Annotated in this window: 73 protein-coding genes, 1 tRNA gene and 1 pseudogene; 7 read left to right on the top strand and 68 right to left on the bottom strand. The window is 39.6% G+C overall.

The annotated features are described in order from the left end of the window. Positions 1 to 44: 44 nt before the first annotated feature. The 45 genes from PG418_RS14335 to PG418_RS14555 all read right to left on the bottom strand — a co-directional run bounded on the left by PG418_RS14335 (position 45) and on the right by PG418_RS14555 (position 24,391). Positions 45 to 884, bottom strand: coding sequence for a hypothetical protein (locus PG418_RS14335; RefSeq protein WP_498837563.1), 840 nt, complete (start codon positions 882 to 884; stop codon positions 45 to 47). Continuing rightward, positions 884 to 1,888, bottom strand: coding sequence for a hypothetical protein (locus PG418_RS14340; protein ID WP_498837564.1), 1,005 nt, complete (start codon positions 1,886 to 1,888; stop codon positions 884 to 886). Before PG418_RS14340 ends, PG418_RS14335 begins: the two co-directional genes overlap by 1 nt. Next, positions 1,879 to 2,718 (bottom strand): hypothetical protein, encoded by an 840-nt coding sequence (locus PG418_RS14345; RefSeq protein WP_498837565.1) that lies wholly within the window; start codon positions 2,716 to 2,718, stop codon positions 1,879 to 1,881. Before PG418_RS14345 ends, PG418_RS14340 begins: the two co-directional genes overlap by 10 nt. Next, positions 2,715 to 4,586: a phage tail protein gene (locus PG418_RS14350; protein WP_498837566.1), complete on the bottom strand. Its 1,872-nt coding sequence runs from the start codon at positions 4,584 to 4,586 to the stop codon at positions 2,715 to 2,717. The genes PG418_RS14345 and PG418_RS14350 overlap by 4 nt, the downstream gene beginning before the upstream one ends. Before the next feature lies 1 nt (position 4,587). After that, entirely contained in the window at positions 4,588 to 4,827 is a 240-nt protein-coding gene (locus PG418_RS14355) for a DUF5361 domain-containing protein (protein ID WP_498837567.1), read from the bottom strand. 143 nt (positions 4,828 to 4,970) lie between these two features. Next, positions 4,971 to 5,234, bottom strand: coding sequence for a hypothetical protein (locus PG418_RS14360; RefSeq protein ID WP_270613780.1), 264 nt, complete (start codon positions 5,232 to 5,234; stop codon positions 4,971 to 4,973). Continuing rightward, positions 5,234 to 5,788, bottom strand: a complete 555-nt coding sequence (locus tag PG418_RS14365; protein WP_498837568.1) for a phage tail tube protein — start codon at positions 5,786 to 5,788, stop codon at positions 5,234 to 5,236. The genes PG418_RS14360 and PG418_RS14365 overlap by 1 nt, the downstream gene beginning before the upstream one ends. A gap of 15 nt (positions 5,789 to 5,803) precedes the next feature. After that, positions 5,804 to 6,139, bottom strand: coding sequence for a hypothetical protein (locus PG418_RS14370; protein ID WP_270246672.1), 336 nt, complete (start codon positions 6,137 to 6,139; stop codon positions 5,804 to 5,806). Then, on the bottom strand, positions 6,120 to 6,344 hold the full coding sequence (locus PG418_RS14375) for a hypothetical protein (RefSeq protein WP_117558855.1): 225 nt from the start codon (positions 6,342 to 6,344) through the stop codon (positions 6,120 to 6,122). Before PG418_RS14375 ends, PG418_RS14370 begins: the two co-directional genes overlap by 20 nt. Next, positions 6,337 to 6,669 (bottom strand): hypothetical protein, encoded by a 333-nt coding sequence (locus tag PG418_RS14380; RefSeq protein ID WP_498837569.1) that lies wholly within the window; start codon positions 6,667 to 6,669, stop codon positions 6,337 to 6,339. The genes PG418_RS14375 and PG418_RS14380 overlap by 8 nt, the downstream gene beginning before the upstream one ends. Further along, positions 6,662 to 7,039 carry a Gp19/Gp15/Gp42 family protein gene (locus tag PG418_RS14385; protein WP_270591281.1) on the bottom strand — a complete coding sequence of 126 codons (378 nt, stop codon included), beginning with the start codon at positions 7,037 to 7,039 and terminating at the stop codon, positions 6,662 to 6,664. The genes PG418_RS14380 and PG418_RS14385 overlap by 8 nt, the downstream gene beginning before the upstream one ends. Positions 7,040 to 7,047: 8 nt before the next feature. Beyond that, entirely contained in the window at positions 7,048 to 7,329 is a 282-nt protein-coding gene (locus PG418_RS14390; protein WP_498837570.1) for a hypothetical protein, read from the bottom strand. Between the two features lies 1 nt (position 7,330). Continuing rightward, positions 7,331 to 8,227, bottom strand: coding sequence for a phage major capsid protein (locus PG418_RS14395; protein WP_498837571.1), 897 nt, complete (start codon positions 8,225 to 8,227; stop codon positions 7,331 to 7,333). Positions 8,228 to 8,232: 5 nt separating this feature from the next. Next, a complete protein-coding gene (locus tag PG418_RS14400) occupies positions 8,233 to 8,679 on the bottom strand; it encodes a capsid assembly scaffolding protein Gp46 family protein (RefSeq protein ID WP_498837572.1) in 447 nt (148 codons plus the stop codon). Positions 8,680 to 8,795: 116 nt separating this feature from the next. Then, positions 8,796 to 9,290, bottom strand: a complete 495-nt coding sequence (locus PG418_RS14405) for a DUF2829 domain-containing protein (protein WP_270591277.1) — start codon at positions 9,288 to 9,290, stop codon at positions 8,796 to 8,798. A gap of 64 nt (positions 9,291 to 9,354) precedes the next feature. After that, positions 9,355 to 9,579: a hypothetical protein gene (locus PG418_RS14410; protein ID WP_498837573.1), complete on the bottom strand. Its 225-nt coding sequence runs from the start codon at positions 9,577 to 9,579 to the stop codon at positions 9,355 to 9,357. Next, entirely contained in the window at positions 9,545 to 10,717 is a 1,173-nt protein-coding gene (locus tag PG418_RS14415; RefSeq protein ID WP_498837574.1) for a VG15 protein, read from the bottom strand. Before PG418_RS14415 ends, PG418_RS14410 begins: the two co-directional genes overlap by 35 nt. Next, positions 10,662 to 12,095 carry a phage portal protein gene (locus tag PG418_RS14420; protein ID WP_498837575.1) on the bottom strand — a complete coding sequence of 478 codons (1,434 nt, stop codon included), beginning with the start codon at positions 12,093 to 12,095 and terminating at the stop codon, positions 10,662 to 10,664. Before PG418_RS14420 ends, PG418_RS14415 begins: the two co-directional genes overlap by 56 nt. Then, entirely contained in the window at positions 12,095 to 13,528 is a 1,434-nt protein-coding gene (locus tag PG418_RS14425) for a terminase large subunit domain-containing protein (protein ID WP_498837576.1), read from the bottom strand. The genes PG418_RS14420 and PG418_RS14425 overlap by 1 nt, the downstream gene beginning before the upstream one ends. Then, positions 13,464 to 13,733: a hypothetical protein gene (locus PG418_RS14430; RefSeq protein ID WP_498837577.1), complete on the bottom strand. Its 270-nt coding sequence runs from the start codon at positions 13,731 to 13,733 to the stop codon at positions 13,464 to 13,466. Before PG418_RS14430 ends, PG418_RS14425 begins: the two co-directional genes overlap by 65 nt. Before the next feature lie 106 nt (positions 13,734 to 13,839). Beyond that, entirely contained in the window at positions 13,840 to 14,190 is a 351-nt protein-coding gene (locus PG418_RS14435; RefSeq protein ID WP_498837578.1) for a hypothetical protein, read from the bottom strand. Between the two features lie 24 nt (positions 14,191 to 14,214). Beyond that, positions 14,215 to 14,286: transfer RNA gene (locus tag PG418_RS14440), tRNA-Met, on the bottom strand. Between the two features lie 217 nt (positions 14,287 to 14,503). Further along, positions 14,504 to 14,929: a DUF1492 domain-containing protein gene (locus PG418_RS14445; RefSeq protein ID WP_498837579.1), complete on the bottom strand. Its 426-nt coding sequence runs from the start codon at positions 14,927 to 14,929 to the stop codon at positions 14,504 to 14,506. 91 nt (positions 14,930 to 15,020) lie between these two features. Then, a complete protein-coding gene (locus PG418_RS14450; protein ID WP_498837580.1) occupies positions 15,021 to 15,185 on the bottom strand; it encodes a hypothetical protein in 165 nt (54 codons plus the stop codon). 147 nt (positions 15,186 to 15,332) lie between these two features. Continuing rightward, positions 15,333 to 15,557, bottom strand: coding sequence for a hypothetical protein (locus PG418_RS14455; protein WP_498837581.1), 225 nt, complete (start codon positions 15,555 to 15,557; stop codon positions 15,333 to 15,335). Next, the gene (locus tag PG418_RS14460) at positions 15,557 to 16,069 is read right to left on the bottom strand and encodes a YopX family protein (RefSeq protein WP_498837582.1); all 513 of its coding nucleotides are present in this window, start codon (positions 16,067 to 16,069) and stop codon (positions 15,557 to 15,559) included. The genes PG418_RS14455 and PG418_RS14460 overlap by 1 nt, the downstream gene beginning before the upstream one ends. After that, positions 16,062 to 16,289, bottom strand: a complete 228-nt coding sequence (locus tag PG418_RS14465) for a hypothetical protein (RefSeq protein ID WP_498837583.1) — start codon at positions 16,287 to 16,289, stop codon at positions 16,062 to 16,064. The genes PG418_RS14460 and PG418_RS14465 overlap by 8 nt, the downstream gene beginning before the upstream one ends. Continuing rightward, a complete protein-coding gene (locus PG418_RS14470; protein ID WP_215633841.1) occupies positions 16,279 to 16,611 on the bottom strand; it encodes a hypothetical protein in 333 nt (110 codons plus the stop codon). Before PG418_RS14470 ends, PG418_RS14465 begins: the two co-directional genes overlap by 11 nt. Positions 16,612 to 16,663: 52 nt before the next feature. After that, positions 16,664 to 16,879 (bottom strand): hypothetical protein, encoded by a 216-nt coding sequence (locus PG418_RS14475; protein WP_215633840.1) that lies wholly within the window; start codon positions 16,877 to 16,879, stop codon positions 16,664 to 16,666. Next, positions 16,876 to 17,172, bottom strand: coding sequence for a DUF551 domain-containing protein (locus PG418_RS14480; RefSeq protein WP_498837584.1), 297 nt, complete (start codon positions 17,170 to 17,172; stop codon positions 16,876 to 16,878). The genes PG418_RS14475 and PG418_RS14480 overlap by 4 nt, the downstream gene beginning before the upstream one ends. Before the next feature lie 57 nt (positions 17,173 to 17,229). Then, entirely contained in the window at positions 17,230 to 17,460 is a 231-nt protein-coding gene (locus PG418_RS14485; protein ID WP_498837585.1) for a hypothetical protein, read from the bottom strand. A 5-nt stretch (positions 17,461 to 17,465) separates the two neighbouring features. Next, positions 17,466 to 17,684, bottom strand: coding sequence for a hypothetical protein (locus PG418_RS14490; RefSeq protein WP_498837586.1), 219 nt, complete (start codon positions 17,682 to 17,684; stop codon positions 17,466 to 17,468). Between the two features lie 3 nt (positions 17,685 to 17,687). Then, on the bottom strand, positions 17,688 to 17,909 hold the full coding sequence (locus tag PG418_RS14495) for a hypothetical protein (protein WP_498837587.1): 222 nt from the start codon (positions 17,907 to 17,909) through the stop codon (positions 17,688 to 17,690). Positions 17,910 to 17,983: 74 nt separating this feature from the next. Then, positions 17,984 to 19,102, bottom strand: coding sequence for a DUF4317 family protein (locus PG418_RS14500; protein WP_498837588.1), 1,119 nt, complete (start codon positions 19,100 to 19,102; stop codon positions 17,984 to 17,986). Positions 19,103 to 19,177: 75 nt separating this feature from the next. Then, a complete protein-coding gene (locus PG418_RS14505; protein ID WP_117558818.1) occupies positions 19,178 to 19,522 on the bottom strand; it encodes a hypothetical protein in 345 nt (114 codons plus the stop codon). Next, a complete protein-coding gene (locus PG418_RS14510; RefSeq protein WP_498837589.1) occupies positions 19,488 to 19,766 on the bottom strand; it encodes a hypothetical protein in 279 nt (92 codons plus the stop codon). The genes PG418_RS14505 and PG418_RS14510 overlap by 35 nt, the downstream gene beginning before the upstream one ends. Before the next feature lies 1 nt (position 19,767). Further along, positions 19,768 to 21,120 (bottom strand): ParB/RepB/Spo0J family partition protein, encoded by a 1,353-nt coding sequence (locus PG418_RS14515; protein ID WP_498837590.1) that lies wholly within the window; start codon positions 21,118 to 21,120, stop codon positions 19,768 to 19,770. Between the two features lie 46 nt (positions 21,121 to 21,166). Continuing rightward, positions 21,167 to 21,583, bottom strand: coding sequence for an RNase H family protein (locus PG418_RS14520; RefSeq protein WP_498837591.1), 417 nt, complete (start codon positions 21,581 to 21,583; stop codon positions 21,167 to 21,169). Next, positions 21,495 to 22,331, bottom strand: a complete 837-nt coding sequence (locus PG418_RS14525) for a rolling circle replication-associated protein (RefSeq protein ID WP_498837592.1) — start codon at positions 22,329 to 22,331, stop codon at positions 21,495 to 21,497. The genes PG418_RS14520 and PG418_RS14525 overlap by 89 nt, the downstream gene beginning before the upstream one ends. A gap of 164 nt (positions 22,332 to 22,495) precedes the next feature. Then, positions 22,496 to 22,852: a DUF3846 domain-containing protein gene (locus PG418_RS14530; protein WP_498837593.1), complete on the bottom strand. Its 357-nt coding sequence runs from the start codon at positions 22,850 to 22,852 to the stop codon at positions 22,496 to 22,498. After that, complete coding sequence (locus tag PG418_RS14535) at positions 22,849 to 23,046, bottom strand: hypothetical protein (protein WP_173698931.1); 198 nt, start codon at positions 23,044 to 23,046, stop codon at positions 22,849 to 22,851. Before PG418_RS14535 ends, PG418_RS14530 begins: the two co-directional genes overlap by 4 nt. After that, positions 23,024 to 23,260: a hypothetical protein gene (locus PG418_RS14540; RefSeq protein WP_498837594.1), complete on the bottom strand. Its 237-nt coding sequence runs from the start codon at positions 23,258 to 23,260 to the stop codon at positions 23,024 to 23,026. Before PG418_RS14540 ends, PG418_RS14535 begins: the two co-directional genes overlap by 23 nt. A 36-nt stretch (positions 23,261 to 23,296) precedes the next feature. After that, entirely contained in the window at positions 23,297 to 23,449 is a 153-nt protein-coding gene (locus tag PG418_RS14545) for a hypothetical protein (RefSeq protein WP_173698935.1), read from the bottom strand. A gap of 59 nt (positions 23,450 to 23,508) precedes the next feature. Continuing rightward, positions 23,509 to 24,228 (bottom strand): phage antirepressor KilAC domain-containing protein, encoded by a 720-nt coding sequence (locus tag PG418_RS14550; protein ID WP_173684965.1) that lies wholly within the window; start codon positions 24,226 to 24,228, stop codon positions 23,509 to 23,511. A gap of 4 nt (positions 24,229 to 24,232) precedes the next feature. After that, on the bottom strand, positions 24,233 to 24,391 hold the full coding sequence (locus PG418_RS14555) for a hypothetical protein (protein ID WP_446821532.1): 159 nt from the start codon (positions 24,389 to 24,391) through the stop codon (positions 24,233 to 24,235). A 142-nt stretch (positions 24,392 to 24,533) separates the two neighbouring features. On the opposite strand from PG418_RS14555, the gene PG418_RS14560 reads away from it, so the two are divergent. After that, positions 24,534 to 24,920, top strand: a complete 387-nt coding sequence (locus PG418_RS14560; protein ID WP_459777667.1) for a helix-turn-helix domain-containing protein — start codon at positions 24,534 to 24,536, stop codon at positions 24,918 to 24,920. A 16-nt stretch (positions 24,921 to 24,936) separates the two neighbouring features. On the opposite strand, the gene PG418_RS14565 is transcribed toward PG418_RS14560, so the two are convergent. Further along, positions 24,937 to 25,059 (bottom strand): hypothetical protein, encoded by a 123-nt coding sequence (locus PG418_RS14565; RefSeq protein ID WP_446821530.1) that lies wholly within the window; start codon positions 25,057 to 25,059, stop codon positions 24,937 to 24,939. 179 nt (positions 25,060 to 25,238) lie between these two features. Next, a complete protein-coding gene (locus PG418_RS14570) occupies positions 25,239 to 25,436 on the bottom strand; it encodes a helix-turn-helix domain-containing protein (RefSeq protein WP_173684968.1) in 198 nt (65 codons plus the stop codon). An 80-nt stretch (positions 25,437 to 25,516) separates the two neighbouring features. On the opposite strand from PG418_RS14570, the gene PG418_RS14575 reads away from it, so the two are divergent. Together PG418_RS14575 and PG418_RS14580 are read left to right on the top strand one after the other, a co-directional pair. After that, positions 25,517 to 26,470, top strand: coding sequence for a DUF4236 domain-containing protein (locus PG418_RS14575; protein ID WP_498837595.1), 954 nt, complete (start codon positions 25,517 to 25,519; stop codon positions 26,468 to 26,470). Positions 26,471 to 26,678: 208 nt separating this feature from the next. Beyond that, on the top strand, positions 26,679 to 28,208 hold the full coding sequence (locus tag PG418_RS14580) for a recombinase family protein (protein WP_498837596.1): 1,530 nt from the start codon (positions 26,679 to 26,681) through the stop codon (positions 28,206 to 28,208). 21 nt (positions 28,209 to 28,229) lie between these two features. Here PG418_RS14580 and PG418_RS14585 read toward each other — a convergent pair. From PG418_RS14585 to PG418_RS14650, 14 genes and pseudogenes are all read right to left on the bottom strand, one after another. Continuing rightward, positions 28,230 to 28,433 (bottom strand): annotated as a pseudogene (locus PG418_RS14585) (manganese catalase family protein); the annotation flags it as partial. A gap of 3 nt (positions 28,434 to 28,436) precedes the next feature. Then, positions 28,437 to 28,709: a spore coat protein CotJB gene (locus PG418_RS14590; RefSeq protein ID WP_498837615.1), complete on the bottom strand. Its 273-nt coding sequence runs from the start codon at positions 28,707 to 28,709 to the stop codon at positions 28,437 to 28,439. Positions 28,710 to 28,714: 5 nt separating this feature from the next. Continuing rightward, a complete protein-coding gene (locus tag PG418_RS14595) occupies positions 28,715 to 29,032 on the bottom strand; it encodes a spore coat associated protein CotJA (RefSeq protein ID WP_177999340.1) in 318 nt (105 codons plus the stop codon). A gap of 261 nt (positions 29,033 to 29,293) precedes the next feature. Next, a complete protein-coding gene (locus tag PG418_RS14600; RefSeq protein ID WP_044999222.1) occupies positions 29,294 to 30,577 on the bottom strand; it encodes a S1C family serine protease in 1,284 nt (427 codons plus the stop codon). A gap of 169 nt (positions 30,578 to 30,746) precedes the next feature. Continuing rightward, positions 30,747 to 32,585 (bottom strand): glutamine--fructose-6-phosphate transaminase (isomerizing), encoded by a 1,839-nt coding sequence (glmS, locus tag PG418_RS14605; RefSeq protein ID WP_446821527.1) that lies wholly within the window; start codon positions 32,583 to 32,585, stop codon positions 30,747 to 30,749. Between the two features lie 123 nt (positions 32,586 to 32,708). Beyond that, complete coding sequence (locus PG418_RS14610) at positions 32,709 to 34,154, bottom strand: hypothetical protein (protein WP_498837597.1); 1,446 nt, start codon at positions 34,152 to 34,154, stop codon at positions 32,709 to 32,711. Positions 34,155 to 34,333: 179 nt separating this feature from the next. Continuing rightward, positions 34,334 to 36,316: an LTA synthase family protein gene (locus PG418_RS14615; RefSeq protein WP_498837598.1), complete on the bottom strand. Its 1,983-nt coding sequence runs from the start codon at positions 36,314 to 36,316 to the stop codon at positions 34,334 to 34,336. A gap of 142 nt (positions 36,317 to 36,458) precedes the next feature. Continuing rightward, entirely contained in the window at positions 36,459 to 36,836 is a 378-nt protein-coding gene (locus tag PG418_RS14620; RefSeq protein WP_498837599.1) for a hypothetical protein, read from the bottom strand. Then, a complete protein-coding gene (locus tag PG418_RS14625) occupies positions 36,803 to 37,504 on the bottom strand; it encodes a hypothetical protein (protein WP_498837600.1) in 702 nt (233 codons plus the stop codon). The genes PG418_RS14620 and PG418_RS14625 overlap by 34 nt, the downstream gene beginning before the upstream one ends. Positions 37,505 to 37,778: 274 nt before the next feature. After that, on the bottom strand, positions 37,779 to 38,876 hold the full coding sequence (gene glf, locus PG418_RS14630) for a UDP-galactopyranose mutase (protein ID WP_498837601.1): 1,098 nt from the start codon (positions 38,874 to 38,876) through the stop codon (positions 37,779 to 37,781). A gap of 18 nt (positions 38,877 to 38,894) precedes the next feature. Beyond that, the gene (locus PG418_RS14635; RefSeq protein ID WP_498837602.1) at positions 38,895 to 39,893 is read right to left on the bottom strand and encodes a glycosyltransferase family 2 protein; all 999 of its coding nucleotides are present in this window, start codon (positions 39,891 to 39,893) and stop codon (positions 38,895 to 38,897) included. 23 nt (positions 39,894 to 39,916) lie between these two features. Next, positions 39,917 to 40,597, bottom strand: coding sequence for a sugar transferase (locus PG418_RS14640; protein ID WP_498837603.1), 681 nt, complete (start codon positions 40,595 to 40,597; stop codon positions 39,917 to 39,919). Between the two features lie 9 nt (positions 40,598 to 40,606). After that, positions 40,607 to 41,800, bottom strand: a complete 1,194-nt coding sequence (locus tag PG418_RS14645; RefSeq protein WP_498837616.1) for a DegT/DnrJ/EryC1/StrS family aminotransferase — start codon at positions 41,798 to 41,800, stop codon at positions 40,607 to 40,609. A 133-nt stretch (positions 41,801 to 41,933) separates the two neighbouring features. Next, a complete protein-coding gene (locus tag PG418_RS14650) occupies positions 41,934 to 42,392 on the bottom strand; it encodes a GtrA family protein (protein ID WP_498837604.1) in 459 nt (152 codons plus the stop codon). Between the two features lie 173 nt (positions 42,393 to 42,565). Between PG418_RS14650 and PG418_RS14655 the strand changes: the two genes are divergently transcribed. The 4 genes from PG418_RS14655 to PG418_RS14670 are packed head-to-tail and all read left to right on the top strand — an operon-like array spanning position 42,566 to position 47,374. Next, entirely contained in the window at positions 42,566 to 43,705 is a 1,140-nt protein-coding gene (locus PG418_RS14655) for a polysaccharide pyruvyl transferase family protein (RefSeq protein WP_498837605.1), read from the top strand. A 2-nt stretch (positions 43,706 to 43,707) separates the two neighbouring features. After that, entirely contained in the window at positions 43,708 to 44,931 is a 1,224-nt protein-coding gene (locus PG418_RS14660; protein ID WP_498837606.1) for a Coenzyme F420 hydrogenase/dehydrogenase, beta subunit C-terminal domain, read from the top strand. 12 nt (positions 44,932 to 44,943) lie between these two features. Beyond that, complete coding sequence (locus tag PG418_RS14665; protein WP_195502308.1) at positions 44,944 to 46,008, top strand: pyridoxal phosphate-dependent aminotransferase; 1,065 nt, start codon at positions 44,944 to 44,946, stop codon at positions 46,006 to 46,008. A gap of 16 nt (positions 46,009 to 46,024) precedes the next feature. After that, positions 46,025 to 47,374 carry a Gfo/Idh/MocA family oxidoreductase gene (locus tag PG418_RS14670; RefSeq protein WP_195602248.1) on the top strand — a complete coding sequence of 450 codons (1,350 nt, stop codon included), beginning with the start codon at positions 46,025 to 46,027 and terminating at the stop codon, positions 47,372 to 47,374. 52 nt (positions 47,375 to 47,426) lie between these two features. Here PG418_RS14670 and PG418_RS14675 read toward each other — a convergent pair whose 3' ends face one another. From PG418_RS14675 to PG418_RS14705, 7 genes are read right to left on the bottom strand one after another with little or no spacing between them, the layout of a single operon-like run. Then, positions 47,427 to 48,581: a LicD family protein gene (locus tag PG418_RS14675; RefSeq protein WP_498837607.1), complete on the bottom strand. Its 1,155-nt coding sequence runs from the start codon at positions 48,579 to 48,581 to the stop codon at positions 47,427 to 47,429. 27 nt (positions 48,582 to 48,608) lie between these two features. Continuing rightward, positions 48,609 to 49,568 carry a glycosyltransferase family 2 protein gene (locus tag PG418_RS14680; protein WP_498837608.1) on the bottom strand — a complete coding sequence of 320 codons (960 nt, stop codon included), beginning with the start codon at positions 49,566 to 49,568 and terminating at the stop codon, positions 48,609 to 48,611. Beyond that, positions 49,541 to 50,740 carry a glycosyltransferase gene (locus PG418_RS14685; RefSeq protein ID WP_498837609.1) on the bottom strand — a complete coding sequence of 400 codons (1,200 nt, stop codon included), beginning with the start codon at positions 50,738 to 50,740 and terminating at the stop codon, positions 49,541 to 49,543. Before PG418_RS14685 ends, PG418_RS14680 begins: the two co-directional genes overlap by 28 nt. A gap of 10 nt (positions 50,741 to 50,750) precedes the next feature. Then, the gene (locus PG418_RS14690) at positions 50,751 to 52,556 is read right to left on the bottom strand and encodes a glycosyltransferase (protein WP_498837610.1); all 1,806 of its coding nucleotides are present in this window, start codon (positions 52,554 to 52,556) and stop codon (positions 50,751 to 50,753) included. Between the two features lie 15 nt (positions 52,557 to 52,571). Further along, a complete protein-coding gene (locus PG418_RS14695; protein ID WP_195602191.1) occupies positions 52,572 to 53,306 on the bottom strand; it encodes an ABC transporter ATP-binding protein in 735 nt (244 codons plus the stop codon). Between the two features lie 11 nt (positions 53,307 to 53,317). Beyond that, complete coding sequence (locus tag PG418_RS14700) at positions 53,318 to 54,106, bottom strand: ABC transporter permease (protein ID WP_195602192.1); 789 nt, start codon at positions 54,104 to 54,106, stop codon at positions 53,318 to 53,320. A gap of 14 nt (positions 54,107 to 54,120) precedes the next feature. After that, positions 54,121 to 55,125 carry a glycosyltransferase family 2 protein gene (locus tag PG418_RS14705; RefSeq protein ID WP_118198478.1) on the bottom strand — a complete coding sequence of 335 codons (1,005 nt, stop codon included), beginning with the start codon at positions 55,123 to 55,125 and terminating at the stop codon, positions 54,121 to 54,123. Positions 55,126 to 55,127 lie beyond the last annotated feature (2 nt).

Consider the following 55,127-nt stretch of genomic DNA (forward strand, 5'->3'; position numbering starts at 1 on the left):
AATGTCTGTGCGGATATGCTTATAATCGGAAAATGGAAATAATTCTAATATGTTCCGATTGCAATATAGTCCATCCAAAAATTCTTATTTGAATATGCGTTAAAATAACCTAGCCTAAGCTGGACAAACCCTGATTCTTTCATTTGCTTTCCAAGAACAATAATCCAATCTCCATCATTTGGTGTGACCGTACATGATCTAAGTAATTTGAATGGTTTTGCAAATTCGGCTTGCGTGATTTTGGCGCTTACACCCGTATATCCTGCTCCATTTTTCGTTAACGTTGCATATACATTTATTGATCCAACACATATTTGAATCCTATTTTTAGGGAATCGTATACAAATGTTTTTTGTGGATGAATCTATATAAGTTTCATATAAATTGCTACTTAATTCAGCAATAGATCCCTGCACACTAAACAACTTCTTAACTTCCGTGATATTAAGTCCATTGAGAATGACCTGGTAAAGTGGCATGTCTGCTACAAGATCTCCTGACTGTATATCTCCTGTTGTATAACCTGGTACAGTCGGACTGTTTTCGTTTGGTGTTCCCTGGATTACTTTCAAGGCAAGTGATTCTACATTTGTACTTGGATCTCTACTGTATCTGGCAACGATAAGGTCTACTCTTTTCATTCCTTGTGATCCGTTTGTAATTGCGAGAGAATCGTATGTGTTCTTTTTAATCGATGCAGCACACCCTTGATGCATGATCACACCATCTCTTACTTTAATCTCATTGTTTGACGATACTTCCGCAGTCAACTGTGATCCTGTTTGCAGCACATAAGATTCATTTCCAAAAATTCCAATATTGATATCTCTGTCCTGTTCTGCAGTAACATGTGGACTTCCGGTATATCCTGTAATTATATCCATTAAGACTCTCCTTCCAATTTATACTCTACTTTTTCTTTGCCAGCCGAAATCGTCCATATCTTCCTTCCGATCGGCTTCTTCATGCTGGCACCGGTTAGATAATCTCGGCCACCAACGATGTCTCCAATATCCATACTTCCTTCTATTTTCTCCATCGTCATGTCATATTCCGTCTTATTCTTGGAATTTGTAAGTTTCGCAATTCCATTTTTGAGTAGGTCATCGTATTCTGATCCGGAGCTATCGTAAGTTTCTTCGATTTCATCAATTCCTCGATAGTACTGCGTTTGTCCTACGTTTCCCTTTTCGTCGACATACAAATGGATAACCAGGCGGTCTTTTAACTCTCCTTTTCCAAGGCATACTAAGTGATTCACGCCTCTTTTGTTATCATCCATCGTAAAATTCATGTTCTGATCGTTTGAAAATTCGTATTCCGATGAATAATCTACGATAGGAACAGCCCTTACTTGAACATAGCCCATTTCGTATTTATCGCCTTGAATATACTTGATTTCCAAGCGGTAACCTACGGATTGCAGCATCTTCCTTAAACCTTCATGTAGCGTACAATATCGGTCAAACTGATAGTTCGTCAACTGAATGCCTGTATCTTCAACAACTCCGTAGAAAAAGCCCGGAAATGCTTCTTCTACTTTTCCTTTGATGATTTCATTTATTTCTCCGGATGCTATCGCATAATCCTGTCCTTCTTCCGGCTTGATTATTTTTTTCGTCATCATTCCACGCCAGGTATATCCCTTTACGGTGATACTATTCGCTTTTGTGCTTGTAGTTACCTCCCGAACTATTCCGCCATACTCTGTGTCCGGAACATACACCTGACTTCCGAACTCAACCGTACCGTTCCAACCGGATCTCTTAAATTCGATCTCAAAATCATTGATTGAGCTTTTCTCATCTTCTCCGATTTCCATGTCTACATTTGCATTTAAGATATATCCGAGCTCTTTGCCTATCGGATCCGTATAGATCAGTTCCATTCCGGCACGCTCCTTTCTTTGTATACCTTAATATCAAAGCCGAATTCACCACTCCAGTTAAGAGTCAGTACGCCAGACGGAATCAGTGCAAATACGCTTTTGTCTTTCGCTCTTTTTGCGAAAATATTTTGCACAGTTCCATTTCTCAGATGCTTTGTGATCGTCTTCTCTCTGCTGGTGATTAATATATATTCACCTGCTTCTAACGTCTCATAAATCTGATAAGGATAACCGTTTATCAGTATTCTTGGATCAGCGCATGGACCATATATTACCATTTCAAAGTTATTATCTCGGAAATGGTCGATAATCCAGTTCTGCGTTCCGGCACTCTTTCTTGAATAATCATAGTTATACGTTATCGGATAGTCTAAGAATGTATATGGCTTTCCTTTATTTGCAGAATCAGGATAAAAGCTTTCCTGTTGCTCCATCGACCAGAATGGATACGGGCAGTATATTTCTATCTTGCAATCTGTACGACTATTATTTTCACTCGATACTTCATTGCTTGATTTTTTTACATATCCATCAATGTAGTATTCGCCATAGTAAATTCTTCCGGGAGTCAGATTGACCACATCGTATTCAAAAGCATTCGTAAGCTTATTAAGGATCTGCTTTCTTTCTTTTTCTTTGCCTCTCACAGTAAGAGTAATATCATACGTCACCGGTTCTTTTGCAAACGCATTCACCGTTACACCCATTTCTTTATCTGTTGTATTTGGTGTCCACTCATAAGCATGGAAATATCCGGAGGTTGCTCTCATTTTATCTCCGATCAGATTGTATTCTTCTTCGTTGGAGCATACATATTTAATCTCGATCATTCAAACACAACCCCCATTTCTCTCAAAGCTCTTGCTACTTCTCTGTCATTTAAATTTATAACTATACTGCCGTCTCCACGTCTGGATGTTGTTTTTAAATATTCCAGTAATGCTTCCAGCTTCTCTGCAATCGTGCTGTTCTGACTTTCAGTGCTGCTTTTGCCAGAAATTGCAAGGTCCATACTTGTTCCAATTGGTTTTTTTACAGACTTCTGAAGCTCTGCTGCCGCATTGGATACTAATGTTGTCTTGCCAATCAATCCATTCGCAATTCCGGTATCGATCATCTCTCCAACATAAGCTCCCCAACGTGACGGTGAGTGAATTCCGAAGAATGCCAGAACATTTTCTTTAAATCCACCAAGAACACCTTTTACAGCATCCCATAGCATATGTGCCGCCGAACGAAGCCCGGATGCGATACCGCTTATGATATTGATTCCAATACTTCCCCAGTTCTGGCTCGTAAAAGCATTCACAATTGCACTGATGATCGCCGGTATCTGTCCGACCAAATTCGGAATAGCGCGTATCAAGCCTGCTGCCAGCTTAGCGATAATCGTAATACCACTCTGAAGAATCTGTGGAAGATTCTGTCCAATTGACGCTACAAAACGCACAATTGCAGTCGCTGCAGCCTGAGCAATTTGTGGCAGATTATTTATAATTCCATTTACCAATCTTAAAAGTAATCTTGCACCAGCACTCAATATTGTTGGAAGCATCGAGATAATTGTGTTGGCAAAATATGTAATAACATTGCCCGCCATCGTTATTACTTGCGGTAAATTTTGCAAGATTCCATTCACAATGTTTGTTATGAAATCCACACCCTTCTGCAACAAGATCGGGAGTTGCTCCTGGATTCCGATATTAAACTGATCCATAAGCTGCATTGCGCTCTGATAAAGAGTCGGTATTCCTGTTGTGATTCCGCTTGCAATTTGTGGAATCAATCCGGACACAGCAGCGAATAGCTGAGGACCAAGCGCCGTTACAAACGTAATGATCGCTGATGGCAACGCGGAAATAACATTCCATACTGCTGGAAGCAAATTCCCAACTGCAAATGTTATAATCGTATTAGCCAGTTCATTAAGTGCCGGTCCCACATCCATTCCCAGAGCAATTTCTCCCATTACGTTTTTGGCCGCTGCTTTCATCTGATTAAATGATCCTGATATAGTCGTTGCCGCTTCTTTGGCTGTCGTCCCGGTAATATCCAATTGTCCCTGGATCACATGGATTGCACTGTAAACATCTGCCAGATTATCAATGTTGTATTCCACGCCACTGATCTTCTGTGCATCTGCCAGAAGACGTTCCATCTCCGACTTCGTACCACCATATCCAAGCTTCAGATTGTCCAGCATCGTATAGTTCTGTTTTGCGAATCCCTGATAAGCATTTTTGATATCTTCCATATTGGTTCCCATCTTATTTGCATTATCAGACATATCTACCATTGCCATATCCGCAATATCTGCAGCTTTAGACGTATCGTTTGAAAGAGAACTAAGAAGACTCGCAGAAAAGCTTGTAGTGAGTTCCATGTAATCATTTGCACTCATTCCCGCTGTCTGGTAAGCTTTTGCCGCATTAGCTTTTACTTTATCGGCGGAATCTTTAAATAATGTTTCGATTCCACCAAGACTCTGTTCGAGTGCTGCGCCTTCACTGATGCTTGCTGACAGAGCTTTCCCGATTGCTGCTGCGGCAATAACCTTTTTGATCATGCCAACCATTTCCCCGCCGAAAGAACTTCCAGCTGAGTCTGCTTCCGGCTCTATTTCTTTTTGAATTCTTCCCTGTATTCCTTCGGCGGACGGTATGATCTGCACATATGCCTTTGCAAGTTCTGTAGCCATCTTATTCCTCCTTTCCCGTCAATTTCGCCCATTCTCTGTCAAAATCTTCTCCAGAATCAAATGTCTGAATTTCTTTAGATTTTTCCTTTCCATCGCCCAGGATCATTCCAAGCAATGACTTCGGACGGTTTTTCCCGGTCGCTCCATCCTCAGATTGCAACCAGGCAGTCGTGCGCGTTCCATCCGCAATAGCCGCCATAAGCATTTGTTCCGGTATCGGCTCAATCCCTGCTATTTTCATTTTAATTCTCGAATTTTCCCTCAACCCACAAGAAAAAGTCGCTACCATTCTGCACGGCAACGACTTATAATCATAGATATGATATGTTTCTGCAAGATCGCACAAAAGTGCGTCCTTATCTAAATTAAGCATGTAGGCGAGGGCTAAGAGTTTTTTCCTTCTTTTACATTTCCGAAAATTTCTCCGATTTCATTCATCATTTTCGACGCCGGTACCCTTCCGTTCTCCATTCGTAAATGTTCTTTCAAACGTTCTTTCTGTTCTGTTCCAAGAAGACGGTTTAATACGCTGATTGTTTTTGTCATGTCTCCTTCATCCATTTCACATAGATCTTCCAGAAGTTCATAATCATCCAACGCCGCTTCATCTAACTCATACTCAAAACCACTGCTTGTTTTTCCCTTCATTATTTCTTATCCCCCTTAATATATTCGTAATGTGTCTGTCCGTCCGCATCCGGTACTGCCGATAACGTTGTCTCGTATCCAATCGCATCATCGTCCTTATATACAATGTCTCCGACTTCCGTAATGCTTGCACACGGAATAACGATACGCTTCACTGCGTCTTTCAGAATCATATCTACAGCCCACGCATTCTGTTCCGCTTCATCTGCATTTACTTTTACCGCAATCCCTTCCTCAAGTGTTCCGGTAACATTATCATCTCCGTAAACACTCTTCAGGACCTCTACATTCAATGCTTCGATCATCGTAAACTTAAAATTATCTTTCTTACTGGTCTGCATATTCAATACAGTATCGCCGCCCCAAGCATTTTTGTTGTCAGTTTCCGGACTATTAGAATTAGCGAATCCATCCTCCGAGCAATATCCAAGTGACTTAAATGCTGCATTTAATGCTGTGGTTGCATCTGTTGGCAATGTTGTTCCGAGCGGTGCTCTAAAAATCGCGCCGCCTACTTTCGGCTTACCTGTACTTACATTTTTAGCATCTGACATTTTTATCCTCCTTCATCAGAAATGAACCATATCATATACAGCCTGATACCGATATTTCTTCCTTGTTGTATCCGTATAGTTGTAGTCGCTGTTAAGCTGGCACTTACTGATATCATCCATTTCAACAATTTTTTCCATTGCTTCTTTCACTCTTTCATTGAGTGATGCCGCCCCATAAAGGGATCCTGAATAAGACTGGATAGCAAGAGTTGCTGATGCAATATGATTTTCTTCACCGGATCCAGTCTTTTCAATTAGGATATATTCCTCCGGAAGTCCCGGCTCTTCTTCCATCCTTACCGGAATATCAAGCATGGCTTCCAGATATTTTCTAACCTTTTCTTCGATCATTTTTTCTACCCATCGCTTTCAACAAGCTGTTGTTTCCATCATCTCCATTTATTTTTACAACCGCTCTTGTTTGCGCAACATACGACTCTTTTTCTGCATCGGATGATATTTGATTTGCCTGTTCCAGTAAAATCGCCTGCATCTCTGCAGATTTCATTAACTCTCTTACACCGGATCGATTTAACTCAACTTTCGTTTTAGCCATAACACTCTACCATCCATCTCTGATTCCATCTTCCAGGAATATTTTCTTCAATTCCTTGCTGAGGGAATCCAATCACCCGCCATGATGCACCAAAAAAATCCACTCTGCAGTCTTGCCAGGTATGCGTATCTCCTTTTGGAATCGCGATATTGTAGACTGCTTTTTTTCCAGTAATATTAAGCATATCCAGCACTTCTGTTGTCGATGCCGGAGCAACCAACACGTCTTCCACGGTCACAGGTGCCTCTGTATATATCGGATGTCCGAATGTATCTGTCCCACTTGCGGTCCGTTCGTAAAGCTTCACCGGTATTCCTTTAATCATTAGCCTCTTCCTCCTGCATCAAATCCGAATATGGATTAAAATAGCCAATTCGATTCCCGACACCAAGGATTTTCTTATCCAATTTAGTCAGATACAATTCGCCGCTTCCATTTGCATTTGTCCAGGTCTGCGAATATACCATTGCTGTCGTAGTTGTCTGTGTCGTTCCAATAGGTACACCTTCCTCTCTGCTTCCGAGTGTCCGGATAACCATATTACATGACACTAATTTCTTTGCCTCGTCTGTAGCATTGCGGTTATATGCATCAATGATGATCGCTGCATCCTCTAAGAGTGCCGTTACATAATCTGTATCCGAAATATCTGTTCCTTTTCGTCTCCAAATATCCTCGATTGATGCGTATATCATTGTATCACCTACTTTTTCGCTGTTTGCGTTCTCTTTCTGGTGTTCTTAGCTGATGCCTCTTTCTTTGCTTCGACTGGTTCTTCTATATCTGGAATCACTGAGTCTTCTGTCGGTTCTTTGAGCTCTTCCACAGGTTCTTCTGTATTTTCAGCTTCTGCAACTCCTGTTTCTGTTTCGCTATCCTCGATCAAATCCTCGATTTTTTCTTCAATAATCGGCTTAAACATTGTGGAGTCTAACACATTGTCAGACTCCACTACTATTCCAGTTTGTTTGTATAAATATTTCATATTACTCTTCCGCCTTCACGATCTTTGTAAATGCTGCCTGATCCATGATTCCAATTCCGTATACAATTTCTGCACGGATTGCAATCTGGTTCTGTCTCTGCAGGTCTCCAAGTCCATCCGGATCACCGTATTCGATCAAGTGAGCGCCAATTGATCTCTGCACTCCCCATCTGAACGCATCAAACTGTCCTACGATTCCAAGTAACTTCGTATCCGGTGTGATTTCATTTTTTGCAGAAACTGTATCAGATACCGCCGCAGTCATTCCGGCAAAATTTGTCAGATTCTGTCCGAATCCAATTTCCGGATAAATCTTTTTTCCATTCGCATCCCTCATAGTGGAAAGGCCAAAGGAAAGTGTTGGATCCATTGCAATACCACTCGGTACATAACCAGATGAGATGATCATTCCTGCTGCCGCCTCGATTGCTTCATCATACTTTGTGCCTGCAAGCTGCACACTCTGTTTCGTGTCAACCAGCCCTTCTTTTACAAGGCTTGATGCCGTTCCTGTAAGCGGATTGATTTTGTGAATTCCAACAAGATCCAATGCTCTTCCCAGTGCGATTGACGCATTTGACGCCAGATCCTGCAGTACGCCGATCTGTACATCTTCGTCTGCCCACTGTACTTCCTGCGAAAATCTCATGGTAACCTGCAGTTTGAACGGATTTACTGTTTTAGAAGCATATGCAGTTGGGGTTGGCGATTTCTGCCCTGCCTCTCCTACGAGTTCTGCTTTCGGTGGCGATGTAAGTACCCACACCTGCTGCTTTCCAAATTTCTGCGGTCTTGCTCCGGATAACTGCGCCAGAGTAGATCCTTTCTGTGCTTTTTCAAAAATCCCCTGCGAAATCTCTGCCGGAATTTCAAAATCTGAACTAATAAGTGCTGCCATATTTTTTATTCTCCTTTACCAAAAATCTGATGTGCAAATTCTCTCATTGCATCATCCGTTGTGTTATACTCTGTTGTCTTTTTCCTGTTTCCCTTAGTTCCCGGATAACTCTTTGGCTTCGCAAATTTCATAATCGCTTCTGCCTGTTTTTTACAGGTTTCCTCATCTTCCCCTGTCAGTAATTCTACCGGTACACCAGTGTCTTTTGCTGCTTTTTCTCTTACCTGTCTTACAGTGTCTTTCTTTTCAAGTGCGCTTAATTTTGCCTGAAGCGCATCGGACTTTTCTTTTTCCTTCTGAAGTTCCGTTTTATTCTGCGCCTGGTACTCATCGTACTTACTTGCCTTTTCTTTCAGGTCATCATAATCTGCATATTTCTGTCTTTCTCTCGCAAGGCGTCCCTCTATGATTGAATCCATTTCTGCCTGAGTGAATGTTTTATCATCTGCCATCTTGTTTCCCTCCTGATTTGAGTGTTTTTAGTTGCCACGTTTAAGGCACGTGTTGCCATAAAAATAAGACGCGTAACCCTGCGCCTTAAATGGAGATATCTGGATCACCACCTTTCCTATTCTGCAAATTTCCAATCCTCTGACAGCATATCAGCCTGAGACGCTAACCATCCCATCTGAACACCAGATGTTCCGCAGAATGCAATAGCCATGTTTCCGATGGCATCATGCTCACAATTTACAATATCCCCATCTACTGTTTTATATGAAATTCCGGTTGCAAGCTGGATGTACTGTCCCTTTCCATTCCAGCCTTTACGTGCCACTTTCATTCCACGTTTCAGATATTTAATTGCTTCTCCAAACGAAAACAGAGCTTCTCCGCCCAGTTCCGGACAATTTTCTCCGTCTGCCAGTACCCATTCATCGGAACAGATATTTCCAAATGTATAATCTGGAATTTTTGTCTCTCTGATATCCAACTCTTCGCCATCTTTTGTGTGCATGATAATAGTCTGTTTCTCTTTTGACCAAAACCAATAACCGCCCCAAGATGGAATTTTCACTTTGCTACCCTGCTTCATTATTTTAAATGCCTCATCAAATCTCATGTTCTTTCTTCCTTTCTTAAAAATGAGTATAAAAATACCACCAACCGTTTCCGATCAGTGGCTTTTAATACCATATTACCGTTTTTTCTTTTGGTGGATTATCCATCTTCGCAATCCGTTTAAGTTCTCGCCTCACGTGTGGTGCTGCAAACATGCTTGTATTTTCATGTTCTACAATCTCTCCATCCGGAATTCGTATTTTCATAAAACCTGCCGGCTCTTTTCCTTCTGGATAGTAATTTGCCGAAATACTATCACTGACTTTTTTTATGTTTTTTAAGATTACCATAATATTCCAGCGCCTCCTTCGGATAATTATATTTTTCCGATGCCAATTCATGTGCTTTTACATGATCTATGCCCGGATTTTCTTGCTTAATTTTCATTTCCAACAACTCATGCTCTATCAAAGTTTTGTCATGAAGTTTAATGTCTTTTCCATTCATCAAGCGTTGCCAGCTCTGTGCAATCGCGCAATCTGGATCAAACTGCCTGCTTTCTCCCGTATCCGGATCTATCAAAGAATCATCTTCAAATAAATATGCCTTAATTTTTTTTATGTCAGATTCTTCCTTACCGAGATTATCTGCTATTTTCTTTGAATCAGTTGAAAAATGTCTAATCTCTTCATAGTACATCTCCGCAAATTCATCAGCTTCTGCACTATTCAGATCTGTGATTCTCGCTCCTGATATCAGTATATCAGACCACCTCAATTTTTCAAGTTTTTCCGCTTTTTTACTTGCGTATAATTCTCGTTTTCTCGCATTGATCACATCTTTATTCTGTGCATATCGCTTTCTCCGCATTTCATTGATATCCCCGTTGGCATCGTAATATTCTTCCAGATATTTATCCGGATCATAGCCTGCCACTGTACTTTTTCCATCAAACCGGACCGCATACTCACAATCACAATGTGCATGAATGTGTTCCGCGTGACCATTCCGCATAGCTTTTTTTGACATATACTGCCATCCTCTGGATGCAAGTGTAATGCAGAAAGCACAGGTGTCCCCATGCGGCACCCAGGCAAACTGTGCCCCGTCACGCTCTGCATTTTTCAGTGTCGTATCTGCACCTACCTGTTTTACAAGCCTTGCAAGTGTTCCGGGAATATTGTTCGGAGACTGCTTTTTTGTTCCTTTTACTGCTTTCGCCACTTCCCCATAGTCCGGGAGATCTGCTACTTCTGCCGTAGGGACTATTACTCCCTGTGCCGCTGCTGTCGCTTCATACATCTGACACGATAATGCACCGATAGCCTGTCCATAGTGTTGCGACAGTGCATAGGCGTAGTCCAAAAGTGCTTTATCATTTTCCAGTCCATTCTTTTGAACCCAGGACTGCATCAGATCCGCTGCTTTCTGGCTAATCTGTGACATCTTCGTTATGTATTCCACCCACGCCTTCTCCGTTATCTGCATTTCCAAATTCCTCCGTCAAGATAGCATCTCCTTTTGCTCTCTGTTCCTGCGCTCTGATTCGCCGGATATCCGCCTGATCAAAACCAATCATTTCAAGGAAAATATCTGTCTGTGCAAATCCTTGTCGCGCTGTCGCAATTTTGAGTGCTGCATCTGTAGTAGATGCCACGCTTGGCATTGCCGGATTCTTAAAATGTGCAATCAGCTCATGTGTTTCTTCCGGAAGCTCATCCGGAATCGTTCCAAGTTCAATTGCAAGTGCCATCCGTCCAATCCGATACAATGCATCACCATTTGATTTATTCAACTGTTCTGCCATAAGGATCAAGGTCTGTGACTGTGCAATAATTGCTTCACTGGAAGTCGGATTTGCATCATTTATCACACCAACATCCGTAACCGCCAACCCCGTTGCCGCTGAATACTGTGTAGCAAGCATCCGGAGCATCTGAACATATGGTTCAATATTTCCCTGCGAAAGTTGCCCGAAATTCGGCTTTTCCCCAGTCTCCGGATTATTGGTACTGTAGAGAATGCTTCCAACATACTGTTTGAATTTATTATCAATCAACATATCATATTGTTCATCTGACACCCCGAGCAGATATTTCTGTGGAGAAGTGGCAAATTCCAGTCCAATCGTTGCATTTGCGACTGTTCTTACATATCCCTGGATTAGTCTGCGGACCGGCTCTTTTAGCCTTGACTGACCAAATGGTTTATCGTTTGTTGCGTCCCAGATCAGAGCCACCATAAGGGGTTCTCCGAAATCATGGGGATTCTGCGTAGCATACCATGTACCTCCAATCCGATCCAGTTCCCAGATGTCTGTGTCTGTATAGAAATTTACATGTTCCGGAGACCATGTAACATCCGGCTCATCTCTTCGTGCATCTTCAAAGGCAAATCCATATCGGATTCGTCCTTCGTGTGCATTCCATGAAGCTGCGGCGCAATGTGGTGAGTAAAAGCGCACTCTTGCATCATCTTCCTCTCCGGATACCGCCGCAAAAGCGCATCCATACTTTAACTCTTCCTTCACTGCTTTGTTGTATTCGGCAATGAGATGATTTCTTTTCATGATCTGATCCATATCTTCTGACTTCGTTCCATTTTCTGTAACAAACCCATCAAACATCGATCTTCCAGCAAGTACATCAACGGTTTTTGCTCCCCAGGCACATCCAATCTCAAGTTTTCCAAGACCTGCTGGCAATGCAATCCCAAGATTAACTTCATTCAGTGTGATTTTCCCGCTATAATAACGGCGTTTTTTTCTATTTGCACTTCTGTGATAATCATATATGTATTTCAATTCCTGAAGCCACTGTTGTTCTTCCGGTGGTAATCCTTCTACTCTTCCAAAATTTAACTCCATTATCCTATCCTCATCTTTCTGTTCGGATTTCGTTTCGATGTTCTGCATCCCCAAAGTGCAAGTGCCGCTGCTTCAATCGGGATTGAGTTTTCTCCACCAAATCCCCAGCCACCGGAAATCGGTCTTTTTACAGACGTAATTGCCGATTCATTCAGTATTTCTTGGTATTTATACCATGTTACAGTCTGTTCATTGATTTCCTGTGATAGCTGACTCGCCGCTGCTATCACTTCTTTTGCTGCCGGTCGAACAATTGACTGCTTATATTTCCACACCGGTGTTATCTTCTCTATCAGGAAGTCAACTCCATTTCTTCCATCGATCACCACACAGCTTGCCATCTTGTATCTCTGATTCAGCCAGTCCGCAAGCCACTGTATTCCTCTGTCCGTTGTTTTAAGCTCGATCAGTGAAATTCTCGCTTCCTCTACCTCTGGACAGACAGCTCCGCATAATGCTACCGCCGAACCGTCAAGCGAAAACTTTACACCGTAAGCAGTTTTCCCTTCCGGTTTTTCTTTTTCCGAAGCACATTCTTCCCATTTCTTCTTATCAATTGCATAGTCCTGATCATTGTTGATTGGCGACCACCAGCCGAGACGCTCTCTTGCAAACGTGTCCGCATCCATCTGTTCGCACTCTGCAGCTATGGTTGTTTCTGTCATTCTTCGCCCCAGTGCCGGATTGCAATCCGCCCATCTCTGACGATCAGTAACATCTCCAATCTCTTTCACAGAATATTCTGTCCAGGCTGTGGATTTGCTCTCACCTTCCGTTGCCCGTTTTCTTATCTTCCGGAATACTGTGCCGGTACAATTTTCATCCGGTGGCGTTCCAAGATAAATCGTCTGTGGATTCCTTGACGCTGATATTGCCGGCAAAAAAGATGCCTGCTGCTCGCTTGTCAATTCCTGCGCTTCATCAAACACAAGACAGTCGCCATGCAGTCCTCGACCACCATTCCTTGTTCTGGCAACAAATACTACTCTTCCACCATTTTTTAGAATAATCTGTTCTCTTCCGAGTGCCGCCTTAATTTCTTTTACATACTTACGGAGTCCTCTGCTTTCAAACAAGCCGCGCAATTCCATAAAGGTTTCTGTTGCAGTTTTCTGCAGATGAGCTGTGTATATAACCCATTCTGCATACAGAATCATTCCGGATGCAATCCGCCCGGAAGTATCCAGTGTTTTCCCGTTCTGTCTTGGAACAGATAAGCCACATGTCGGCGCTGACCAAACATCATCCTCTGTACGCCCCATCCAATCATTCAGCACTTCACTCTGCCACGGATCCACAATCAATTTCCCGACCGCAAGCACTTTTACCGCATCGGGGCCATCCGTATAAGCGTAATCCGGAACAATTCTATCGGACGGCGTCTGGCTTCCCATCAGCTTTTCGTGCCGACAGGATTTCTCCGATTTTGTCATCGTCTTTCTCCATTCCTTTTATTTCTTCAATTTCTTTGATTGTTTCTCTGTATTGCCTGGAGAGCTGTGGCATTGTCTTTGGGCCATCAACAGCATCTTTCGCGCATATATCAATCTGTTTTGCGAGAATCAGTGCTAAATTTTCCAAGCGTTCCAAGCGGCTTCCCTCGCTTGTTACAGTTGCCATTTTCTTAGCTCTTCCCATCTAAATTCACCTTTCAAAAATTTTCCTGTGTGTAAATCGGCGCTGGACAGCGGTGGTCGCCGCCGCCGCGTGGCGGGGTACCCTCCCCACCCCCCCCCTGGTTCCGTCACCAGGCACCATCTGTAACGTTCGTTTTAAGGCTTTGCTGACACCTTGATAATTCATTTAATGTTCGATTGCTTTTGGCCGCATTACAGCAGTAATGAGCCGCCTGCAGGTTGTTCCAGTCCTGAGCAGCTGCCTCTTTTGAGCTGTAACCGAACTCACGCCATCTCGATACCGGTTTAATCTCATCGATTACGAAAGACAATGGATGATTACTGTCACTTGGTTCATCGTAATGTATCGGACCGAGCCTGCCTCTGCATATTCCACACTCACCGCCTATTGCTTTGAGTCTTGCCCGATGCTTTCTTCTTAGGTTGCCGTTCGCGCTTCTGGGGTTTCCTGCCGCCATATATTTTCACCTTCTGTTCTGTGATGGACCATACATGAATCGAACATGTGACATACCGCTTATGAGGCGGTCGATCTACCACTGATCTAATGGTCCGTATTATTGGCGGCTTATGTATATACGAGAGAGTACTTCAAAAATCAGTCACAACAAACAAACATCAAGGGGTTTTTATATATATAAATCCTGAAAAGAGCAAGCCGCCTAATCTCTTCCTGGAATTCACGGCAAAGAAAAAGGCAACAATCTTTCGACTGCTGCCCTGTTCATCTCTTTACCTGAATACACTATACCACAGACCAAGTGTATCATTCTATATCATCTTGAAGTTTTTTAGTGCTTTTGAATGTTTCCGGTGTACTTGTGCCCACTCATATCCTGTCTTTCTGCAGATATCCTTCCACCTCATAAGATCTATGTAGCAGTAAGTCAGTACATCTTTCTCTGTCTCATCTTCCATCTGCTCAATTCTTTCCCTGATCTCAGTCCGGATCCTAACTCTTTTCTTTCTCTGCTCCACCAGTTTCCTTTCCTGTTCGTCCACTTCTGCTGCATAATCTGACAGATCAGAAAGGTTGCTGCTTTTTGGCAGCCCATCTGCTGCCAGTGCTCCCGGAAGCATCCGATCCAGCTTTAAGCGTTCCAACTCTTCCTCGATCCGCTTCTCCTGGCGTAATGCTTTGCCGTACTGTTTCAGGTATTCCTTTTTCTTCTCATTCTCTTCTTTCACTGTTTCCATCGGTATACCCTCCCTGTCTTCCTGTCCCTTAATACTAAGATCTCGAATCCTAACAGGCTTGCTATATCCTTTAATGCTTTGTGCGCTTCCTTTACATGGTGTGGAATCCGGCTTGCATCCTGGATGGCTTTGCCTGCTGTCGGATCGCAGTATCCTTCTTTGTTCTTGTACAATGGTTCTTCCTCCACTCCGTCAGATATTGCTCTTGTTCTTCGTCTTCTCGTTCCCGAGCTATCTCTTTGTATGTCTTTTCCATACCGTTACTCCAATATTGCTGGGATACAAAACGCCCATAAGCACCACGCTGATCCGGTCCATTTCATTGCTATCAATATGGTTATTGCCATTATCATCCAGATACAAATCTTTTTTACCGCATACATTGTATATTTATCTTCTTCCATTATCCTTTATACCTTTCCGGGAGCAGCATCCACGCCACAACCTTATACGGTTCTCCCTGTTCATCGAACCAGACACCTGTCTGGGAATAATACAGCGTTGTTGCCTTATCAGCTCCCTCAATCGTGACCAGAAACTCTGCTGCATATGCACTTCCTACATATGATTCTATGAACTCCCGTTGATCTGGGAGCCTTTCTGTTGTTGGAATCCATCCGTTACTCATTATTCTCTGCCTTTCTTCATGAAATCATGATAAATAATATTATCGGTTTCCTTTGGTTTTGCATCCTCCGATTTATCCCAAATATTCCCGATAGCCTTCATCTCACACAATTTTACATAATCTTCCGTTAATGGCATTGAATAGCAAAACGGCTCGCATTTGCTCAGAGCATCCGTCGGAATCGTTTCGTAGTGCCATCCAATTACACTGTCTATTACTTCTTCGCTTTCCGCTTCTATGACGTTAAACTCTCCGAATACTGCTTTTACAAGATCAACCGGATTATCATGGCACATAAGGATATCATTCTCCCAGATCTTCTTTCCATTCTTATCCATGAGTCCAGTGTACTGGCAGATCGTATCCGGATCAACCTCATATATTTCCTGTCTGCTGCCGTCTGATTTCGGCTTGGTATAAATATATTGCATATTACCTGCATTAAAAATCAATCCTTCAACCCATTTACCACTCACCCCGCTCTTGGCTTTAAATAATATTTCTCTACCCATTATCCTTCTTCCTTTCTTTCATGTACTTCAAAATTTCTTTTTTCACCATCTTGGCATATTTTGGATACTCGCATCCAAGCATAGCGCATCCATAAAAAACTGTACCATCGCCCGGATCTCCATGATCTACACTCATTTTGCAAGAAGCACACTCTTCAGGACTATGCTCTCTGCAATAATCTCCCATTGCCAGTAAGAAGTCTTCGATCTTAACTTTCATCTAGGCCACCTCTTTTCACGATTTCAATTGCTATATCCATGGCGTGCTCTTCCCTCATTTCTCCATCCCAACATTTATCGAGATATTGGCAATCTGCACACCCCTTATAATTGCAAGCTTCATCAAGCTTTAGCTGCTCTAAGTTAGAGACAACATTCTCCACGTCAAACGCTGTCGGCTGTTCTTCTACCGCTTTCATGCACTCTTTTATTGTCTCGTAGATTTCTTTCTGATTTTTACTGTCATTGCGTCCGAACGGAGCTTCTTGCAAAGCATAATCATTCAAGTGGAGTGCTAGCTTATCTGCATCAATTAGTCTCATCGTCCTCAACTCCTTTGTCGTTTTGTTTTTATTCATCAACTTCCTGTTCAAGTCAATGTGCTTTACAATCTACGCATACCTCTCTACTTGATACTAGACTACCTTCTTTTCGGCAATATGCTCTTTTATCGCCTGCATAATATGGACAATTTATGTTGTAATAAATCATAGCTTCTTCGCTTGCACCACCATCATCAATGTTTGCTCGGTTCAAGCGTGATTCCAAACCGTCCAGCAATAGATTTATCATATATTCCCTATTTGTCATTCTGTTTTCTCCTTATACGGTTCCGGTAACGGCATCCAGGCAACAATTGTTTTTGCCGTGTGTTCATAGATTCCTTGAAAGATTCCATTTCCCCAATATCTCATCTCTGTTACTGTTCCGCTGTAAAAGCATACAATTACATCCGTGTTATCCTCCGGCATCTTCTCACTGCATGGAATCCACTTAGTTTCTTCCAGTGCATGTATCCCCATTTCAATGGCTTCTACTGTTTCCTCAGTCCAGCCCCATTCAAGATGTTTCACTAATCTATCTATTGCTTGCTGATTATTCATCTTCGACCTCCTCTTCTTTTGGAAATTGAAAAATAAAAGTTTCGGAAATTTGATCTCTTACTTTTCCCTCTTTTCATCTTCTTCAGCTGCTTTTATTTCATCCTCCTCCATCTCTCTTTCTTCTGCGATCTGGATGCAGAGCACCGGTTTCCCTATTTTTTCATCTTTTATCATAAAAATCTCTTTCGGAATATACACTTTTCTTTTTTTGGGATTCGCTATAATAACACTCACCTGTGTACCATCGGCAAATTCTGCAAGATATTCTTTTAATTCTCTGTTTTCCATATCCTTTACCACCCCATATCATTACGGTATCCAATTGCACTTGGATTTACCATGTATGATCTTTTCAGCTCCGATTCATCCAATTGGTGTTTCAACTGGCTTACTTTTTTCTTTAGTGCCCGGTTTTCTTTTAATACTGCCATGGGTTTGCAGCTATCTTTCCGATCACACTTCGTATCTTCTGAATAGTTTTCACACATCAGGCATACTTCTTTTTCAGTCATTATTTACCCCTTCCTGCGCCACGATTCCACGCCTTCCATTCCTTCTTTACTTGTCAACCGCTGCCACTCCCAGTTTATATAGCTCCTCACAATCCCTTTCTGGTTTCTGACCTGTATATGATGCGGATAGATTCCAAGGATCGTGACCTTTTCCGTAGTGAGTCTGGTTTTACCTCCCTTCTGGGAAATCCTGCGCCTTAACTGTACTTTGTCTCCAACTTTCATTTTTTGTTCCTTTCCGTCTTACCTTGCGCATTTTCTTGCTTACCGAGTATATGAACGCCCGCATATTGCCGGGTTTAGTCGTCTTCCTCTTCGTCTTTCTCACCCTCCCGGTTCTCTAAAATGATTCCATTTGCATTTATGTCTCCGTCCGCTTTTACCATAATGTACCTTTCTCCGTTAATCGTCTCTAAGGTAACAAGGTCCGTTCTGTCTGCGCTTACTGTTACATGTGCATCCGGAAGACCAATCTCAAATGTCTTCGTGCTCACTGTGTTATCCGCATCGATTTCGGCCGCGTCACAGTCTTTTGTTTTTTCTGCTGCCAGTTCCGGATCTATCCCGATGCTTTTTAATACGTTTTCCAGCTCCGTGCCTTTTAATATCCGGTTGTTGGATTCTGCTTTTATTTCACGGATTCTGCCAAGGTAATGATAAATATCTTTCGCCTGTTCCAAACTTACTTTTCCATCCGCTGCATTTAACCCTTCCCAAAAAGCTTCTTTCTGCTCTTTTGGTGTGGATGGCATCCCGCATCGGAGTGTCTGTGTGATCAGGCCTGCGTCCGGTTTATCCGGAACTTTGCTGTAGTACCAGATATGCTCCGGATCTCCGTGGCGGTCTGTAAATGCCGGATATAAAAATCCTTGTGTCGGCATACTTACTACCCAGTCTCTTGTACGTTCCTGAATATCTGCCAGTTCTGGTTTATAAGATAATCCTGCTGCCGATAAGCTTACCGGGCAGATACATCCGATCATGTACTCATAAACCTCTTCACTTTCATCCAGATCCGCTCCGTCCGTGGCAATTCCTGGAATGTCGTAGATTCCACTGGCAATTAGAATCAAAGAATACTCTTTATTCAACATGCCAATAGACTCTGCAATCTCTTCCAGGAAGATCTGGCGTACATCATTGTCTTCTAACCCTGTTTTTACAATCGTGTCCAGATGCTGCTTTCTTGTTTTCTCCTTAAAATCCAGCTGAAACATATTTCTTCCAGGCTTTCCAGATAAAACTTTTTTTAAGATATCCAAGTATTTGAATGTTTCCGTCTCTTCGAGGTTTAAAAAGTTTTTGACAAATTCCAACCTGCAGTTCCGGTCATTATCTACGATATATCCGGTTATCCTTGTGATATTGTACCTGTCTATTGTTAGAGTTCTTTTGATCTCCAGTAACTCTTTCTTCATGTCGCTCCTTTCTGGCTGCCGCACCGGGCAGCCATGCACTCTGCGAAATTGTGATATATTAACTTCCTGTGGTGCCTATAAATAATTCTTTCCGGCGTTTTTCATCCATTCTTCCCTTGTATGGGTTCTTTCGTAAACCTCCTGGGCTTTCGCCATCAGGATCCGTGCGTTCTTGGCGTTGTTATGGACTGCTGCCGGTCCGTTTCGGTGATGTTCCAGGCAGAGATTTACTTTTAACCCTTCCGCCTCTGCAAATGCATGGGTATTACCAAACAAAACATGATGCTCTTCCAGATATGGCTTGTATGTAAAATCTCCATCCAGTAACATGCACAGATAGCACCGACGATCGCCTTTTGGCTGCATAATGCTTTTTTTGTGCTTCTTACGTTTCTTCTTGGTTGGTTTCGGAAACATCATATTCACCAGATAACACCTCCCCGTTTTGATCTACTTTTTCGTTTAAATACAGATACCATTCCTGTGAACTGTGTACTTTTTGGGTTGTCTCTGCAAGGTACAGAGCCGCATGATACAAGGGAAGTGTCTGGAGATATTCCCGGCGGGTTAATTTGATTTTGGGAAATGTGACCAGATATTCTTCTACGGTTATATTTTTCGGGCAGGCATCCGGTTTCCAGTCTTCTACGGTTAACTGCTCCATCTTAGGACTCCTTTTTGTATAGCTCATGGTTGCCGTAAACCAGATCTGCCTCTTCTCTTTCGTAACTCCATCCGTAGCGCATCAGAATTTTGAAACATTTCTGGCATTCACGTCCTCGTTTCGCATCAAATCCACCGTCATAGTTTACCAAACTTCCTGTGCTATCCATCGTACCGTTGAGTACAGTCAAAAGCAGTATCTGGACGTCTTCCTGCCATATTCTTTCTCTGATCTCGTTTCGTTCTTCTTCCGGCATACCGTACCACTCTTTCCCTGTGTAAACCTCACTAAATCTCCTTTCATTTATCCATCCTCCGACTTCTGTCAGAGTTCTGATCATCTTTTCAATCACTTTCTGACGTTCTTCGCCTTTCAGCAATTCAATTTTCCCGATTATGATCATCCTGATAAACGATTGTCTTCTGGCATCCATTTTTTTCTGCAGAGCTTCCAGTTCCTTATTCTTTTTCTGCTGTCTGTCCCATTCTGTTTCTTCTTTTGGTTTTCTTGGTAGTTTTTCTACTACGCAAATTCCATCCCAACTTTCCAGCCAAAAAAGATTTGTCCCATGGATATTAAGTTCTTCTGGTGGCTCTTTATCCAGTGGAATGCTCTTTTTATCTTTCACCTCTTCGGTATAACGTTTTCTCTCTATCTCCTTTGTAGCTTTCTTGATTCCTGCTGCCTCCAAGAACTCGACAATAATCTTTTTATTCTTCTCCCTCTCCCTGTTTTTAATCTCTGCTTCTACTTTCCACTGAATCTGTCTGGAGTCTGTTGCATCTTTTAAGATTCGGTTTCTGGTTTCAACATCTTCGATTCTCGACAGTTCGGCGAGATCTTTTAGGTTCAGCTGATATGCCCCGTTCTCATCCGTCTTTTCCTTCACCAGATCCCGGTCAAGCTTCGCGATCTCCAGCCTCCGGCGCACGGTTGTCCTGGAGAATCCGGTCTTCTCTGCAATCTGTTCTTCCGTATCTCCAAGGTCAAGCATCATCTGGAAGCCTTCTGCCTGCTCCAATGGTGTCAGGTCGATGCGCTGCATATTCTCTTCCAGCATGGTTCCGACCTGGTCTTTGTAGCTCATGTCCTCTACGATCCGGCATGGATACATAGTTACGCCTGCCATTTTTCCGGCGGCAAACCGGCGGTGCCCGATAATCAGGGTATATCCTTCGTCATGGTGTGTTTTATCTTCATCCCAGTGTCCCGGAATGACCGTAAGGTTCTGCATAATTCCTTTCTTCTTGATTGACTCACTCAGCTCCGTCAGATCACCCAGGTCTTTTCGTGGGTTATCCGGATGCTGATGAATCAGCTTGGCGTTGATATTCGTGATTCCACTGGTTGTCATTTCAAATTCCTCTCTTTCTCGGTGTTTTCAAGGTTTTCTCCTGTTTTTATCTCATTTTGGACTGTAGTCTATCGGAATACCGTGTAGACTCGGAAAATTCAAGGGTTACACGGTGTTTTTCCATCTGCTCCGACAGCTCCTGCCAGAGTTCTTTGTTTTTTATCTCTTTTCCATGTAGTCTGCGCCACTCTTCCCGTTTCCATTTGTCCATATTTCCTTCGTTTATGGTTGTGACCAGAAACTGATCCGGCGTGTAGACAGTCACTTCACACGGTCGGAGCATTCTCAGACCGACAAGGATAGCGATCATGCTCATTCTGTGGTAGGTCGTGTTCTGTTCGGTCTCGATCTGTGCTTTCACTGCCGGTCCTTTCTTAGTCTCGCACTCCACCAGAGCGATACACTTTCCGTTTTTTGCAGTTGGTCCCCGGAAGTTTACCTCTGTGTATAGTTCTATCTTCATCTTCTCTCCTTATCCGGATCATTTCGTAGTGTCTGTACGGGAATCCGGTTGCTTTGTTGATCCCTTCGTAAAAAGAATCCTTGACTATGTAATATCCCTTTGGTGGTTTCGGTTCTTTCGGCCACCGGTATAAAATCTTTGTTTTGGGTTCTGGAAGCGGCATGTTCCGAGACGTAGAAAAATTGGCTTCTGCAATCTCATGATCTAGTACGCCCTCATCCACGTATTTTTTCTGGGTTTTCTCGTTTTTGGTAACATATTGCGCCAGCTTCCGGAACTCGCCTTTCTCATAGAGCAACTGCTTATTACGAACCTTTCCGTGTTTCCAGGCTGCAGCTATGATCAAATCTGTATCCGGGATTCGATTCAGAACCACATGGATGTGCCAGTTACCGGACGGGGTACATTCAATATTGCGGATCCAGCGGAGCTCCTGTCCTCTTTTCTTGTATTCCTTCTTACAGAACAGGTAAAACTCTTTGAAATCCTGCTTTGCCTGCTTCATGTCCGGCGGACGCTCTTCTTTCGGATATGTCAAGGTGAAAAAGTAATCATTGACCTTGAAATACATCCGGAGTCTGTGTCTGGCTTTCCTCTCCCTGGTCCACTGGTTGACCTGCTCCACTTCCTCCGGTGTGGCTTTCTTCTTTTTGGCTCTCTTCTCTCCCGGTGCTCCATATCTTCCATCCAGATATTCCTGTCTCTCTATTACATTTCCCAAATCGTATGTCACTCGTCTGATTCTCATAGCGTGTCCTCATAACTTTAATAGTCTTATCAAGTTATTAAAAAGGGCAGTCGCCCTGTAAATACTTGACTTTCCAGCCGCTAAAAGGTACACTATAAGTGCTTAGATTATTCGTGTACCTTTATGGTTGCGGCGCTTGCGATATTTCTTTTCGCAAGCGTTTTTTATTCTTCTTTTAAGTACGAAAAATTCATTTTCAGGAATGCCATCAGAGCTTCCGCATCATCCGGTGCTTCAATATCTTCTCCGGCTGCAATTGCAAATACAATATCTCCTAAGATTGGCCATCCGTGCCTGTCTGCATCGTAGAAATAGCTTCCCAGACGATTTACTTCTTTCTGTTTCATTATTCCGTCTTCATCCACCAGCATGATCATTGGCATTTTAAACGTCTCATACAAGGTTTTCGTGCTTACGATTTCAAAATGCCCGCCTACTGCTTTCTGTAGATCACGGAAATCATCAAAATCTACATTTATTATCGAAATAATGTTATCCGGTGTTACTTTTACTGTTTTCACTGCTTGTCCTCCAATACTACTGTTTTTCTGCCAGCTTCTTTCAGGCTGTCTACATATTGTTCCAAATATGGGATTGCATTTTGTTTGAAATACTCGGAATCACGGTTGACTCTTTCTATTGATTTCAAAGTCTCAATCCACTCATCCAGCTTCTCCACCCGAATCCGCTTCTTACGCTGCTTCTCCTCCGGCATGCTCCTTCGCCTCCCTTATTTTCCTTTTCCGATATTGGTGCTCTTGATACCAAAAACATTCCAGTGCAAACGCTCCGGCGGCAAACGTGACCATTCCAAGTGCTTCATATAAATAAAACAGTTCCTGACTCTTTTCCGAACCGCCACCAACCATAAGCACAAATCCCAAAATAATAGTCGCTTTACTTAATGCCTTTGCAATTTTATAAAACATCTCTTATCCCTCCTTTGCTTGTCCAACCGGTACCGCTTACGCGGTTTTCTCCTTTTTTCTCTCTGCAGCTTCGATCAGAACTCTGAAAAATCCATCTGCACATTGCTGCATTTCCTCTTTCGTCTTTTTAAAACAATCATCATGCACCCGTATGGTTGCGTTTCCGATCTGCATGGTTTCAACAATCATTTATCATCACCTCTTTTTATGCTATGCTGTCCAGATTGTCCTTCTTACTTTGTCCTCGCCTACTCTTTTAAAAACTTATTGATAAAATATTGCTGACCTTTGCCTGTAACCTTTGTAGTTTTATTGATTCTCACGGATCCATCCGGATTATTTACCGTAGACTCTTTTACCTGGAACAGCTGCAGCTCCATTGACTTCTGCGTTGGCATATTGTAGTCTGTTCCTTTCCTCCGGATCAGATAACCATTCGCACGCAACCACTCAAAGAGTCTCTTCGGGCCGGTATCCACGCCATTCTGCTTCAGGAGCTTTGCGAGATCCGCAATCAGGATTGTGCTCTGGCTTGTTGCTACCGCATCCGCAAATACTTCTTTCGGTTTCATCCGGACATTGTCCTCCAGAAGGAGTGCATTGTTGTGCTTCAGCTTTTCGATGGTCTTATCTGCCATCTTTAATGCTCTGGCAAAAACCTGTTCCGGTGTGTTCCAAGCTTTCTCCAGATCTATAAAGTATTGGCGGATCTGTTTGCCTTCCGGTGATCGCTGGAGCATGCAGATTTCTTTTGCCATATCAATTTTCATGGCAAATTCCTCGGAAGGTCTGCCACCGGTACTTTCTTCCATTTTTGGAAAAAAGTCTTTTCCATCTTCAAAGCCATATTCGCACATGCGCCTGAACCAAGTTGTAAAATTGCTTTTAATATTTAATCGATCATAAAGCTCTCTGGCTGAAACAGTAGGTTCTTCTGTTTCATAATTTATTTTTAGCAAATCCTGCATCCTATCACCTCACTCTCTGTTCCTGTGCTTCTGCTTCTTTCTGCCGCATCAGAAGTGTATTGGCATCTCTCGTAAGCAGAATAATATCAGGCAGATCAATCTGCTCCAAAATTGTTACCATGTTTTTAATCTCCTGTTCTTTCTTCGCTTCTAAATCCATCATATTTTTCATCACCACGCTTTCATATCTTTGCAATATCATATTATATCAACGCTATTATTTTGTCAATAGTTTTTAGCCTGTTTTTATTGCATTGCAATATTTTGTGTGCTATAATCGTTTTTAGAAAGAAGGTGAGCGATAAATGAACGAAAGAATTCGTTTACTCCGGAAGGAGTTAGGACTTAATCAATCTGATTTTGGAAATAAGATAGGTGTAAAACAAGGTACTGTTGCCGGTTACGAATCTGGTGCAAGAACACCTCTCGATGCTGTTGTTTCTTCTATTTGCAGGGAATTTGATGTAAATGAAGAATGGCTCCGAACCGGAGAAGGTGAAATGTTTGAGCAAATGACCGAACAGCAGAAACTACTGAAATATACTGGTATGCTGTTAAAAGATAAAGACTCTGCGATAGTTAATGCCATCCAATCTTTTATCGTTACATACGAGCAGCTGGACGATACAAGCAAAGCAACATTAGAAAAGATTGCACAGCAATTTATAGACAACTTAAAAAAGAGCCAGTAGCCTGACTCTTTAGAACTTACTTTCCGAGATAGCTCCGGATAAACACCAGGATATCTCGTACTTTTTCCGGAGATTCTTTATTAAGTAATTCAGCAATAAAAGTTATGTCTTTTTGCTTGTTATGTTCATCTTGACTCATATGTAACCCCTCCAGTCTCGGCGTTTCCGAACGTATGTTTGTTTTTATATTACATCTTGAAACAAATATTTTCAAGAGTTTCGCAAACATTTGTTCTGTTTATTATACTTTCTACTATAATAACAATCCAAGTCTGGAGAAGTAACGCGATTTTTGAATTTGTCCGAGAACTCGGACACTTATTTGTACGGAGAGTCAAATAAGTCTGTAATTTTTACTTTTAATCCGATTGCCAACTGTTCCAATGTATTCATTCGCGGATCGCTTCGACCGCTTATAATATCGCTGATTGTAGAACGTGGCAATCCCGTCATAACGGACACCTGGCGAATTGTCAGATTCCGCTCATTCATAATTTGCAATAATAATATTTTCATATTTTTATTATCTGCAAAACTCAAAAAAATATGTACATTGATAAAGTGAATAAAATACTTTACATAAGGGGGATTGACTTATGGGATTAAGATTTAAAAAAAGTATAAAAATAGCTCCAGGAGTCAAATTGAATTTGAACAAGAATAGTACCAGCGTGACTTTTGGTGCGCGCGGAGCTCATTACACGGTTAATTCTAAAGGAAAGAAAACTGCTTCCATTGGAATACCAGGAACCGGCATCTCTTATGTCCAATCGACAAAAAGTAGCACGCATTCCCAGCAGCCTAAAAAGCAACCAATTTCATCGCAATATAGTGCTCCAAATCATAATGGAGACGATGAAAAATGGTACCAGAAAACAGGATGGATTATCGCATTATTGATTTTATTTTTCCCAGCCGGTCTGTTTCTTATGTGGAAATATTCCAATTGGAAAAAACCTGTAAAATGTACCATAACAGCTCTAATCCTTATTTGTGCTGTTATAGGGGTTACTACTCCTTCCAAATTAAAACAAATTACATTGTCAGCAGATACGACTGCTGCTTATGATATCAATCAAGATATTGTAATATCCATAACAACTGATCCGTATGATTATAAAGTGTCCGAAAAAGATTTCAAAATCACTGGTGGCGAAATAAAGACAGATGGAAATTCCTTTATTTTCAGTTCGTCCCAAGCTGGATCTTATAAAGTTTACGCCGAACACAATGGAATAAAAAGCAACGAATTAACACTAAAGGTTGAAGATAAAGCAGCAATTGCCGCAAAGAAAGCTGAGGATAAACGTATTGCAGAAGAAAAAGCTACTCAAGAAGCTGCTGCCCAGGCAGAATCTCAAGAGCAGGTTCCTGCGGATTCGCAAGTCGTTTCTCAAGAAAACGATGATCCGATAGTTTATATTACTAATACAGGTGAAAAATACCATCGAGATGGTTGTCGTTTCTTAGATCAGTCAAAAATAGAAAAACATTTATCCGAAGTCAAAGGAAATCATGAGCCATGTGGAGTATGTAACCCTCCACAATAAAATAAATAAAAACCGCTCCTGCGCCAACAGGAACGGTCGAGCGATGGAAACATACGCCAATATGTTTCTCTATTAAGTACTCCGAAGAGATACCCAATTTCCAAATAATATTGTATCATCTCCGGAGCAGCCACGCAAGAGAACAAAAGTTCTCAGGCTGTTATTTTTGTACCCTTTTTTTCATAAAATACAAAGGAGCTGATACATTATGTATGTAATTTATTTAAGAAAATCCAGAAAAGATTCCGACCTCGAAGCACTCGGAATTGATGTTTTGAAACGTCATGAGGAAACTCTTCTTGAACTTGCACGTGCCAGAAGCCTTCCGATCGGAGCTATTTACAGAGAAGTCGTATCCGGAGATAGCATCGATGCTAGACCGGAAATGGTCCGCCTTTTATCCGAAGTTGAATCCGGTATCTGGGAAGGTGTCCTTGTTATGGAAGTGGAACGTCTCGCCAGAGGTGACACTATTGATCAAGGACGTGTTCAGAGAGCTTTCTTCTACTCCAACACTCTGATCGTTACTCCAGGAAAGACTTATAATCCAGCGATTGAGAACGACAATGAATACTTCGAGTTCTCTCTTTTTATGTCTCGGCGTGAATATGCCACTATTAAACGTAGGATGCAGGCTGGGCGTATTCGATCTGTAAAAGACGGTTATTATGTCGGCAACATCGCTCCATACGGTTGGAGGCGTGTAAAAGCGGATGATTGCAAGCATTTTACGCTCGTACCAGACGAAAAAGAAAATCCGGTTTTGAAACTTATGTATGATTTTATGGGGAATAAAAAATACGGATTCCAGAAGACCTGTTCTGCATTAACCGGCATGGGAATCGTTTCTCGTAGTGGAAAGCCTTTTAATCCGGCTACTGTAAAAACAATCATTTCAAACCCTGTAAATATAGGAATGTTACGTTGGAATTATCGAAAATCACAAAAAGCAATTGTAAATGGAAAAATCGCAACCAGCCGTCCGAAGGCAGATGATTATATTTTAGTAAAAGGAAAACATCCTGGATGTATCTCGGAAGATCTCTATTACCGGGCGAACTCTGTAAGTTCTTCCATGACCGCTCCGGTAAAACGTAGCTGTAGAATTCAGAATCCGTTCGCCGGAATTGTCCGGTGTTCTTGTTGCGGGCGTGTCATGGTTAGAAAAAAAATGTCCGCCAAACAGCCTCGTGATTATCTTATTTGCCAATATGCCGGATGCACCACTGTAGCTATTGAACTTGAAGAACTCGAAAACGCTGTCCTGGAATGGATCCGCAACTACATAGCTGACTACAAGGTAAATAATTTTGAAAGTGCAGATGATTCCGAGCAAGAATCTCTCCGGTCCATTCTTGCGAATTTGGAAAAAGAAAAGGAGACAACTCTGAAGCAACGGGGATCCTTATTCGATTTATTAGAGCAGGGGATTTATACAAAAGAGATTTTCTTTGAGCGTTCTACTGCTCTGGAAGATAAAATAAAAGATTTTGATAAGAAAATTGAATCTGTGAATGCTGATATCGTGCGCCTCGATTTGTCAAAAAAGAACCGCTCCACATTTGTCCCTAAATGTCAGGAGCTTCTAAATGCATGGGATACTTTTGATGCTGCAGATAAAAATACAGCTTTGAAGAATGTGATTGAAAGAATAGATTTTACAAAAACAGAGAAAAACGCCCGTGGCCAACGGCATTCTTCTTTTTCCATAGACGTTTTTCCGCGTATTTCTCGCTGATCTTTTTTACTTCCATCTTGTATGTGCTGATTCCTCTGTGCCAATATCGGTTAAAATTCCTGTCACTTCTTTGTACGGCATGGTGTACCTCTGTGATAAATAACGCATGGACGCAGCTAATTCTCCATCCGGTCCACCGAACTGACTGATGATTACCTGGGCCATCTTCGGATTGGTCTGGGTAATTTTTACGGGATATTGTAAACGTTTTTCATAATTCCACATAAACTAACGCCCTCCTTCCTGCCACGGCCATGGCTCATTGATCCAGTTCCATCTGTCTGAGCAGGAAGGAACAGCGGTATCTACTGTGAGTGGTCCATAATATTTTGCATATTCTTTCAACAACTGGTTCCTTTTTTTATTATATTCATAAAAAAAGTCCAGCGCTTCCTGATCACGAGGATGAGTGTCCAGATAAAGCTTCACATCATCTACCGCAAAGCTCGCATGACCAATCTGCATCAGGAGATCTTTTCTACAAGGTTTGGAATTTGGCATTTCATTCATGCGTTACATCCTCCTTTCCCCTTAAACGGAAGATCAAGCTCTTCGAATATGGTTCCTCTGTGGAATCCTTTTCCGGCTTCGTAAATGTGTCTCCAACTCTGCCATGGCACATAAGCCATTGCGATCGACATTCCATCCAACGCATCGTCCCGATCGCTGCATCCAGATCGTTCTCGGTAAACAGGTGCTGACATCGATAGATTTCTTCCATCATTGTTCGCCATACATGAATTACTATTACAGCTATTGTTATTATTGCCACATCCACAATTTGCACGTCTCATATATGGATTATTATTTCTGCAATTTTGCATTGTTTTGGCTCCCCTTTCTTATATCTGCAATATTATTGTATGGTAATTTTTTAAAAAGGGTTCTGACTTTTGCATCCGGCATAATCTGATACCATTTCCATTTCAAATAGGTCTCAATATCAATAATGCCGCCAGACCATTTCTGATCTGACGGCATCTTTCTTTAGTATTTTATAATGTAACCGGATTGCTCCATTGCTATGCAATTCCCGCAATCCTCGAACACCTCATACTCCCATAAAACGGCGTGTTCACATCATTTTATGAATTTTTACCAAGTGTAACCTTGATATCTTTCTCTGTATATTCACCATTCTTATCCGGGATCTGTACGGTAAGCGTTACCTCTTCTCCGGCTTTATAATACTGAAGCTGTTCCTGAAGAGAGCTCATACCACTGATGGAACTTCCCTCAAAACCAGTAATGATCGATCCTTTTGTAAGACCGGCTTTCTCAGCTCCGCCACCACTCATAACTTCTTTGACATAAACACCGGTCGGCATATTGTACATCTGTGCACCTTCTTCAGATACATCGTATCCCTTGATTCCAAGATATCCTCTTTCTTCATCTGAAACCTTGCTTCTTGTCTCTTTATTCATCAGATTCTGGATAACATCACTTGCATCAGAAATCGGAATCGCAAATCCCATACCCTCTACTGCCGAGCTGTTGATCTTTGCAGAGTTGATACCGATTACCTCACCATTTGCATTCAGAAGAGCTCCACCACTGTTACCAGGGTTGATTGCTGCATCTGTCTGGATGTATTCTCCGTCAAATCCATCAATTGTTCGTCCGGTTGCACTGACGATACCAGTTGTAACAGACTGTCCATAACCAAGTGCATTACCGATTGCAATAGCAGGTTCTCCAACCTTCAGAGAATCTGAATCTCCAAGTGTTGCAACCTTAATCGCATTCATTGTATCGTCTGAAATCTTATCAAGCGGAACAGCTACGACTGCAAGATCCCTTGCGGAGTCTGTTCCTTTAATCTGCGCTTCCACGCTGTTACCATCATTAAATGTAACAGTAAGTGTATCACTTCCTTCTACAACATGGTTATTGGTAACAACCAGGAGTTCTGAATCATTCTGGCTGATGATGATACCGGATCCGGCGCTTTCACTCTCCTGCTGGCTGATTCCTCCGAAGAAATTCTGTACTTCCTGTACGCTCATATTGGTAATAGAAACGATTGACGGAAGTGTATTCTCAACAATATCTGATACATCAGAAGTTACTGTACTGGTAGATGTCGTAAGCTTTGCGTTCGATACAGTCTTTGTTGTGCCTACGGTACTCTTTGTATTCTTTCCAAGCAGCTTACCAGTCAGATAACTGGTTCCCTGCATCGTCACACCGCCAACTGCCCCGAATAATACTGCAGCACCTACAACAAGTGCGACTTTCTTTGCGTAACCTTTTTTCGGTTTTGGAGCTTTCGGATTCTGCTGCGGTCCTGCTCCGAATCCCTGCTGATTGTCTGCTCCTCTATTTTCATCTGAATCTGGTCTGTAATAATTGTACTGATTGTCCATCATTCAAGACTCCTTTCTTTTCCTTTTCTATAGTTAAGAGTTTAGCCTATAATTGTGATGAAAGTGTGATAAAATATGAAAAAAAAGATGAACGACATATTTTTATGTCGTCCATCTTACTAAGCTCCATCTTATTTGATATTATGACTTATCCAAACTGCGCTTTTTCTTATTCAACCGTTACAGATTTCGCCAGATTACGCGGCTTATCTACATCCAGTCCCTTTGCAACGGATACATAATATCCCATCAGCTGCAGCGGAATCACTGCAAGCGATGCCTCAAAATGCTCATCTGTCTTCGGAATGTAAACTACAAAATCAGCGGTATCTTCGATACTGTAATTGCCATAAGTTGTAAGTCCCATCAGATATGCACCACGGCTCTTGCACTCTACCATGTTGCTGATCGTCTTTTCATATAATTCCGGCTGTGTCAGCACGCCGATCACAAGCGTTCCATCCTCTATCAGAGAAATGGTTCCGTGCTTGAGTTCTCCCGCTGCATATGCCTCTGAATGAACGTAACTGATCTCTTTCATCTTCAGGCTGCCTTCCATACAGATTGCATAATCAATTCCACGTCCGACAAAGAATGCGTCCTTTGCGTTTGCCTGCTTTGCTGCAAACCACTGGATTCTTTCTTTATCTTCAATAATCTTTTCAATCTTCTCCGGGATTGCCTGTAATTCGGCAATATAATTTTCATACTGCTCTTCAGTGATTGTATTTTTTACTTTGGCAAACTGAATTGCAAGGATGTAAGAAGCCATCAGCTGTGTACTGTACGCTTTCGTTGTTGCCACAGAGATCTCCGGTCCTGCAAGAGTATAGAATACCTTATCCGCTTCTCTTGCAATAGAAGATCCGACTACATTGACAATTCCAAGTGTACGGATTCCCTGCGCTTTTGTCTCACGGAGCGCTGCAAGACTGTCTGCGGTCTCTCCTGACTGGCTGATAATGATCACCAGACCATTTGGATCCAGAATTGGCTTACGGTAACGGAATTCAGAAGCCAGCTCCACACGAACAGGAATCTTCACCAGATCCTCGATCACATACTGTGCCACCATACCTACATGGTAAGCAGAACCACATGCTACAATGTAAATTTGGCTTGTTCTCCGGATATCCTCTTCCGCTAATCCGATATCTGTCAGATCAAACTTTCCGTCTTTTAATACAGAATTCAGAGTATCCTTAACCGCTCTTGGCTGCTCATGGATCTCTTTCATCATAAAATGCTCAAAACCAGCTTTTTCAGCTGCTTCTGCATCCCAGTCAACAGTTTTCATTTTTTTCTGGATCTCTTCTCCGTCCAGATTGTAGAAGGTAATTTCCTCTTTGCTGACCTTTGCCATCTCCAGGTTGCCAATATAGTATACATTTCTTGTATATTTCAAAATAGCCGGCACATCTGATGCAATAAAACTCTCTCCATCTCCTACGCCAAGAATCATCGGACTGTCTTTTCTTGCCACATAAATTTCTTCCGGATAATCCTTGAACATCACAGCAAGCGCATAAGATCCACGAATACGGACCAGAGAATGGTTGATCGCATCTACCGGTGTTCCTTCATATTTTTTATAATAATAATCGATCAGCTTAACAGCAACCTCTGTATCCGTCTCAGAGTAGAATGTATATCCTTTGCGGAGCAGCTTGTTCTTTAACTCCTGATAGTTTTCAATAATACCGTTGTGTACAGCAACTACATTGCCATCGTCACTCATATGCGGATGCGCATTGTTCTCTGACGGTTCCCCATGTGTTGCCCATCTGGTGTGACCGATTCCACAGGTTCCCGGAACTGCTGTACCGTTGTTGGTCTTCTCAGCTAATACTTTCAAACGGCCTTTTGCCTTGATGACTTCCGTTTCTTCGGTTCCATTACGGACAGCAAGCCCTGCTGAATCATATCCACGATACTCCAGCTTTGACAATCCGTCCAGTAAGATCGGTGCAGCCTGCTGCGATCCGACATATCCTACGATTCCACACATTTATCTATATCCTCCAGTCTTTTTTGCGAAAATAAATTTTACTCTTTTCGTTACATTGTAGCAAATATGGGACTTTTTGTAAAGAATAAGCGGGAATAACAATCGTCATCCCCGCCTTTCTCTTTAATCCAGATCAATAAAATCCATTTCGAAAGTATCACCTTTTTTACGCTTTTCTTTCTTGATATTATAATCATCGAACGAATCAAAGTCGTCATCATCAAACTCATCAACGCTACGAGTATCATCACTTATTCCTTCGTCATCATAATCATCGTCGAAGTCATCATCATAATAATCATCATCGTCAAAATCGTCATCGAAGTCATCATAATCATCTTCAAAATCATCATCCTGTCTCTTTTTGAACTGTGATTTCTTTTCTGCCTTAACAGGCTGGATCGGTCTTACCGGATTGCTCTGTGGCTCGTCATCCAGTCCATATTCATCATACAGATCATCCAACTCTCTGTTGCGGTTATGTAACTTCACAACGGAAACAAGAAGGAAGATTACCAGAAGAATGACGATAACTGCTGCCGCTGCTACAAACCAGATCAAATGATCGGAAATCTTTTCTAAAATTGCGTCAAACTTGCTTGCACTCTTCTTATCCGGTGTAGTCGCAGACTTCGGAGTCTCCATTCTCTGATAAGTATGCTCTACAGAGTCATATAAATAGAGGGATTCTTCACCGTCATTATTTACTGCATATAATACATAGAAATCATCGCGATCCGGTTCATCCCAGATTTCAAAAGTCTTGCCGTTGATCTCCAGATTTCCTTTTGAATACTTTGATGGCATAGACACTTTACTGCCTGCATCAAAAATTACGATAGAATAAGTATCTGAAATCACAACCTGTTCTGCCGGTGAGAAGCTGCTGTCAGATGAATCATACATCCAGAAATCGCCTTTTCCATCGCCGTCTACCAAGTAAGCCATCTGAAGTCCTGTCTTTTCCTGCACAGCACCTTTATACGTCGAATCATTATAAGTAATCTCTCCTGCTGTAAATCCAGCTGGAATCATGCTGTCTGAGAAATCACCGGATAAGGTATACTCCTGACCATCAATCGTGACACTTGCTCCATTCGCAACATCTTTAATCTTGCTCGGATCTCCTGCTCCAATCGTAACATCCGCATATCCTTCTTCACATGCCACACTTGATCCAGCGCTGTCTGTAACCGTCGCATCTCCCTGTTCAAGTCTTGTACTTCCTTCCTGGAGAGCCTGGAATTTCATTGTAAACTCAATCCGGTCACTGCTTCCGTCACCTGAACCTTTAAATGTCAGATTACCATCCGTGTCTGCATTCACTCCGTCTCCCTCTTCAAATCGCATATAAGAAGGATCGTAAGTCATATGAATCGTCGCGTCTCCGATTACATCTCCGCTGACAACTGCTGTACCTGTGATCGTAAATTCATCCCCGACACTTGTCTCAAGATCAGAAAAGAATATCACACCATTTGCAGCTAGCGCCATCACAGAAAAACATGGTACGATCAGACATACAGACAAAAGAATTGTCGCTATTTTTTTCGTAAACTTCATCTTCATGTACTTTCCTCTTTCTAACCATATTAATTGTAAGTATAAATACTCTTAGATTCTATCTTACACTTTTTATGGGGAAATGTCTACTTGTTTGTAGAATTTCTCATTGTATCAATTTACGGACAACTCCGTTCTGCTTTATTTATCCGAAGAAAAACCCCGGCATAAACCGGAGTTCTTCTCTAATTTACATTTTCTGTTGTTCCGCCTGCATTGCTTTCTGCGCCTCCACCGGGATCCGGAGTTGGTGTTGAATCCGGTGCCGGATCTGGTGTTGGTGTCGGCTCTGGCACTGGATCCGGTGCCGGCGTTGGATCTGGTGTTGGCTCCGGCGTTGGAGCTGGAGTCGGTTCCGGCGTTGGAGTTGGTTCTACATAAGTATTATCATCATATCCTCCATTCCATGAATTGTCCCAGGAATTTTCTCCGTCATACCAGTAATCATTCGATCCGTCATTATAATTATACTGGTAATTATCCTGCGTATACCCCTGCCATGCATCCGGCGTTTCAATACCACTTGTATCTACACCTGCATCTGGCTGATTCGTCTGCTGCTCTTGATTATCTGTATTTTCCTGATTATCTGCATTTTCCTCCTGCTGTTTTTCGGCCTCTTCCTTTCGCTTTTTCTGTAGTGCATCAATATCCACATCATTGATCAGCATATCATAGAATTTTGATTTTTTCATCAGCTCTTTATCAAGACCTTTTCTTCCATATTGCTCGGTAAGTGTCTGCTCATCAGAAAACAGATTCACTCCAAGTGCTAACCTGTCTCCTTCAATTGTTACTCCCATCGCAGCCAACGTGGTCGGGAACATATCCAGTGTTGCAAACTCTCTGTTATGTGTTTTTTCAAATGAAGTGTCCAGACCTTCTGGAAGATTGATAAATACATTGTATACACTACGTTCATAATCTTCACTGACATCATTACAGAAATCAGAATCCATCGTCAAATGATCCCCACTTATTACAATCGTTGTATTTTCATAAAATGGCTGTTGCTGAATCCATTTTACAAATGCATCTACCTGCCTGCTCGAACATGCCATTACATTTGCATACTGGTTATCACCAAATTCATTCTGACACTGTTCACATACATATCCATCTTCAAAATGGGTATCTACCGTCAGCATAGTAAAATTAAACGGTTCATCTTTTGAACTTAATTCGGTCAGTTTTTCCTGCGCATTTGCAAACAGCTTCTGATCCTCATATCCCCACCATACATAATAATCTTCTGGTATCTGTCCGTTTTCTTTTGCCGTATTATAATCACAGATTTCTGTTTGTCCTTTTCCATGACTCTCAAAGTATGCTCTTCTTCCCCCAAAAGTCGCATCAGAGCCAATCATAAAACACTGGTTATATCCTTCATCTGCAAGAATATCCTCTAAGTTTCTTGCCTGCGAAGAGAAAGAAGACTGTTCTGTAAGTGTTGCATTTACATCATCCGTCTGTTCCGAATTCTTGATCGGTATTCCTGAAGTCTGTGAAAAAATACCTGCCATTGTCCAGGTTCCTCCATAAGCAGGATATCCACCACCCAATTTATCTGAATTGGAAAAATTAGTATTTTCTTCTGCAAGAGTCGTCAATTCCGGAATGCAGTTAAAATCTAGTCCTCCTCCATCTCCTTTTGACGCAAAGGTGGATTCCATTGACTCCAGATAAATATAAATCAGATTTCTTTTTTTATCAGGAAACGTAATCTTCGTTGTACGTGGATCCACATAATTCTGTTCAATAAAATGCGATTCTTTCCTCTGACTTAGCAGATATTCTTTTACATCCAATTCATCATATACTTCATAAGCCGCCCTTCCTGCACTTCCACAGGCAATCACAGCTACAAGAAATAACGCAATCATACATTTTCCATGCTTATTCCTTAATCCTATAATCAGGAAAATAGATAAAAATAATACTAATACTGCCAATGGTACGCATGCATTGATCCCATCCAGTACTACATCTGAGTTTGTCCCATCAAGCGGTACTTTCAGATGAAAAATAATTTCATCGATAGACAACAGCCCCCACGTGTCTAATACCCAGTTTCCCAGATTATAAAGAATAAATCCAAGAACCGATATTATGATCATTAGAATACAATAGAATCCATATCCGATACTCTTTATCTTTGGTTTTTTCATTTTCCTTTCATTTCCTTTACTTAGTATTTACAAACATACATAGCATAGTAAAGCATAAATATTGGAAAAATGCAAGATTGACAACAACTACAAAATCATCAAAATGTAAAAATCAGGATATGTTTTTATCCCATATCCTGATTCATTCTAGACCGTTATTATTCTTGTTTTTTATAAACGCCTTTTTCCTATTATCTTGTACATTAAAATTTGCAAATGCTAACATTAAAAATATATTATAATGCAATTCAAACAAATGTTGCTCTATTACCGAATGTATACATATTACAACTATCATCGCCATCAAATACGGTTTATTAAAGCTCTTAATAATCATAATACTTAATAACAACATTACTATCACAAAAACAGCAAATCCAAATCTCATTAGTATATTTAAATACGAACAATCAATAAAAAAGTAATCTGGGACAGGATCTGTCGTTCCACCGTCTCCATGCATTTCAATATACTGTCCCCACAACTTCACATCATACAAATCAAAAGTTTTCTTTCCCAAAAAAGTCTTGTTGACGTAATACTATTCAGTTTTTCCATCCAGCCTTTACTTGGATCATAAAATCTGGACAAAAGAATCATTATTCCTGCACCTAAAAACAGCACACATAAACATAAAAAATTTAAGAGCTTAGATGTCTTATACTTTTTCCCTTTTTTCTCTGCAAAATACATTCTGCATTTTAAATATGCAGTACAAAGCACAATAAGAATAATACATATTTCTCCACACCTTGCATCACAATACTTGTCCAGGAAAACTACAAGTATCGTAATCATACCTAACTCTAAAAATATGCATTTTACCTCTTTTATTGCAATCCATGCAGCAATTATAAACATAAGATACGACACAAAATTTATAGGATATACAAATCCAAAGGTCATTCTCACTTGTTCTCCACGGTGATATACTAAATTTTCAATTATTCCCAAACGTGCAGCCATTAAAGTGATAAGCGTTAACGGAATTTCAATTGCAAGATATACTTTTAAAATCTTTTTATAATCAATTTTTCTAGCTCCGATAATAAACAATCCTGTTTCAAGTAATAATCCTGTTCCATTTCTATCTTTTGAAATTACAAATACAGCTAAAACTATAAGAGCTAAAACCAAAGCATCTATATTCTCAGAACTCAGCACCATGTATCTAAACAACACTGCCATACCAACAAAAACCTGTATATAAAAATATAAATGTTCAGGTCACTGTATATGAAACATCGTTATCCAATTAAACGCATAGATTATCCATACACTTAATGCACACAAAAAATTTTTTTCCGACATATCACATTTTTTTCATACGGAACAGCTTCCCATTTCATTTCGATCTTATTTCTTATTTCAATTATTTTCTCCATCTTCAACTTCTTCCCATACATATTACATAAAAAACAGGATATCCTCATTCATACCCTGTTTTTTATGCTATATTTTCCTATAATTCCTCAGCCACCATCTCCAGTGCCGCCTCAATTACCTTATCCATATCATAATACTTGTAATTTCCAAGACGTCCACCAAAAATCACATTCTTTTCCTGCTCTGCAAGCTTTTTATATTCTTCAAACAGCTTATTGTTCTGTTCATTATTTACCGGATAATACGGTTCCATTCCAACCTTCCACTCTGAAGAGTACTCTTTAGAGATAACGGTCTTTTCCTGTTTTCCAAATTCAAAGTGCTTATGTTCGATGATACGTGTGTACGGAACTTCTCTTTCAGTGTAGTTTACAACTGCATTTCCCTGATAGTTGTCTGTATCAAGTACTTCTGTCTCAAATCTTACGGAACGATATTCCAGTGCTCCGAGCTTGTATCCAAAGTATTCGTCGATCATTCCGGTAAACAATGTCTTCTCTGCGATATCCGGATTTTCTTTGATGAACTCAAAGTAGTCGGTATCTGTTTTTACTTCGATTCCGTCCAGCATCTTTTCAATGATCTTTGTATATCCGCCAATCGGGATTCCCTGATATCTGTCATTGAAATAGTTGTTGTCAAATGTAAATCTTACCGGTAAACGTTTGATGATGAATGCCGGAAGGTCTTTGCAGGCACGTCCCCACTGTTTTTCGGTATAACCTTTTACCAATTTCTCAAATACATCTTTTCCTACAAGAGATAATCCCTGTTCTTCCAGGTTCTTCGGCTCTGTGATTCCAGTCTCTGCAACCTGCTTTGCGATCATTTCTTTTGCTTCCTGTGGTGTCTTGATGTTCCACATTTTGCTGAATGTATTCATGTTAAACGGCAGGTTGTAAAGCTCGTCTTTGTAAATCGCTACCGGTGAGTTGATGTAATTGTTGAACTCTGCGAACTGGTTGATGTAATCCCAAACCTGTTTGTTGGATGTGTGGAAAATATGTGCACCGTATTTGTGAACATTGATTCCTTCAATATTTTCGCAGTAAATATTTCCACCGATATGCGGACGCTTGTCAATTACCAGACAGGTTTTTCCTTTTTTCTTTGCTTCGTGAGCAAATACTGCTCCGTATAATCCTGATCCTACTACTAAATAATCGTACTTCATAATACTAAATCCTCTCTTTTATTTCTTTGTAATTTTATCTTTTATCATCTTTCCCATTCCGACGACACTTCCCACTCCATAACTTAAATGAAGTAAAAAGAAGATTCCCGGAAGCAAAAGCTGACATATATGCTTCGCCTCATTTTTTACAGCAAGTATTGCCATTCCGATTGCACCACACCAATAAGTGATCCACATGGCAATCGCCAGAAATGGCTTCTTTAGTGCTGCCAAAAAGGATGTCACAAGAATCGCAATCACAAAAGCAAACGGTACAAAATGATAAATGCTGAGACATCCAGGACATACACCAAGAGTTCTTGCTACCCAGTCTCCATTGCCGTATTTCTGCTTCATCATTCCCGGAATCGAACTTCTCACATATTGCCAGGAATGAATCTGCGGATCGTAGCATAAGCGGTATCCTGCCTGCCGGATCCGGTAATGCATCTCATTATCTTCCGTTCTCCCCAGATTTTCATTGAAAAGTCCAACCTTTTCAAATACTTCTCTCCGATACGCTGCATGGAACATGGACTTTACATATTTTTTTTCATTCTCTCTCCGGAAACCTGCGATTCCACTTCCGAACATCGAACTTTCCGCGCTCAGTAGAAGTCTCTGCCACGGTGTGTCCTTCTCCGGAAGATTCGGTCTTGGTCCACCAGTGACATATTCTCCGCTTTCCATGCATTCTACGTTCTTGGAAACAAAATCCTCCGGAATGCGCCCATGTGCGTCCAGACGGATAATGATATCCCCGGTCGAACAACGGATTGCCTGATTCCAGCCGGATGCCTGATTGTTTCCCTGATTCTCTGTAACAATACAATTATGATACTGTGGATTATCTTCAGCAAAGCGTTCCATAATCCATCTGGTTCCGTCTGTTGAGCTGCTGTCAACCATCACAACCTCAATCTGCTCTGCCGGGTAATCCTGTTTCGTAATATCTTCCAGCAAATGTGGGAGATACTCTTCTTCATTGCGCGCAATCGTGCAAACTGATACTAACATACATTTCTCCTATACTGTAGTTCTTATCGCAATACTGCAAATACTGTCATAAACATGGTCATGAAATCTCTCCACAGACTGTATTTGCGCAGATCTTCCAGATTATAACTCATCTTCTCCGGAAGCACTTCGTGAATATAAGCATAATCCACATCTTCTACATGCTCCAGCATTTCACCCTCATCTTTGTAGCATACGCTGGCTCTGGAAGTGATTCCTGCCGGTAACAAAAGAGTCGCATACATTTCTTTAGTATATCCTTTTACATACTTCACAACTTCCGGTCTGGTTCCGACAAAACTCATCTCCCCACGAAAGACATTGATAAGCTGCGGAAATTCATCAATCCTGCAGCCACGGATCACTTTTCCAACCCGTGTCAGTCTGGAATCCTGACTGATCGTAACCTGTGTTCCCATCTTGTCTGCATTCTGCACCATAGTACGGAACTTTAGAATGTGAAATTTCTTTCCATACTGTGTCACACGCACCTGCTTGTAAATCACCGGTCCCGGTGAATCCAGCTTGATTGCAATACTGATGACTAACATGATCGGTGATAAAATAACAAGTAAAATCATCGAAAGCAGAATATCAAAATATCTCTTTAATCTTAATTCTTTTTCGTGTCTGATCAGAATATCATAGTATTGTTTTACTTCGTCTGTTCTCATAAACTTCGGAAGTTCGTCCCATTTTCTCATACAGCATTCCTATCCGATGCATTCCTTCAATACATCTGTCACATATTTTACCTCTTCATCTGTGAGTTTTGTATGAAGCGGTAATGTAATTGCATTTTCAAATAATGCATAGGCATTTGGATAATCTTTGATATCAAATCCCAGATTCTTGTAAGCAGATAATAGCGGCAACGGTTTGTAGTGCACATTGGTTGCCACGCCACGCTCTGCCATCTTCGTAATGATCTCATTACATTCTTCCCGTGTTTTTCCCTGAATACGGATCAGATACAGGTGTCCGCTGGACTTGTGACCCTCATCAAAATGATTCAGTACACTCACCGGCAGACTTTCCAGCGCTTTATTGTACATTCCTATGATTTCCCGACGTCGTGCCAATAATGCATCATAACGCTTTAACTGTACCAGTCCGATGGAAGCCATAATGTCAGTCATATTACATTTGAAATAAGGTGCCACAACATCATACTCCCATGCGCCAAGCTGCGTCTTTGCTAGCGCATCTTTGGATTGACCGTGCAGTGAAAAAAGCATATATTTTTTATAAATCTCTTCGTCATCCACACCTTCGATCGGACGCCATGTGACTGCGCCACCTTCCGCTGTCGTCAGGTTCTTTACCGCATGGAAGGAAAAGCTTGTGAAATCTGCAGCCTGTCCACATTTCTTTCCTTTTCGCTCTGCGCCAAATGCATGCGCTGCATCTGCCACTACGATCACTCTGCCAAACTTCTCCTGAAGTTCATTTGCCGGATGGAAAAGTGATTTCTTTGCTTCTACAATTTCAAATATCTTATCATAGTCACACATAATTCCGGCAAGATCTACCGGGATAACCGCTTTCGTCTTCTCTGTGATTGCATCTGCCAGCTTCTCATAATCCATCTCGTAAGAATCTTTTGCCACATCCACCAGAACCAGTTTTGCACCTACATGCTCTACTACACTGGCTGATGCAGTATAAGTATAGGCAGTTGTAATTACTTCATCTCCCGGTCCAATTCCCAGAAGACGCAGTGTCATCTCCAGGCAGGCTGTTGCTGAATTCAGACAGACTACTCTATTAGTCCCTATATATTCTGCCAACTGTTTTTCAAAAAGCTTTGTCTTTGGTCCGGTTGTGATCCAACCACTTCTTAACGTATCTACAACTTCTGCTATCTCCTCTTCCGTGATATCCGGAGGTGAAAAAGCGATATGCATATTCTCCATAAATAATCTTCTTTCTTTAAAATAAAATATACTATGTAACAATTATTACAAAATTATTACATAGTATATACTACCAAAAAACTCCATAAAATACAATTAAAACTATTTCTTAACTACTTTTCTGCTATTTTTTGAACACAATCAGCTTGCTGATCACATAATTAAGCACGATCACAATCCCCTGTGCCACTATCTTAACCAGCATACTGTTCATTCCCAGATTTGTGATGAAAATGAATAAAATCAGTTCCTCAATTACCAGCGTTGCTACTCGACCGCCTACGAAACTGGTGATCTCTTTGATAAAATCAGCTGTAGTTTCAGCGTTAGAATCAAATACCCAAATCCTGTTAGTTATATAAGCAAATGCAACTGCCAGTATCCATGAACCAATATTTGCTACCAGAGCATTCCATCCTAGTTGAATGTTAAAAAATGCATACGAAGCAATGCTTACTATAAATGTTAAACCTCCGAAAAATAAGTATAATAATATTTCTTTATTTTTTTTATAAAATGGATTAAAAATCCTTAAAACCGGAAATTCCATGATACGATCAAATATATCTTTTTCTTTTTTCATTTCTGTTATCCTTTCGTAAAATATTCTCTCTTCTTCAAACCGTGCTATTATACTATATTTTTGTTCATATAACAACGTTTTCTTTACAATATCACTTGTTGTCTCCTAAAATCCATGATAACATGATTAGTATATTTAACAACTTATTTTATATAATTTCAAGGAGTATTTTTATGATTCGAATAGGTATAGTCAGTTATAATATATATTGCAATTTTACGAATTATGGATCCGCCCTACAATCCTGGGCACTTTACCAATCTATAAAGCGTATTTCTCCGGATTTGTATCAACCAGTTTTAGTTGACTATTGCCCGGATTCTCTCTCTGACAAAGATCCTTTAAATCCTTTTTCCAATATGTGGGATCAGGACCCAGAATCCAGAAAAATGTGTGAGTTGTCTCTTCCTGCCATTCGTATTAACTATCAGAAATTTGATCATTTTTATCACACATACTTTGGTTTAACTTCTCAAAAATATACTTCAGAAAACTTTAATTCTATTGCCCATTTTGATGATATTAACCATTTTGTATGTGGCAGTGATACCATTTTCTGTATTAATGAATTCAACGGATTTGATGATGGTTATTTTGCTAACTACGATGTGATGAAAGGAAATTCTGTATCTTATGCTGCAAGTTTTGGTGATGCCCATTTTGACACAGATAGCTACCAGATATTAAATAACCGGCTTCAAAACTTTTTAGCAATTGGTTTACGGGAAAATAAATTTATACCTTATCTAAAAGAACATATTAATCCTAATGGAATTCAAGTTTTTAGAACAATCGATCCAACTCTTTTACTAGACACTGGAGATTATGACACCATAGCCGCATCTCGTATTATAACTGAGAAATATTTGTTATTATATGCACGACGATACAACAAAGAAATGGAAGCTTTTGCAGAAAAAATAGCCCGTGATAACGGATGGACAATTGTTGAAATCAGCTTACGCAGTACAAACTCAGCCAAAGGACATAAAATGTTTTATGAAGCAGGTGTGGAAGAATTTCTTTCTCTGGTAAAATATTCAGAATACGTTATAACGAACTCTTTCCATGGTTTGATTTTTGCTGTACAATACCGAAAACAACTGGCAGTATTTTCCAGAGAATCCGGTGACAATAAAATTGCCGAAGTTCTGGAGTTATTTGATTTAAAAGAATGCCTTCTCACAAAAGCATCTTCAGTAATTCCACAAATCCACGATTACGATGCTGTGCATGCACGTATAAATACTGCAAGAGAAACTTCTCTGGACTTTCTCACGAAAGAACTTAATTTATTGAATGGAGATCATTAAGCATGTGTTACCTTGATACAAATGATAAAATTACCTGTTCCGGCTGCGAAGCCTGCGCAAATATTTGCCCACACAAAGCTATCTGTATGATTCCTGATTCAGAAGAATTTCGCTATCCCAAAATCAATATAGATTTATGCACGAATTGCGGATTATGCCGTAAAGTTTGTCCTTATAATTTATCTCCTCAAAAATGTTCCGGAATGAATTATACTTTTGGAGGACATATAAAAAATCAAAAAGTTTTATCAGAAAGCACCTCTGGTGGAGCTTTCTCTGCAATCGTTGATGCATGGTGCGATAAAAATTATGTAATTTTCGGAGCTGTATCAGATGGTTTAAATGTATATCATGATCATATTTTTGACAAAAAATATTTAGATAAATTCAGAAAATCAAAATATATACAGAGCAATATAGGTAATGCCTATACTTATGTAAAAAAGTTTTTACAAGATGGAAAAAAAGTTTTATTTTCCGGCACTCCTTGTCAAATCGCCGGTTTAAAATCTTTTTTGCTCAATTGTGATCAAGCAAATTTGCTAACAGTTGAAGTTATTTGCGAAGGTGTTCCTACTCCTCTTTATTTGAAGAGTTACAATGAATATATTACCGCAAAATATCATTCATCTGTTAAATCAATTGATTATCGTTATAAAGATTTTAAATCTTATTTTAACCATTCTATTGGGCGATGGGATTTTGAAGTTATGCAGCTTTCTTTAAAAAACAGCAGGAAGCTTAAAACTGACAGATGGTTTAACCCGTTCTGGTCAATTTGGATCAGTCATTTAATGAGTCGACCATCCTGTTATCAATGTCCATATGCAACCAAAGAACGTTTTGCTGATATTTCACTCGGAGATTTGTGGGGTGTTCATTTATATTGTCCTGAATTATATAATCACAATAAAGGTGCTTCTCTGGTTATATGTAATTCTATCAAAGGTAAAAAGGCTTTTCTAAGTACCAAAGATCTTTTTGTTGGACATGAACTCAATTATGAAGAGGCTCTAAAATATCAGGGGCCTCTAAAGAATCATATTAATTCAAATCCAAACCGTGCATCATTTATACAAGATCTAAAAACTATGCCTTATACAGCTCTTTGTAAAAAATGGTCCTCTCCTCCAACAATAAAATTGCTATGGCAAAAATATGTTTGGGGAAACAGACAAAAAATATTATTTTGGAAATTAACTAAAGGATTTTATCATATTCAATAAAGGAGATTCACTATGTATTACTTAAATAATAATCTAAAAGATTTAGTTCGCATTTTTGATCAAAATGAACGCAAAAATTATTTACGACTTGACTTAAATGAAAACCCTGGAGGGCTTCCTCAAGATTTCATTGATTCTATTCTGCCTGAAATAACTCCTCAATTAATTGCACAGTATCCAGAAACCCATCACTTTTCGGAAGTCCTTGCAAAACATCTGAATACTACACCAGAACACCTTTGCCTTGTAAATGGATCCGCTGAGGGAATTCGCTATATTATTCAGGCTTTTACCTCAGAAAGCGGAAAAATTGTTGGAGTAGTTCCATCCTATTTCATGTTTCAAGTATATTCTGAAATGTATGGCCGATCTTTTGTAAAGGTTCCATATAATGATGACCTTTCAATGGATATTCAAAATATTATTTCCACCTTAACGCCTGATACACAATTACTTATATTACTTAACCCAAATAACCCGATGGGAAATGTATATTCAGAAACCGAATTTCAAGAAATCATTAAAGTATGTGAACAACTTGAAATCACTATCCTTGTTGATGAAGCCTATCATTATTTTTATCCAAAAACATTCATCAAATATGCTTTGACCTCCAAACATATCCTTGTTACAAGAACCTTTTCCAAGCTATTTTCAATGGCCGGTTGTCGACTTGGATATGTGGTTGGACATCCTGATGAGATAAAAATGGTACAGAAATTATGCACGCCACATAATACAAACGCATTCGCCATGTTAGTAGCTCAAAAACTTTTAGAAACGCCTGGTATTTTATCTTCTTTAATTGAAGACTACACTCTTGGACGTGATTATTTGATAAAAGAATTAAATTCCCATAAGTATTTGCATAAGGGGGATGCAGGAAATTTCATTTTTATAAAGCCTAAAACAAATGCGCTAACCATTGTTGAAAAAATGAAATCGCAAAAACAAATTTTAATAAAATCTTATTCTAATGTCGGAAATTTTGGCACCTGCCTACGCGTTACCATTGGTGCCAAACAATATATGGAACGTTTTTTAGATGCTTTATTTGAATTAGACAATACCAATTAAAGGAGTCGCTTTTTAAATGATAAAAGTTATAACATATGGAACTTATGATCTACTCCACTACGGTCATATCAGATTACTAGAAAGAGCAAAAGCTCTTGGGGACTATTTGATTGTCGGGGTAACCTCAGATGATTTTGATAAAACACGTGGAAAAATAAATGTACAACAGTCTCTAATGGAACGTATCGAAAACGTCCGATCTACCGGACTTGCTGACAAAATAATTATCGAAGAATATGAAGGGCAAAAAATCGATGACATCCAGCATTATAATGTCGATATTTTTACTGTTGGCTCTGATTGGATTGGTCATTTTGACTATCTGAAAAAATATTGCAACGTCATCTACTTAGACCGTACAGAAGGTATATCCAGTTCCGAGCTTCGTGCAAAAGACAGTAATTTAAAGCTTGGATTAATAGGCAATTCTACCCTTGTAGCAAAATATTTTCGTGAAAGCAAATTTGTGAATGGTGCAGAAGTAATAGCCGTTTCTTCTTCCTCAACTTCTGCACAAATAAAAGCTGATAACAGTCTGTTATTAACCAACAGTTATACAGATCTTCTCTCTTCAATAGATGCTGTATACATTGCTTCACACCCTACTAAACATTATAATCATGTCAAACAGGCTTTACTTGCTGGTAAACACGTTTTATGTGAATCACCGATTGCACTTTCTGAAGCTGAATGTAATGAGCTTTATCAGCTGGCAAACAGTAAAAACTTAATCTTAATGGATGCCATTAAAACAGCTTATTCTACAGCTTATAACCGCTTGCTTTTACTTTTAAATTCCGGGAAAATCGGTCAAGTACTTTCTGTTGAATCAACTTGTACAAGTCTTAAAAACATCAAAATTGATACAACAAAAAAAGCAACTCATTATTGGAACAGTATTTGTGCATGGGGTCCTACAGCTATGTTACCTATCTTTCATATCTTAGGTACACATTGGATAGATATAAATATTACCTCTCTTATGTTAGACAAAATTCCTACTTTTGATTTATTTACAAAAATAAATTTTACTTACAAAAATGCTGTTGCTTCATTAAAAGTGGGTAAAGGAGTAAAATCAGAAGGTGAGTTAGTTATTTCTGGCACAAAAGGCTATATTTATGTACCCGCACCCTGGTGGAAAACTGAATATTTTGAAGTTAGGTTTGAAAATCAAAATGATAATCGAAGATACTTTTATCCACTTGAAGGAGAAGGGATTCGTTATGAATTAGTTGCATTCTTAAGAGCCATAAAAACCAATCAGTTACCAAATAATATTCCGATGCAAATTTCTGCAAATATTTCAAAAGTTATAAACATTTGGGAAACTGATTCTAAAGTCGTACATCTTTCACCTTCTTAAAAAAAGCAGACAACTACAATTATCCTTCCATAATTGTTTTGTCTGCTTTTCTCTATTTAACTCTTTTCTTTACCTCTTCTTCAAGAAGCTTTTCATTTTTTTTCCAATCTGCATGAATAAAATGAGGCTCTCCACATGGGAATGTATAGAAATCTTCACCGTACACTTCTTTTAAAACGTAAATATACTTATTTGGCACATAATATTCATCGCCTTCAAATTCGATTTTCCGTAATGGATAAAAAATCTCTTTTGATATTAAATTATTATCGTTACAATAACTCCAACTATCAAAACTGTATAAGCACCCTTTTGCATCTTCTTTAGCACAAATAATATTTTTATCATAAAGTTTCTTATAATATTTATTAAAAATCTCTGCAATCTGAATTCCAATAGCCGAATCATCATCAACACATCCTGCCCTACGAAATTCCTGAATCAATGGATTTCCTTCATCTGTAATTTCTGTTTTTAACTCTTTTCTAATTTTCTGATTTTCTTCCCATTTTTCATATGATGCCTCACTAATCCAGTCAAACGGAAATATATCAATAAAAACAGGAATAGTCGTATCTTTATAAGTAAAACGAATCTGCTTACAAAATCCACATGCATCATATCTTACTGTAAGTCTATATTCTTGATGATCCTTTAATATTTCTCTTAATTTTTCAATATCCTCTCTTGCCATACAAGTATCTACATCATCATCCCATGGAATAAATCCCTTATGTCTCACTGCTCCTAACAAAGTACCTGCATAAAGCCAATAAGATAACTGATTCTCCTCACAAATTCTAGCAAAAGCTCTTAGTAAATCTTTCTCCAGAAGTTGCAAATTTCTGCTTACTCCCTTCGCTTTAGGTAATGCAAGAAAAAATCTTTTTTGAGCATCTGCTGTAGACTCTCCATCTTTTCGATACTCTTCCCAAAACATCTGCATATCCTGCTTATGATAATGTGTAATAATTCTTTCCAAACGAGCATTTTCCTCATGCAGATGTCTCACTTCATTTGATAATCCATCTATTTTTCCACTCATCTGATTATAAAGCTCGTTTTGATGATTATAACTATTTTTAATTCCCGATTCTAAAATTTGTCTTAATGAATCTGCTTTTTTTACTAAATCATTTGCCTTATCAAAAAATTGCCTTTTTCCTACTGGCAGACGCCAGTAAATATATTCCCATACTCTTCTCATTTCTTTCCTTCCCCTTAGAACTATTATCTATCTAGCCATTTTATATAATCTCTTTGTTTTTTCTTTTACTTCAAGTTTTGAATGCTTATAAAATGTTTTCAAATTAAATTTTTCTATAATTTTAACTGTTTCTAATGCTAATTTCTTTTTATTTTTCGGATTAAACTGAATCAAATCCGGAACAATAAAATTAATAAACCATTCAAAATAAGCTCGCCCCCATTTATTTAGAAATCCTTTTTCATTCCAAAATGCTGTTATTGTTCTAAGATTTTTCACATGCTGAACTAAACGTTTTTCCGTTTCATCATTATATTGTTGCATAAACGACCCGCTTCTATAGCATTGATAATAGTGCAGTTGATCTGAAATATACTGTACTCGTTTTGCCATAGGAACTGTTTGAAACAAAAATACAATATCCTCTCCAAATTTAATCGATTCAATAAATCGTAACTGATTATCATTTAAAAAATCTCGAGAATACGCATGATTCCAAATAAAGGGTTCACTATTAGTTTCGCCAAATAAAGATTTTTCATTCGGTTCTGGATAATATATATCTCTACTATTTAATTTCCATGCAACCCAGGCGTCCGGCTCTGGTATTTCAGGAAACGGTTTCGATCCATATACAATAATGTCTGCATAATGATTAATTCTCTCTTCATAAATTCTCTCACACGCATTAGTTGTTAAATAATCATCCGGATCTAAAAATACAATCATATCCCCTGTTGCCGCATCAATTCCAGTATTTCTTGCTGCCGCAACCCCAGCATTCTGTTTATCAATAAGTTGAATGCGCGAATCTATCTTCATCTGTTCCCGAATTATTTCATCTGAGTTATCTGTTGATCCATCATTAACACATATGATTTCAATATCCAAAAGAGTTTGACGTCTCAAACTTTCCAAACATCTACTCAAATAATCCGCCACATTATATACCGGTATAACTACCGAGATCTTCGGTCCTTTAACCATGATATACCTCCAATAATCTTCTTACAACCTAATTTAAAAGTATATACAACCCCATCATCTTTAACACTTTGAATTCCACCCAAAATCTTTCTTGGGAGAAATGTAATAAGTCTTCCTATGCGATACGAATAGGATTCTTTAATTTCCTTTAATTCTTTCATTGAATATCCCGGTTGATTGAGTGCATACTCATTATAAAAACCTATAGGATCTTCAACCATTTTTTTTACACCTTCCCACTTATATTCTTCAAAATATCGTGAATCCATTGTACCTTTTTCAAAGCATTCTTTAAATTCCTGAGCTGCTCTTTCTAAAAAGATATACTTAAATTTAGGACTAAGTCTCCCCAAATTCCACATATAAGTATCATATTTTATTCGATTACATACACATTCTAATACTCCACGATGTAAAGGATTCGTTTCCAAGAACTTATGCATCTCTTCATATTCATCACATACACAAAAAACTTTCTTCGGAGAATTTACTGAAGAATTCTCATTATCCTGACGATAATGCAAATATGCTTCCTGTAACAGCTGAACACGTTTAGCAAGACACATTACTTTAAAGCTAAAACTCGTATCCTGGAACGATGCTCCTGGTGTTTCATTAAAACGAATTTTATTTTCTCGAATAAAATCTTTTCTATAAATAGCAGACCAAATCGTCGGCTTCAAATTAAAAAATTCTACCATTTCCATCGGTGCATTAAAATCTGTAGCCGGACAGAATGTTTTTCTTGCACGTACTTTAGATACAATTTCTTCTTTTTCGTTTCTTTCTTTCGGAATCGAATAATAATAGTAAAATCCTGATTTCACCACATCCAACCGATTGCTTGAAGCTATATTATACATTTCTTCAAACATCTCCGGATCCGCATAATCATCCGACTCAACAATACCGATATATTCGCCCTCTGCCATATCAAATCCACGGTTCATGGAATTTCCATAACCACTGTTTGGCTTTGTAATTACCTTTACACGTGAATCCTTGTCCATATATTCCTGGATAATCTGCGGTGATGAATCCGTTGAGCCATCATCTACACAAATAATTTCAATATCTTTTAATGTCTGATTCACAATACTGTCCAGACACTGGCGAAGATATTTTTCTACGTTATAAATTGGTACTACTACTGTTACTTTTGGTGATCCCATATGCTCCTCCTTATAAATCCATGTTTTTATCTAATTCCAGATAATGATTCCAAAAATCCTTTGAAGTAAAGGTATCAAACATATTTCGGTACTGTTTACATACTTTATCATATCTCTGGTCAATATGTTTACATACTTTAAAAAATTTAATGTAAGATGCTATCATCGTAATAACACTTCTTTTTGCATCCAGCACATGATCTGTACTGTCTATATACAGCACTTCTTTATATCGATATAAATCATAAATATTCGGATATGGAATTTCTGCTTTTGGCTTTCCATGTCTTGCCGGCAAAAAATGTCCATTCATCGTAGCCATTTTCCAGATCTTTTCCATAAATGGAACATTCTCTCTTTGCTCTTTTCCATATGGGCTAAGATCTTCTTCCGTCAAACCTTTGTAACCGATAAAATCTTCTTTAGATTTCATCTCATAGTTATATGCCGCCAGTTTTTTGTGAATCTCTATTCCATCCTGCTCGCTGAACCATTTTGCTCCTTTTAAGAAATCAAGTGTTCCGAGTAGATTTAAGTCCACATACTTGTAGCGATACTTCCCTATATTGCTGCTAATCTCTTTAAATAAAACCTTTTTAAATTGTTTAGCCGTAAACTTTTCATCATGAATCGCATTCAGTATTGCCAGATTTCGAATATCATAATATTCATTTGTTCCCGGACATTTATTTTCAAACGCTTCATGCCATACACAAATTCCATTTAATAAAATAAATTCCCCATTTGCACGTAATCCATATTCAATATCATCTCTATGAATAAATAATGGCAGCGGCAATTTGTTTTTGTTAATAAACGTAACTGGTATGCAGGAATACCACCATCCCACATAATCGTGTTCAATCTCAACTTCATTTGTAATGCATTCTGCCAGTGAAGTCATATCAAAATCATGGTTATGCGCAATCATATCTCCATTATTCCATAATGCTCCGCTTTCATACTGGATACTTGGATGATCCAGTCGCATCAGAGCTCCACCAATTACATAATTATAATATTTCTTCTTTAAATGTTTTAAGAAAAGATAATTTCTTTCAATTGTTTCCGGTAATATAATTGCATCATCATCCATTAACAGAACGTGACTTATTTTTTCTTCGCCATTTAAATATTCCAGCATGGTGCGGGTAAACCCGCCTACTCCACCCAAATTTTTATTTTTTACGACATGGATTTCTGGATTTTCGATTTTCTCTGGTTCTAACGTACCCGCATTGTCCGAAATACAAATTTTAATATGATCATACGCTTCTGCAGCCGGATTATTCAAGATTCCCTCTTTCAGGAGATTTATATTACGCTCTACATATTTTTCTCTCTTGAACGTACAGATTCCGATTCCTATACAAATATCATTCTCTTCCATCCCCGTCTGATCTGTTGAAAAATCAACCTCATAAAGCACTGACTCTGACACTGCCTCAATCATAACTCCAAGCATTCCTTTCTCAGGAAGCGTAAATTCATTTGAAGTTACATATCCCGAAGCATCCGACTGGATTTCCTCGTCCAGTACACCATGTCTTTCTACATCTCCATCTTTCACCTGAAGATGATCTATTTTTACTTTTACAATTCCATTCAGCTTTAATCTAAGATAAACAGACTCAACTCCAACATATTTTTTCCACTTCAGGCATGAAAATAAATTAAAATATGTTTCCAGATTTACTTTTGCCAAAGTCTTTAACTCAACTTTTTCCTTGTCGGTCACAACATCATCAGTTGTTTTCATATAAAGCTGAGTCGTCTCTTCTGAATACGGATATAAAGCAAATTTTTGTAGTATCATATTTCTCCCATCAAACTATTCATTCATATACTCATTGGTTACTTCTTCAACCAGACCGCTTTTTCTTACCACACCTTTATCAATCCAAATTGCATGATCGCACAGCTTTCTTACAGATTTGACATCATGCGATACATATAAAAGTGTTGTTCCTCCACTGAGCATATCTTCCATTCGCTTATAACATTTTTCCTGAAACTGATAATCTCCTACAGACAAGATTTCATCAACAACCAGAATATCAGGCCTTACCATCGTAGCAATCGCAAATCCAAGTCGAGCCTGCATACCTGATGAAAAATTCTTAATCGGTACATCCAGGAAATCCCAAAGTTCCGCAAACTCAATAATCTCATCAAAATGCTCTTCCATGAATTTTCTGGAATGTCCCAGTACTGTCCCATTTAAAAACACATTTTCTCTTGCTGTCATATTCATATCAAATCCAGCACCCAGCTCAATCAATGGAGCAATTGTACCTTTCGTTGTAACAGTTCCCTTATACGGTTTTAAAATCCCACAACATGCTTTTAAAAGAGTGGATTTTCCAGAACCATTTGTTCCAATAAGTCCCCACGCTTCTCCCTTCTTTACTTTCAGATTTACATCTTTTAACGCCAGAAACTCCTGAAACATCAATTCATGCTTAATCAACTTAATCACATATTCTTTTAAATTATCCACCTTTTCAGATGCCATGTTGAACCGAATCGTAAGATGGTCAACATCAACAATATATTCTTCGCTCATTATCTTTTCTCCTAGATATACAAAATGAAGTTATCCTGTGTTTTCTTAAACACACCAAGTCCAATTGCCAGCATAATAAATGCCATCACCCAGCAGCCAATAAAAATTCTAGGTGTTGTAAAATGTCTGTATAAAACAAGATCTCTGAAAAACTGGATATAATAATACATCGGATTGCAGTATTCTACCAGTTTTCTCAGCCCGTCCGGAAGAAGATCAATTGGATAAAACATTGGTGTCACATACATCCATGCTACAGTAATTGCATTATAAATATACTGAATGTCTCTAAAGAAAACATTTGCTGCTGACAAGAAGAATCCCATTCCACACACAAAAATATAAAGCGGTATAACTACCAGCGGAAATAATAAAAAATATGGTGAAAATGGTGTTCTTGTAATCAGCATCACCAAAATCAATGCACCCATTGAAAAAATAAGATCAATCAATGAGCTTGTTACTTTCGACAATGTAAAAATATATTTTGGTACATAAATTTTCTTAATCAGTGCTCCATTATCCAATACTGAATACATGGACATATGGGTTGCATTATTCATAAAATCAAACAGTGCCTGTCCAGTAAGCAGATAAACTGGAAAGTTTTCTATTCCACGCTGAAACATCTGTGAAAATACAAGCGTCATTACTAACATAATCAGCAATGGATTCAAAATGCTCCATACATATCCCAGGAAACTTCTTCTGTATTTTAATTTCACATCTCTGACTACCAGTTCTCTTAATAAATCCTTATACCTAAAAAATGTATTTATCCTATCTCTTGTCACACTCATTTTTCTTCTCCATCTTAATATGAATTTCTTCGTCCCTTAAAAGCAAGAACCGCTAACGGGAATGCAGCATATCGAGTTTTCCTCAAAACCAGAACAGCCGGATTCTTTACTCTGTCATAGACTTTCCGGTTCTTATGATAAAAATATGCATCCAATTTCATTGCTTCTTTTCTCATACCATTCTTAAGAGGAAAACTTATATAAATCTTCATCTGACTGGTAAGAATTGTTGCTGTCAGCTCACGGATATACTCCAGATTCGCTACCGGAGCAATCTTTTCTACTTTCTTGCAATAGCTGTTCAGCCGCATAAGCACACGTAAATGATTCTTCAGATTCTTCTGCATCTTCTGAATAGACATACTCTGTCCCGGAAGTCCCAGGCGATACTGATATACCGGCTCTTCTATGAAATACACTGTCCGCACATACGGAATCGGAAATGCAATAAATTCCACATCCACGTAAAAAGTGTGTTCGTCAATCTGTTCATCAGCCTTTCTGAACAATTCCGTCTTCACAGTTGTCGCATGCATATCAATAATCGTTTTACCGACGATCTCTTCAAACTGATACAGCTTATTATACTCTATTTTTTCAAACGGATGTTCCTGCCTCTTCTCTGGCATTCTGGTTGTATGATTGATCCAGGTATAATTAGACGCCACAATATCTGCATCGCTCTCTTTTAACACTTTCACAAGATGAATAAAACTTCTTGTATCTACCCAGTCATCTCCATCAACTACTTTGAAATATTTTCCTTTTGCTTCACGGACACCCGTGTTAATCGTAGAGCCATGTCCCCCATTCTCTTTATTTATCAACCGGAATGTATTTTCGTACTTGTCTACATATCGTTGTGCAATCTTGGCAGTATTATCACTTGAACCATCGTTCACGATCAATACTTCAATATCATCCATAACCTCGGAATTCACAAAAGATTCCAGACAGTCTTCCAAATATGCTTCTACATTGTAACTTGGTATCGTTACTGTTAATATCTTCTCGTCCATTG

The sequence above is a fragment of the Bariatricus sp. TF06-38A genome (assembly GCF_027690675.1).
Taxonomy (GTDB): domain Bacteria; phylum Bacillota; class Clostridia; order Lachnospirales; family Lachnospiraceae; genus Allocoprococcus; species Allocoprococcus comes.

Coding starts and splice junctions, on each gene's coding strand:
- PG418_RS14335 (WP_498837563.1), bottom strand. CDS start 884: ATGGATATAATTACAGGATATACCGGAAGTCCACATGTTACTGCAGAA.
- PG418_RS14340 (WP_498837564.1), bottom strand. CDS start 1,888: ATGGAACTGATCTATACGGATCCGATAGGCAAAGAGCTCGGATATATC.
- PG418_RS14345 (WP_498837565.1), bottom strand. CDS start 2,718: ATGATCGAGATTAAATATGTATGCTCCAACGAAGAAGAATACAATCTG.
- PG418_RS14350 (WP_498837566.1), bottom strand. CDS start 4,586: ATGGCTACAGAACTTGCAAAGGCATATGTGCAGATCATACCGTCCGCC.
- PG418_RS14355 (WP_498837567.1), bottom strand. CDS start 4,827: ATGAAAATAGCAGGGATTGAGCCGATACCGGAACAAATGCTTATGGCG.
- PG418_RS14360 (WP_270613780.1), bottom strand. CDS start 5,234: ATGAAGGGAAAAACAAGCAGTGGTTTTGAGTATGAGTTAGATGAAGCG.
- PG418_RS14365 (WP_498837568.1), bottom strand. CDS start 5,788: ATGTCAGATGCTAAAAATGTAAGTACAGGTAAGCCGAAAGTAGGCGGC.
- PG418_RS14370 (WP_270246672.1), bottom strand. CDS start 6,139: ATGATCGAAGAAAAGGTTAGAAAATATCTGGAAGCCATGCTTGATATT.
- PG418_RS14375 (WP_117558855.1), bottom strand. CDS start 6,344: ATGGCTAAAACGAAAGTTGAGTTAAATCGATCCGGTGTAAGAGAGTTA.
- PG418_RS14380 (WP_498837569.1), bottom strand. CDS start 6,669: ATGATTAAAGGAATACCGGTGAAGCTTTACGAACGGACCGCAAGTGGG.
- PG418_RS14385 (WP_270591281.1), bottom strand. CDS start 7,039: ATGATATACGCATCAATCGAGGATATTTGGAGACGAAAAGGAACAGAT.
- PG418_RS14390 (WP_498837570.1), bottom strand. CDS start 7,329: ATGAAATATTTATACAAACAAACTGGAATAGTAGTGGAGTCTGACAAT.
- PG418_RS14395 (WP_498837571.1), bottom strand. CDS start 8,227: ATGGCAGCACTTATTAGTTCAGATTTTGAAATTCCGGCAGAGATTTCG.
- PG418_RS14400 (WP_498837572.1), bottom strand. CDS start 8,679: ATGGCAGATGATAAAACATTCACTCAGGCAGAAATGGATTCAATCATA.
- PG418_RS14405 (WP_270591277.1), bottom strand. CDS start 9,290: ATGAGATTTGATGAGGCATTTAAAATAATGAAGCAGGGTAGCAAAGTG.
- PG418_RS14410 (WP_498837573.1), bottom strand. CDS start 9,579: ATGGTAATCTTAAAAAACATAAAAAAAGTCAGTGATAGTATTTCGGCA.
- PG418_RS14415 (WP_498837574.1), bottom strand. CDS start 10,717: ATGCAGATAACGGAGAAGGCGTGGGTGGAATACATAACGAAGATGTCA.
- PG418_RS14420 (WP_498837575.1), bottom strand. CDS start 12,095: ATGGAGTTAAATTTTGGAAGAGTAGAAGGATTACCACCGGAAGAACAA.
- PG418_RS14425 (WP_498837576.1), bottom strand. CDS start 13,528: ATGACAAAATCGGAGAAATCCTGTCGGCACGAAAAGCTGATGGGAAGC.
- PG418_RS14430 (WP_498837577.1), bottom strand. CDS start 13,733: ATGGGAAGAGCTAAGAAAATGGCAACTGTAACAAGCGAGGGAAGCCGC.
- PG418_RS14435 (WP_498837578.1), bottom strand. CDS start 14,190: ATGGCGGCAGGAAACCCCAGAAGCGCGAACGGCAACCTAAGAAGAAAG.
- PG418_RS14445 (WP_498837579.1), bottom strand. CDS start 14,929: ATGGAAACAGTGAAAGAAGAGAATGAGAAGAAAAAGGAATACCTGAAA.
- PG418_RS14450 (WP_498837580.1), bottom strand. CDS start 15,185: ATGGAAAAGACATACAAAGAGATAGCTCGGGAACGAGAAGACGAAGAA.
- PG418_RS14455 (WP_498837581.1), bottom strand. CDS start 15,557: ATGAGTAACGGATGGATTCCAACAACAGAAAGGCTCCCAGATCAACGG.
- PG418_RS14460 (WP_498837582.1), bottom strand. CDS start 16,069: ATGGGTAGAGAAATATTATTTAAAGCCAAGAGCGGGGTGAGTGGTAAA.
- PG418_RS14465 (WP_498837583.1), bottom strand. CDS start 16,289: ATGAAAGTTAAGATCGAAGACTTCTTACTGGCAATGGGAGATTATTGC.
- PG418_RS14470 (WP_215633841.1), bottom strand. CDS start 16,611: ATGAGACTAATTGATGCAGATAAGCTAGCACTCCACTTGAATGATTAT.
- PG418_RS14475 (WP_215633840.1), bottom strand. CDS start 16,879: ATGACAAATAGGGAATATATGATAAATCTATTGCTGGACGGTTTGGAA.
- PG418_RS14480 (WP_498837584.1), bottom strand. CDS start 17,172: ATGAATAATCAGCAAGCAATAGATAGATTAGTGAAACATCTTGAATGG.
- PG418_RS14485 (WP_498837585.1), bottom strand. CDS start 17,460: ATGGAAAACAGAGAATTAAAAGAATATCTTGCAGAATTTGCCGATGGT.
- PG418_RS14490 (WP_498837586.1), bottom strand. CDS start 17,684: ATGACTGAAAAAGAAGTATGCCTGATGTGTGAAAACTATTCAGAAGAT.
- PG418_RS14495 (WP_498837587.1), bottom strand. CDS start 17,909: ATGAAAGTTGGAGACAAAGTACAGTTAAGGCGCAGGATTTCCCAGAAG.
- PG418_RS14500 (WP_498837588.1), bottom strand. CDS start 19,102: ATGAAGAAAGAGTTACTGGAGATCAAAAGAACTCTAACAATAGACAGG.
- PG418_RS14505 (WP_117558818.1), bottom strand. CDS start 19,522: ATGATGTTTCCGAAACCAACCAAGAAGAAACGTAAGAAGCACAAAAAA.
- PG418_RS14510 (WP_498837589.1), bottom strand. CDS start 19,766: ATGGAGCAGTTAACCGTAGAAGACTGGAAACCGGATGCCTGCCCGAAA.
- PG418_RS14515 (WP_498837590.1), bottom strand. CDS start 21,120: ATGACAACCAGTGGAATCACGAATATCAACGCCAAGCTGATTCATCAG.
- PG418_RS14520 (WP_498837591.1), bottom strand. CDS start 21,583: ATGAAGATAGAACTATACACAGAGGTAAACTTCCGGGGACCAACTGCA.
- PG418_RS14525 (WP_498837592.1), bottom strand. CDS start 22,331: ATGAGAATCAGACGAGTGACATACGATTTGGGAAATGTAATAGAGAGA.
- PG418_RS14535 (WP_173698931.1), bottom strand. CDS start 23,046: ATGCCGGAGGAGAAGCAGCGTAAGAAGCGGATTCGGGTGGAGAAGCTG.
- PG418_RS14540 (WP_498837594.1), bottom strand. CDS start 23,260: ATGTTTTATAAAATTGCAAAGGCATTAAGTAAAGCGACTATTATTTTG.
- PG418_RS14545 (WP_173698935.1), bottom strand. CDS start 23,449: ATGATTGTTGAAACCATGCAGATCGGAAACGCAACCATACGGGTGCAT.
- PG418_RS14550 (WP_173684965.1), bottom strand. CDS start 24,228: ATGCAGGATTTGCTAAAAATAAATTATGAAACAGAAGAACCTACTGTT.
- PG418_RS14555 (WP_446821532.1), bottom strand. CDS start 24,391: ATGATGGATTTAGAAGCGAAGAAAGAACAGGAGATTAAAAACATGGTA.
- PG418_RS14560 (WP_459777667.1), top strand. CDS start 24,534: ATGAACGAAAGAATTCGTTTACTCCGGAAGGAGTTAGGACTTAATCAA.
- PG418_RS14565 (WP_446821530.1), bottom strand. CDS start 25,059: ATGAGTCAAGATGAACATAACAAGCAAAAAGACATAACTTTTATTGCT.
- PG418_RS14570 (WP_173684968.1), bottom strand. CDS start 25,436: ATGAAAATATTATTATTGCAAATTATGAATGAGCGGAATCTGACAATT.
- PG418_RS14575 (WP_498837595.1), top strand. CDS start 25,517: ATGGGATTAAGATTTAAAAAAAGTATAAAAATAGCTCCAGGAGTCAAA.
- PG418_RS14580 (WP_498837596.1), top strand. CDS start 26,679: ATGTATGTAATTTATTTAAGAAAATCCAGAAAAGATTCCGACCTCGAA.
- PG418_RS14590 (WP_498837615.1), bottom strand. CDS start 28,709: ATGCCAAATTCCAAACCTTGTAGAAAAGATCTCCTGATGCAGATTGGT.
- PG418_RS14595 (WP_177999340.1), bottom strand. CDS start 29,032: ATGCAAAATTGCAGAAATAATAATCCATATATGAGACGTGCAAATTGT.
- PG418_RS14600 (WP_044999222.1), bottom strand. CDS start 30,577: ATGGACAATCAGTACAATTATTACAGACCAGATTCAGATGAAAATAGA.
- glmS (WP_446821527.1), bottom strand. CDS start 32,585: ATGTGTGGAATCGTAGGATATGTCGGATCGCAGCAGGCTGCACCGATC.
- PG418_RS14610 (WP_498837597.1), bottom strand. CDS start 34,154: ATGAAGATGAAGTTTACGAAAAAAATAGCGACAATTCTTTTGTCTGTA.
- PG418_RS14615 (WP_498837598.1), bottom strand. CDS start 36,316: ATGAAAAAACCAAAGATAAAGAGTATCGGATATGGATTCTATTGTATT.
- PG418_RS14625 (WP_498837600.1), bottom strand. CDS start 37,504: ATGGCAGTGTTGTTTAGATACATGGTGCTGAGTTCTGAGAATATAGAT.
- glf (WP_498837601.1), bottom strand. CDS start 38,876: ATGAAGTACGATTATTTAGTAGTAGGATCAGGATTATACGGAGCAGTA.
- PG418_RS14635 (WP_498837602.1), bottom strand. CDS start 39,893: ATGTTAGTATCAGTTTGCACGATTGCGCGCAATGAAGAAGAGTATCTC.
- PG418_RS14640 (WP_498837603.1), bottom strand. CDS start 40,597: ATGAGAAAATGGGACGAACTTCCGAAGTTTATGAGAACAGACGAAGTA.
- PG418_RS14645 (WP_498837616.1), bottom strand. CDS start 41,800: ATGCATATCGCTTTTTCACCTCCGGATATCACGGAAGAGGAGATAGCA.
- PG418_RS14650 (WP_498837604.1), bottom strand. CDS start 42,392: ATGAAAAAAGAAAAAGATATATTTGATCGTATCATGGAATTTCCGGTT.
- PG418_RS14655 (WP_498837605.1), top strand. CDS start 42,566: ATGATTCGAATAGGTATAGTCAGTTATAATATATATTGCAATTTTACG.
- PG418_RS14660 (WP_498837606.1), top strand. CDS start 43,708: ATGTGTTACCTTGATACAAATGATAAAATTACCTGTTCCGGCTGCGAA.
- PG418_RS14665 (WP_195502308.1), top strand. CDS start 44,944: ATGTATTACTTAAATAATAATCTAAAAGATTTAGTTCGCATTTTTGAT.
- PG418_RS14670 (WP_195602248.1), top strand. CDS start 46,025: ATGATAAAAGTTATAACATATGGAACTTATGATCTACTCCACTACGGT.
- PG418_RS14675 (WP_498837607.1), bottom strand. CDS start 48,581: ATGAGAAGAGTATGGGAATATATTTACTGGCGTCTGCCAGTAGGAAAA.
- PG418_RS14680 (WP_498837608.1), bottom strand. CDS start 49,568: ATGGTTAAAGGACCGAAGATCTCGGTAGTTATACCGGTATATAATGTG.
- PG418_RS14685 (WP_498837609.1), bottom strand. CDS start 50,740: ATGGGATCACCAAAAGTAACAGTAGTAGTACCAATTTATAACGTAGAA.
- PG418_RS14690 (WP_498837610.1), bottom strand. CDS start 52,556: ATGATACTACAAAAATTTGCTTTATATCCGTATTCAGAAGAGACGACT.
- PG418_RS14695 (WP_195602191.1), bottom strand. CDS start 53,306: ATGAGCGAAGAATATATTGTTGATGTTGACCATCTTACGATTCGGTTC.
- PG418_RS14700 (WP_195602192.1), bottom strand. CDS start 54,106: ATGAGTGTGACAAGAGATAGGATAAATACATTTTTTAGGTATAAGGAT.
- PG418_RS14705 (WP_118198478.1), bottom strand. CDS start 55,125: ATGGACGAGAAGATATTAACAGTAACGATACCAAGTTACAATGTAGAA.